We start from the raw sequence: 56,567 nt of genomic DNA on the forward strand, positions 1-56,567 counted from the left end.
CCGCACCCTGGGCCTGCTCCCGCAGTCGTCCATCGCGCCCGACGGCATCACCGTCGGCGACCTCGTCGGCCGCGGCCGGTACCCGCACCAGGGCATCCTGCGCCAGTGGTCCAGCGAGGACGAGCGGGTCGTACAGGAGTCGATGGCGCAGACCGGTGTCGCCGAGCTGGCCGACCGCTATGTCGACGAACTGTCCGGCGGGCAGCGGCAGCGCGTGTGGATCGCGATGGCGCTGGCCCAGCAGACACCCCTGCTGCTGCTCGACGAGCCGACCACCTACCTGGACATCCAGCACCAGATCGACGTCCTCGACCTCTGTGCCGAACTGCACGAGGAGCAGGGCCGCACGCTGGTCGCGGTGCTGCACGACCTCAACCATGCCGCCCGGTACGCCACCCACCTCATCGCGCTGCGGGAGGGCGCGGTCATCGCGCAGGGCGCGCCGGGCGACATCGTCACGGCCGAACTGGTCGAGGAGGTCTTCGGGCTGCGCTGCCAGGTCATCGACGACCCGGAGACGGGGACGCCGCTGGTGGTGCCGGCGGCGCGCAAGGCACGCGCGCGTACCGACCTCGACAAAGTGGCCGCTGCGGAAGCCTCCTGAGACGGCCTTCCGAGGTCGCTACAGAAGCTTCCTGAGGCGGAACAGGTCGAACACGTTGGCCTCCAGCTTCACCCGGCCCGAGCCCCAGGCCTTCGCGAAGTTCAGGCCGCCGTCGACCATGGCCACCAGGTCGTCGCCGGCCATGGTCAGCCTGATCTGAGCCTTCTCCGCCGGAAGGCCCTGCACGGTCTCGTCCACCACGATCCGGCCGCCGGTGAGCCGGCCCACGAACGTGACGTCGAGGTCGGTGATCCGGCAGCTGACCGAACGGTCCATGGCCGCGGCGGCGCGGACATTCCCATCGGCCTTCTGCATGTTGTCCGAGAGCTTCTCGAGTGCGACGCGGCACTCTTCGATCGTTGCCATCGTGATCGACGGTACCCCAGGCCTTCGGGGTAGCGTCTGGGCATGAGCGACTCATTGCCCGAGGCCGAGGTCGGGGCCGTACCCGAGGGTGTTCCGGAGGCCGTTCCGGAGGCGGAGCCCGCGTACGACCCCGCCGCCCCCGCGCCCCTGAACGTGGACCGCGCCCCGAGCGGCAACGCCGACGTCGACGCCCAGCTCTGGCGGCTGGCCGACACCGACCACCTCGCCACGGACGGGCATGTCGAGGTGTACGAGGATGTACACCGGGGGCTGCGCGACGCGCTCACCGCGCTCGACGCCCGCCCGGGACCTCCGGCGCCCCCATCGCCGTACGGCACTAGGAGCTGAACCGAACGTGGCAGGAGTGGCACGCCGACGTCTCGACGCCGAGCTGGTCCGACGGAAGCTCGCGCGGTCGCGGGAGCACGCGAGCCAGTTGATCGCCGCCGGCCGGGTCACCGTGGGCAAGACCGTCGCGACCAAGCCCGCCACCCAGGTGGAGACGGCGGCGGCCATCGTCGTCGTCCAGGACGACGGCGACCCCGACTACGTCTCCCGGGGCGGCCACAAGCTCGCGGGCGCGCTGGAGGTCTTCGTACCGCGGGGGCTCGTCGTCGAGGGACGGCGGGCGCTGGACGCCGGCGCGTCCACCGGGGGCTTCACCGATGTGCTGCTGCGCGCGGGCGCCACGCAGGTCGTGGCGGTCGACGTCGGGTACGGACAACTCGCGTGGTCTCTTCAGAGCGATGAACGCGTCACCGTCAAGGACCGTACGAACGTACGCGAGTTGACGCTTGAAGCGATCGATGGGGAGCCTGTGGATCTAGTCGTGGGGGATCTGTCCTTCATCCCGCTCGGGCTGGTGCTGCCCGCCCTGGCGCGGTGCACGAAGCCGGACGCGGACCTGGTGATGATGGTCAAGCCGCAGTTCGAGGTGGGGAAGGAACGGCTGGGGAGCGGCGGTGTCGTACGCAGCCCGGAACTGAGGGCCGAGGCCGTACGCGGTGTCGCCCGGCGGGCCGCGGAACTGGGGCTCGGGGTGGAGGGCGTCACCGCCAGCCCGCTGCCCGGGCCCTCCGGGAATGTCGAGTACTTTCTGTGGCTGCGGGCCGGCGCACCCGAACTGGACCCGGCCGATGTTGACCGTGCAGTGGCGGAGGGGCCGCGTTGACACAGAACCGAGCTCGTACTGTTTTCCTGCTCGCGCACACGGGGCGCCCTGCGGCGATCCGGAGTGCCGAACTGGTCGTGAAGGGGCTGCTCCAGTCCGGTATCGGAGTGCGCGTCCTGGAGTACGAGGCACGCGACCTGCCGCTCCCGGACGAGGTGGAGACGGTCACCGAGGCCACCCCGCAGTGCCTTGAGGGCTGCGAGCTGCTCATCGTCCTCGGCGGCGACGGCACGCTGCTGCGCGGCGCGGAGTTCGCGCGGGCGTCCGGGGTGCCGATGCTCGGCGTCAACCTCGGCAGCGTGGGGTTCCTCGCGGAGGCCGAGCGGGACGATCTCGACAAGGTCGTGGACCGGGTGGTCACCCGGGCGTACGAGGTCGAGGAGCGGATGACCGTCGATGTCGTCGTGCACAAGAACGGGAACATCGTGCACACGGACTGGGCGCTGAACGAGGCGGCGGTGCAGAAGGCCGGCGCCGAGAAGCTGCTTGAGGTCGTGCTGGAGATTGATGGGCGCCCGGTGACGGGGTTCGGGTGCGATGGGATTGTTTGTGCGACGCCCACCGGGTCTACGGCGTACGCCTTCTCTGCCGGTGGGCCTGTGGTGTGGCCCGAAGTCGAGGCGTTGTTGATGGTGCCGATCAGTGCGCACGCGCTGTTCGCGAAGCCGTTGGTGACCTCGCCGGATTCCGTGCTTGCCGTTGAGGTGTTGCCGCACATCCCCCCGGGGGTTTTGTGGTGTGACGGGCGGCGGACTGTTGAGTTGCCTGCCGGGGCCCGGGTTGAGGTTCGGCGGGGGGCTGTGCCTGTGCGGTTGGCTCGGCTGCACCATGCGTCGTTCACGGATCGGCTTGTTGCGAAGTTCGCTCTGCCTGTTTCGGGGTGGCGGGGGGCTCCTCATTAGCTGCGGCTGAGTGGGGGTTGAGCGCGCAGTTCCCCGCGCCCCTTCGGGGCGCTTCCCTCGCGTGGGTGACAGGGTGCCTCGCGCTTCTCCCGCCCTACCTCGTAAGGTCTTCACCGTGCTGGAAGAGATGCGGATACGGTCGCTCGGAGTCATCGACGACGCTGTTGTCGAGTTGTCGCCGGGGTTCACCGCTGTCACGGGTGAGACCGGTGCGGGCAAGACCATGGTCGTCACCAGTCTCGGGCTGTTGCTCGGGGGGCGGGCGGACCCGGCGCTGGTGCGGATCGGGGCGAAGAACGCGGTCGTGGAGGGGCGGATCTCCGTGCCTCCGGGCGCCGCTGCCATCCTGCGGGCCGAGGAGGCCGGTGCCGAGCTCGACGACGGGACGCTGCTCATCAGCCGTACCGTTTCCGCCGAAGGGCGGTCCCGGGCGCACCTGGGCGGGCGTTCCGTGCCGGTGGGGTTGTTGGCGGAGCTGGCCGACGACCTTGTCGCCGTGCACGGGCAGACCGACCAGCAGGGGCTGTTGAAGCAGTCCCGGCAGCGGCAGGCGCTCGACCGGTACGCCGGGGACGCCGTCACCGGGCCGCTGACCAAGTACGCGGAGGCGTACCGGCGGCTGCGTGCCGTCGTCGTCGAGCTGGACGAGATCACCACGCGCGCGCGTGAACGGGCCCAGGAAGCCGACATGTTGCGCTACGGCCTCGACGAGATCGCGGGCGTCGAGCCGCGTCCCGGTGAGGACGTCGAACTCGCCGCCGAGGCCGAACGGCTCGGTCACGCCGAGGCGTTGGCGTCCGCCGCTACGGCCGCGCACGCCGCGCTCGCCGGCAACCCCGAGGACCCCGAGGGCATCGACGCGGCAACCCTCGTCGCGGGTGCGCAGCGGGCCCTGGAGGCCGTACGCTCGCACGACTCCGAACTGGCCTCGCTCACCGACCGGATCGGTGAGATCGGCATCCTTCTGGGCGATGTGGCAGGGGAGTTGGCGGGCTACGCCGACGACCTGGACGCCGATCCGCTGCGGCTGGCCGCAGTTGAGGAGCGCCGGGCCGCCCTGAACGCGCTCACCCGGAAGTACGGCGCGGACGTCACCGCCGTGCTCGCGTACGCCGAGCAGGGTGCCTCGCGGCTGACCGAACTCGACGGCGACGACGAGCGCATCGACGAACTGACCGCCGAGCGGGACGCGCTGCGGGGTGAACTGGGCGGCCTTGCCCAGGCGTTGACCGACGCGCGGACGGAGGCCGCCGAGCGCTTCGCAGCGGCGGTGACTGCGGAACTGGCTTCCCTCGCGATGCCGCACGCGCGCGTGTCGTTCGAGATCCGCCAGACCGAGGACCCGGAGGGCGTCGAGGTCGGGGGCCGTGCGGTCGCCTACGGCCCCTCGGGCGTCGACGAGGTCGAACTGCTCCTCGCCCCGCACCCGGGCGCTCCGCCGCGGTCCATCGCAAAGGGCGCGTCCGGCGGTGAGTTGTCACGCGTGATGCTCGCCGTGGAGGTCGTGTTCGCGGGGACCGATCCCGTGCCGACCTACCTCTTCGACGAGGTCGACGCCGGCGTCGGCGGCAAGGCGGCGGTCGAGATCGGACGCCGGCTCGCCAAGCTCGCCAAGACCGCGCAGGTCGTCGTCGTCACCCACCTGCCTCAAGTCGCCGCCTTCGCCGACCGGCAGTTGCTCGTCGAGAAGACCAACGACGGCTCCGTCACCCGCTCCGGCGTGAAGGTCCTCGAAGGCGAGGACCGCGTACGGGAGTTGTCCCGGATGCTGGCCGGCCAGGAGGACTCGGAGACGGCGCGGGCGCATGCGGAGGAGCTGCTGGCGACGGCGCGGGCGGACGGGTAGCGGGGCGCGCTGCGAGGGGGTGCCGGTACGCGCTTCGGTGTGAGGGTTCTCCAAGGCGAGGACCGCGTACGGGAGTTGTTCCGGATGCTGGCCGGCCAGGAGGACTCGGAGACGGCGCGGGCGCATGCGGAGGAGCTGCTGGCGACGGCGCGGGCGGACGGGTAGCGCGGGCTCCGCGTACGGTGGCCGGATGACCGTACGCACGTCTCGCACCGCCTCCCTGGCTCTCGCCGCAGGCGTCACCCGCTCGACCCTGGTCGCCTTGCGTGCCAAGGGACTTGGCGGTGGCTGGGAGCGTAAGAACCATGCCGGCCGGACCGTCGACCTGTACGCGGCCCCGGCCACCGTCGCCGGAGCAGCCCTCGCCGCCGCGCGCGTGCGCCCGGCCGCCGGGTTCGCGGTTCTCGCGGCCGGTGTGTGTGGTGGTTACGACGATGTCGTCGGCGCGGGTGACCCACGGAGTGGTTTTCGGGCGCACCTTTCAGCCCTCCGGGACGGTGAAGTCACCAGCGGGGCAGTCAAGTTGTTCGGCATCTCGGCTGCTGGGCTCGTTGCCGGGGCGCTGCTCAAGGAGCGGCCCCTCGACAAGGTGCTCGCGGGGGTCGTGATCGCCGGGGCCGCTCATTTCGTCAACCTCGTGGATCTGCGCCCCGGTCGGGCCGCCGGCACCGTACTCGCCCTCGCCGCACCGGGGTTGCTGCGCCGGGGGCCCGGCGCGGAACTGGCCGCCGCCACGATCGGCGCCGCCGGTGCGGTGCTCCCGGACGACCTCGGCGAGCGGACGATGCTCGGTGACGCGGGGGCGCACGCCCTGGGCGCGGTGCTCGGCGCGGCTGTCGTTGCCGGCAACGGGCGGGCGGGGCTGGTGGCGCATGCCGCCGCTGTGGTGGCCGCGGCGGTCTACGGAGACCGGGTGAGCGCGCTGGCGCGGGCGCTGTGAGAGGGGGGAGGAGGCGGTGAGGTGAGCTGTCGGTGAGTGAGTGAGTCGGTGGGTGTCGGGCTTGGGCGGTTCGTGAGCGTGCCCTCTCGGGCGGGGTGGGCTTGGGAGTCTCGGGCGGGGCGGGCTTCGGTGCTTTGTCAGCGTGCCCCTCGGACACGGCCCGCTCCACCTCCCCCGACGTGGTCGAGCGGCTGCCGCCCCTCCGACCTGAGCGAGGCTCCCCGGACCGGCGCGAGCCCCCGTGCCTCCACAAGCCCCGGCCCGACCTCACCAACCCCACCCGGCCCCGCCTACCACAGAACCCCCCGCCCCCTCACTCGTACGGGTGATCCCCGCACCCCTGTTGCCCTTCCGCACAGCCCCCACACCTCCCGGCGTTGCCGGAACACCCGTACGTGCTGGCATCCTTGAGACGGAACGCGTAGGAAGCGTGCGGTACACCCCCTCCGCCCGATCCTTCTGTACTTTTCTTCGTGACCGCCCGTCGCCGAACCAGGAGCCCCGGCCACGTGACCCCCGTGAGCAGCCACTCACCGCACGGCCAGTCGCCGCTGCGCACCGTGCAGGTGCTCGGCGGAGGCAACGCCACCAGCAGCGCGCATGTGCGCTCCCTGGCCTCCGGGCTCGTCGCGCGGGGCGTGCGGGTGACGGTGTGCGCCCCCGTCGAGGCCGATCACACCTACGACTTCACGGGCGCCGGCGCCGAACACGTGCACGTGCCGCGCAGTAGCGACCCCGCGTCCGTCGCCGCGCTGCGGGCGGCCTGCGCGGACGCCGACCTGGTGCACGCGCACGGGCTGCACGCCTCCTTCCGCGCCGTCCTCGCCCTCAGCGGCCGCCGCACCCCGCTCGTCGTGACATGGCACAACCGCGCCCATGCCGAAGGGGCGCGGGCCCACCTGCTGCGGCTGCTGGAGCGCCGGGTCGTGAAGGCCGCCGTCGTCGTCCTCGGGACCACGTCCGATCTGGTCGACCGGGCCCGGCGGACCGGCGCCCGGGACGCCCGCCTCGCCGCCGTAGCGCTGCAGGGGCCGCGCCGGACCGCCGTGGACCACGAGGACCCCGACCGGCTGAGCCCCAAGCTCCGGGCCGAACTCGGCGCCACGGCCCGCCCGTTGCTCGTCGCCGTCGGCTCCCTCGACCGGCAGCGGGGCTACGACACGCTCCTGGACGCCTCACGTGGCTGGTGCCGTCTCGATCCGGCGCCGCTGCTCGTGATCGCGGGGGAGGGGCCGCTGCGGGGCGAGTTGCAGCGCCGCATCGAGGACGAGGAGCTGCCGGTGCGGCTCATCGGGCGGCGCGACGACGTGAGCGAACTGCTCGGCGCCGCCGATCTCGCACTCCTGCCCAGCAGTTGGGAGTCCCGCTCGGTGATCGCCCAGGAAGCCCTGCACGCCCGCGTGCCGCTCGTCGCGACCGCCGTCGGCGGCATCCCCGAACTCGTCGGCGACGCCGCCGAACTCGTGCCCTACGGCGACGCCAAGGCCCTCGCCGACGCCGTCACCGGACTGCTGCGCGACCCCGAACGCCGGGAGCTGCTGCGGGAGAAGGGCGCCCGGCAGGCGGCCACCTGGCCCACCGAGGACGAGACCGTCGCCCAAGTGCTGAGCGTCTACGACGAGTTGACCCAGCCCATGCCGCTGACCTGAGAACAGCCCCTATGGCACCAGCCTGCGGGCCCTCAGCGCCAGGCTCAACGCCAGTACCGTCTGCGGGTCTTCGAGGTCCGTGCCGAGCAACTCCCCGATGCGGGCGAGCCTGTTGTAGAGGGTCTGCCGGTTGAGGTGCAGCTCGCGGGCCGTCTCCGCCTTGCGGCCCGCGTGGGCCAAGTACGTTTCCAGGGTGGGCAGTAGGGGCGGCTTGGAGCGGTTGTCGTGGTCGCGGAGCGGGCCGATCGCGCGGTCCACGAAGGCCGCCAGGTCCGGGTGGTCGCGCAGGCGCCACAGCAGCAGCTCGATGTCGAGGCGCCGGGCGTCGTACCAGGGGCGGTCGGACAGGCCCTGTGCCGCCGTCGCCGTCTCGGCCGCGTGTCGCAGGCCCGCCGACGCGGCAGCCCAGCCACCGGCCACGCCGACGACCACGATCGGCGGCTGCGCGCCCGGGCGTTGCATCCCGGCCCGCTCGACTCCCGCGCGCAGCGCCGCCGCTACTCGATCCGCGACCGCCGACCGCTCCGACTCCGAGCGCAGGCCGAGGAGGAGCGGGACGCGGCCCTCGACCGGTCGTACGCCCAGCAGGACCGGGACGCCCACGGAGGCCAGTTCCTCGGCGACCGCGCGGGCCAGGACCGCCCAGCCGCCGCCGGGTGCGGCCAGCGCGTCGCCCAGCCGCATCACCACGGGCAGCAGCGGGCTCGTGCCGGGCTTGAAGCCCAGCACCCGGGCCTGTGCCGGGGCGTCCTCGGCGGCGATGCGGCCCTCGGCGAGGTCGGTGAGGAAGTCGCCGCGTCCGCGTGCCGCCAGCTCCTCCTCCTGGCGGGCCTGCATCAGGACCACGGCGAGGATGTCGGCGGCCCGTTCGGCGGCGATGCGGTGCACGGGGGCGAGGGGAGCGCGGACCGGGAGGAGGACGATCCGCGCCCGCACCGAACCCGTACCGGGACCGCCACCGGGCACCTCCACGATCACCGAACCGGCGGGTGGCGAGGCGTCCTTGTGCTGTCCGCGCAGCCCCTCCCACACCTGGAGCGGGTCGGCGCCCTCGGGGCCCGACCCCGCCGCGTAGAGGAGTTGGCCGTCCGGGGTCTCCAGGAAGACCGGGTTGCCGCTGAAGTCGGCCAGGATGCCCAGGACTTGGGGGATTCCACCGCCGCCGAGCAAGGCCTCCGTACAGCGGCGGTGGACCTCCTCGGCCTGCTGGAGCAGCGCGTAGTGGCCGTTGACGATCTCGGTGTGGATCTCCTCGGTGACCGCCACGAACGGCACCTCGCGGTGCAGCTGGACGAGCGGGAGGCCGGTCGCGCGGGCCGTCTCGACCAGGGTGGCGGGGAGACGGTCGAAGCGCGGGCCGAGTTCCACGACCAGGGCCGCGATGCCCCGCTCGGCGAGGGTGCGGACGAACGCGCGCTGCTCCGCCGGGCGCGTACCGAGGCCGTAGCCCGTGGTCAGGAGGAGTTCGCCGCCCTTGAGGAGGGAGGCGATGTTCGGGACCTCGCCCGCGTGCACCCAGCGCACGGTCCGCTGGAGCCGGTCGGCGCCCGCCAGGATCTCCGGCAGCCCGCTGCGCAGCCCGGGCAGCTCCAGCGCCCGCTGAACGGTGATGCCGGCGCCCTGGCTGTCGAATGTGCTGTCCGTGCGGCTGTCCATGCAGCGGACGGTACCTGCGGGAACGCCCCGGGCACATCTCGGGCCCGGGGCGTGTGCTCGGCGGCGTGCACTTCCGCTGCCGCGGCTGGAGGCCGCGGCGGTGTGTCAGCTCTGTGCGGTGTCGTCGTCCGCCTGCTCGGCGCCCTCGGCCGCGCGTGCCTTCTCGCGCATCTTGCGCACCAGCTCCGCCTTCTGGTCGGCCGCGCCCTGGCGGTCGAGGTTGCGGTGCGGACCGTGGTTCTGCCGTTCTTCGCGGGACTGCTTCTTGCGCTTGCCGCCGCCCATGCCCACGGGGTTGTTGATGTTCTTGCTCACGGTCACGGGTTCTCCCGGTAGTGATGTGGAGTGATCTACGGATTCATCGGAAGAACACGACAAGGACGTTACCCGCTTCCGTCGGCCCCGCGCACCAGCCTGTTCGCCCCCGCGGGCGTTGTGCCCGGCCACGCGCCCCGCTCGGACAGGTGGAGAACGAGGGCGGCGATGTTCCAGGCATCGTCCTCGCCGCGGTGGTGCCGGCTTTCGAGTCGCAGTCCGGCGATCTCCAGGGCCTGTGCCATGCCGGGGCGTTTGCGCAGGCCGTACGCCTCGGTGAAGGCCGCTTTGGCGTTGGTGTGGTGCCGGCCGAAGGGGTAGGGCGTCCGGGTGTGCCGGCACTGCCGGGTGAACTGGTTGCGGTCGTAGTCGCCCCAGCTGACCCAAGGGCGGGACCCGGCGTGGTGTTCGGCCGCCAGCAGTCGGCACGCCTCGGCGAAGCCGACCCCGCCGTCCACCTCGTGCTGCGTGAGGCCGGTCAGCTCCGTGCAGAACTCGCTGACCGTGGACCGGGTGGGACGCACCAGGATCCGATGCCGGGCGAGGCGCTCCGCGCCGGCCAGGTCGACGACGGTCAGCCCGATCTCGATGATCTCGCTGACCGCGCCCGGCGGTTGGCCGCGATCCCAGCAGGTGGCCTCGACATCCACGACGTTCAGGAGCCGCCCGGCCCCGGTGCTGTCCATGCTGTCCATGGCGGGAAGGGTAGGGACGAGTGGCGGCCGGAGCACCTGGATTTTCCTGCTGCGCGGCGGATACGGCGGTGCCGCTACCCCGGGCACCTCTCGGGCCCGGGGCGTGCGCTCGGCGGACGTCAGCCGCCGTAGGCCCCCGAAGCCGTCAGGCGTAGGGCCGTGTCGATCAGGGGGACGTGGCTGAAGGCCTGCGGGAAGTTGCCGACCTGGCGTTGCAGGCGCGGGTCCCACTCCTCGGCGAGGAGGCCCAGGTCGTTGCGGAGCGACAGGAGCTTCTCGAAGAGCTTGCGGGCCTCGTCCACGCGGCCGATCATCGCGAGGTCGTCCGCCATCCAGAACGAGCAGGCGAGGAACGCGCCCTCGTCGCCGGGGAGGCCGTCGACGCCCTCGTCCGTACCCGAGGTGGGGTAGCGGAGGATGAAGCCGTCCGGGGTGGACAGCTCGCGCTGGATCGCCTCGATGGTGCCGATCACGCGCTTGTCGTCCGGGGGCAGGAAGCCCATCTGCGGGATCAGGAGCAGCGAGGCGTCCAGCTCCTTCGAGCCGTACGACTGCGTGAAGGTGTTGCGCTCCTTGTCGTAGCCGCGCTCGCACACGTCCCGGTGGATGTCGTCGCGCAGTTCGCGCCACTTCTCCAGCGGGCCGTCCGCGTCGCCCGACTCGATCAGCTTGATCGTGCGGTCGACCGCGACCCAGGCCATCACCTTCGAGTGCACGAAGTGGCGGCGCGGGCCGCGCACCTCCCAGATGCCCTCGTCGGGCTCGTCCCAGTGCTTCTCCAGGTAGCGGATCAGCTTCAGCTGGAGCAGGGAGGCGTAGTCGTTGCGGGCCAGGCCCGTCATGTGGGCCAGGTGCAGGGCCTCGGTGACCTCGCCGTAGACGTCCAGCTGGAGCTGGTGCGCCGCGCCGTTGCCCACCCGGACCGGGCCCGAGTTCTCGTAGCCCGGCAGCCAGTCCAGCTCCGCCTCGCCGAGCTCGCGCTCGCCGGCGATGCCGTACATGATCTGGAGGTTCTCGGGGTCGCCGGCGACGGCCCGCAGGAGCCACTCGCGCCAGGCGCGGGCCTCCTCGCGGTAGCCGGTGCGCAGGAGTGAGGAGAGGGTGATGGCCGCGTCGCGGAGCCAGGTGTAGCGGTAGTCCCAGTTGCGGACGCCGCCGATCTCCTCCGGGAGGGAGGTGGTGGGCGCGGCGACGATGCCGCCCGTCGGGGCGTAGGTCAGCGCCTTCAGGGTGATCAGGGAGCGGACCACCGCCTCGCGGTACGGGCCGTGGTACGTGCACTGGTCGACCCAGTCGCGCCAGAAGTCCTCGGTGGCCTCCAGCGACTGCTCCGGCTCGGGGAGGGCCGGGGGCTGCTTGTGCGAGGGCTCCCACGAGATGGTGAACGCGATCCGGTCACCCGGCGCGACCGTGAAGTCCGCGTACGTCGTCAGCCGCTTGCCGTAGGTCTCCGCGGATGTGTCGAACCACACGGAGTCGGGGCCCGCGACGGCGACCGTACGGCCCTCGTGCTTGTGGACCCAGGGGACGACCCGGCCGTAGGAGAAACGCATCCGGAGGGCCGAGCGCATCGGGACGCGGCCGGAGATGCCCTCCACGATGCGGATCAGCTGGGGGGCGCCGTCGCGAGGGGGCATGAAATCGGTCACGCGGACCGTGCCTCGCGGGGTGTCCCACTCGGACTCCAGGATCAGCGAGTCGCCGCGGTAGCCGCGCCGGGCAGCCATGGGCGGCGGCGTGTCGGAGGCGTGGGCCGGGCCCAGCCGCCAGAAGCCGTGTTCCTCGGTGCCCAGTAGACCGGCGAAGATGGCATGGGAGTCGAATCGGGGCAGGCAGAGCCAGTCCACCGTGCCGTCCCGGCAGACCAGGGCAGCGGTCTGCATGTCTCCGATGAGTGCGTAATCTTCGATGCGCCCGGCCACGTGCAACTCCAGTCGAACGGCCACGTCGCCCCATGGAAAAGGGGCGGTCGCTGTGTGCGGTCAAGGGATCGTTTGTAGTGCGTCGTTGAGCCATGAAGCAAATGGAGGTCGTTGCTCAACGGACTGACGAGCTCTCGTTGTTCCGGGTGATACGGGCGGGGGTGGTGCCGTGTTCCGGACCGGCTCGGCAGCGAGTGTCCGAGCAGGATACGACGCACGTAGATGATCTGTGTGCCGCTCTCGCCAACGGACCTGGGCCGAACGGGTGAGCACCCGGTGAGAAGCAGGTAACCAGGGCGCGTCTGTGTCGACGTGGACCGCGTGTGTGTCGAGGTGAGCGCGGAGCGTGGCCGGAAGCCATCTCCTCCGGGCGCTGATACCCTGGTAGCCCGTGGACCGGTGGGCAAGAAACCCCCGAACCGCAGCGACGGCGCCTCCAGAAAAACCCGGGTTCACCGGGCGGGCAGCCGCACCGCACCCCAGACCGCGACCACGGGAGCCCCCTCTTGGCCATGCCGCCCGCTGCTTTCCGAAACAGCAACACCACGACGACCAAGCACATCTTCGTCACCGGGGGTGTCGCCTCCTCACTCGGCAAGGGCCTCACCGCCTCCAGCCTCGGCATGCTCCTCAAGGCGCGGGGCCTGCGCGTCGTGATGCAGAAGCTCGACCCGTACCTGAACGTCGACCCCGGCACGATGAACCCCTTCCAGCACGGTGAGGTGTTCGTCACCAACGACGGCGCCGAGACCGACCTCGACATCGGACACTACGAGCGCTTCCTGGACCGCGACTTGGACGGCAGTGCCAATGTCACTACAGGCCAGGTCTACTCGACGGTGATCGCCAAGGAGCGACGCGGCGAGTACCTGGGCGACACCGTGCAGGTCATCCCGCACATCACCAACGAGATCAAGCACCGCATCCGGCGCATGGCGACCGACGAGGTCGACGTCGTCATCACCGAGGTCGGCGGCACGGTCGGCGACATCGAGTCGCTGCCCTTCCTGGAGACGGTCCGCCAGGTCCGCCACGAGGTCGGCCGGGACAACGTGTTCGTGGTGCACATCTCCCTCCTGCCCTACATCGGTCCCTCGGGCGAGTTGAAGACCAAGCCGACCCAGCACTCGGTCGCGGCCCTGCGCAACATCGGCATCCAGCCCGACGCCATCGTGCTGCGCTCCGACCGCGAGGTACCCACCGCGATCAAGCGCAAGATCTCGCTGATGTGCGACGTCGACGAGGCCGCCGTGGTGGCCTGCCCCGACGCCCGCTCGATCTACGACATCCCCAAGACCGTCCACACCGAGGGTCTGGACGCCTATGTCGTCCGCAAGCTGGACCTCCCGTTCCGCGATGTGGACTGGACGACCTGGGACGACCTGCTCGACCGCGTCCACAACCCGCTGCACGAGATCAACCTCGCGCTGGTCGGCAAGTACATCGACCTGCCCGACGCCTACCTCTCGGTCACCGAGGCGCTGCGCGCCGGCGGGTTCGCCAACAAGGCCCGCGTGAAGATCAAGTGGGTCACCTCGGACGACTGCAAGACCCCGGCGGGCGCCGCCAAGCAGCTCGGTGACGTGGACGCGATCTGCATCCCCGGCGGCTTCGGCGACCGCGGCGTGTCCGGCAAGGTCGGCGCCATCCAGTACGCCCGCGAGCACAAGATCCCGCTGCTCGGCCTCTGCCTGGGCCTCCAGTGCATCGTGATCGAGGCCGCGCGCAACCTCGCCGGCATCGCGGACGCCAACTCCACCGAGTTCGACCCGGCCACCGGCCACCCGGTCATCTCCACCATGGCCGAGCAGCTCGACATCGTCGCCGGCGAGGGCGACATGGGCGGCACCATGCGCCTGGGCATGTACCCGGCCAAGCTCGCCGAGGGCTCCATCGTGCGCGAGGTCTACGACGGCAAGGAGTACGTCGAGGAGCGCCACCGCCACCGCTACGAGGTGAACAACGCCTACCGCGCCGAGCTGGAGAAGAAGGCCGGGCTGCAGTTCTCCGGCACGTCCCCGGACGGCAAGCTCGTCGAGTACGTCGAGTACCCGCGCGAGGCGCACCCCTACCTCGTCGCGACCCAGGCCCACCCCGAGCTGCGCTCCCGCCCGACCCGGCCGCACCCGCTCTTCGCGGGCCTGGTCAAGGCGGCCGTGGCACGCAAGACGGGCAAGTAGTACGAGGGTTGTACGGTGACCGGGGTGCGCGCCTTCACAAGGTGCGCGCCCCGGTCTCTTTATGCGGTTTTCTTCATGCAGTGCAGGCACAGGCGCGGGAGGACAGGGCATGACCATCAAGGACACCCCGGAGGAGTGGGAGATCCGGGCGACCGTGACCCCCTTCGTGGGCAACAAGACCTCCGTGCGCACCGACGACGTGGTCATGCCCGACGGCACGGTCGTGCACCGCGACTACCAGGTCCACCCCGGCTCCGTGGCCGTCCTCGCCCTCGACGAGGAGGACCGGGTGCTGGTCATCAGGCAGTACCGCCACCCCGTACGGCAGAAGCTGTGGGAGATCCCGGCCGGACTGCTCGACATCCCCGGTGAGAACCCGCTGCATGCCGCCCAGCGCGAGCTGTACGAGGAGGCGCACGTCAAGGCCGAGGACTGGCGGGTGCTGACCGACGTCTACACCACGCCCGGCGGCTGCGACGAGGCCATCCGCATCTTCCTGGCCAAGGACCTGTCCGAGGCCGAAGGGCAGCGCTTCGAGGTCGAGGACGAGGAGGCCGACATGGAGCACGCGCGGGTGCCCCTCGACGACCTGGTCCGCGGGGTCCTCGCCGGCGAGCTGCACAACAACTGCCTCGCCGTCGGCGTCCTCGCGCTGGTCGCCGCCCGGCACGGCGACGGCGTCGACGCGCTGCGCCCCGCCGACGCGCCGTGGCCCGCGCGTCCCTTCGAGTCCTGAACCCACACCTCATCCACACCTCACCCCCACCGCACCCACGCCTCATCCTTTCCGCCTCCTTCGGCGTCTTCCGGTGTGACGATCGGCTGATCCGATCGGGGGACGTGCCCGCCGCGCTCCGCACGGTTCGTCGCAGAGCGTGAACTAGGCTCTGGAATCACCCGATCCGGAGTCCCGGCGGGCTATGCGCGTGCAGTGGGACGGGAGTGTGGCCCGTGACGGATCAGGCGGTGGACACCGGCGGCGTGAGGCTGTCCGAGGACACTTCTCCCGAGGGCCAATTCCTGGGCCGCGCAAGAGAGTTGAAGGAGCTCCGCGCCGACATCGAGCGCGCGGGCCTGGACACCATCGCGGGCCGCAAGGCTCCCCGCGCGCGCGTCCTCCTCATCGCGGGCAAGCCCGGCTCCGGCCGCAGCGCGCTCGCCGAGGAACTCGTCCGACAGGTCGCTGACCGTTACGACGCCGGTGTGTTCCGCGCGCGGCTGAGCGAGCCCGACGGCACCCCCGTCCCCACCGAGCGCACCGCCCGCGAACTCCTCACCGCCCTGGAGCTGCCGACCCCGGCCGGCGCCTCCGAGGACGACCTCTCGGACATTCTGCGCGCGGCCCTCACCGGCCAGCGGGCGCTGCTCCTGCTCGACGACGCGGCCGACGCCGAGCAGGTCGACGCGCTGCTGCCGGACTCCCCGGACTGCCTGGTCGTCGCCGTCTCCGGCGGCCCGCTCACCGGCATCGCGGACGTCCGCCCCTGCACCCTGGGCGGCCTCGACACCAAGTCCGCGCTGGAACTGCTCACCCGCTACACCGGCGCGGTCCGCATCACCGTCGACCCGGTCGCCGCCGAGGGCCTCGTCGAGGTGTGCCGGTCCCAGCCCGCCGCGCTGACCCTGGCCGGCGGCTGGCTCGCCGCCCGGCCGCAGGCGGCCGTCGCCGACCTCGCCAAGCACCTGCACGCCGAGAGCGACGAGGGCGCGCCTCTGAGCCGCGTCTTCCGGCTCGTCTACGGCTCGCTGCCCAGCCCCGCCGCCCGGATACTGCGACTGCTCTCCCTCGCCCCGGCCGGCCTGGTCGACCCGCAGACCGCCTCCGCGCTCGCCGGCTGCTCCGTCAACGGCGCCCGCGCCACCCTGGACGACTTCGTCACCGCCGGCCTGCTGCGGGCCCTGGACTCCCCGCTGCCGCAGTACGAGGTCCCCGGCTGCCTCCAGCCCCTCCTGCACGCCCTCGCCGAGACCCAGGACCGCCCGGCCGAACTCCAACTGGCCCGCGCCCGCATGCTGGAGCGCACCGTACGGCTGCTCCAGTCCTGCCGGGCCATCACCGAGACCGACAGCCCCCAGGCCCGGGAGAAACTCCTCGGCATGCCCAGCGCGCTGCGCTTCCCGAACCCCCGGGCCGCCGCCGACTGGCTGCGCGTCCGCCAGCCCGCCCTGCTGGCCTCCGCCCGCCTCGCGGTCGCCGACGGCGAACTCGACACGCTGGCCCGCCGGTTGATGTCCCAGCTCGTGCGGGCGATGGTCGCCCACTTCGGCACCCAGGCCGCCGCCCCCGAGCTCTACGGCATCCACCGCCTCGTCCTCGACGTGGCCGAGCGGCGGAACCTGCCCCGCGAGAAGGCCGCCGCGCTGCTCAACCTCGCCGACCTCGACGCGCAGACCGGCCGGACGACCGAGGCACTGGCCCGCTACCGGGCCGCGCTGGACGCCGGACGCGAAGCGAATGACCCGTATGCGACCGGCCGCGCGATGGAATCCGTAGGCGGCGCGCACCAGGAGCTCGGGGACCACGACCGGGCCGCCGACTGGTTCGGCCGCGCGCTGGCCCAGCGGCAGGCCCGGGACGAGCGCGTGGACGCGGCCCGGCTCTACGGCCGGATCGGCGCCGCGCACACGTATGCGGGCCGGTACGGCGAGGCGCTCAGGAACTGGCGGGCGGCCGTCGCCGGGCACCGCAAGAACGGTGATGTGGCCGCCCAGGCACGGGCGTTGAGCGAACTGGCGCGGGTCCAGGAGTACGCGGGTCGCCCCGAGGAGTCGCTGCTCACCTGCCACGAGGCCGTCGAGTGGGCGCGCCGCGCGGAGGACGTACGGCTCCAGGCGGCACTGCAATTGCGGCTCGCCGACACCCTCGACCGGCTCGGCGACCCGGCGTCCGCCGCCCTGCACCGCGGGACGGCCGAGCGGATGCTGGGCGAGGAGCTTGAGGGGCTCCTGGAGGGTGATTCCGCCCCCGAACCTCTGGAACAAGACGCTAACGCCTGCGAAATCCGTAGTACATCCGCAGAAGATTGATGCATTGAAAGGCTAGACACCGAGAACGCCTTCATTAAACTGGCTCTGCCGCACCTTCTCCTGCGGTCTCCCGGTGCGCTCACGCATGTCCGGGTATGAGATGTATTGCCCCACACCCTCTGAGCCAAGGACCGTGATCGACGTGAAGGTCGGCATCCCCCGCGAGGTCAAGAACAACGAGTTCCGGGTGGCCATCACCCCCGCCGGTGTGCACGAGCTGGTGCGCCACGGCCACCAGGTCTTCATCGAGCAGAACGCCGGCGTCGGCTCCTCGATCACGGACGACGAGTACGTCTCGGCCGGTGCGCGGATCCTGGCCACCGCCGACGAGGTCTGGGCCACCACCGACCTGCTGCTCAAGGTCAAGGAGCCCATCGCCGAGGAGTACCACCGCCTCCGCAAGGACCAGACGCTCTTCACCTACCTGCACCTGGCCGCCTCCAAGGAGTGCACCGACGCGCTCGTCGAGTCCGGCACCACGGCGATCGCCTACGAGACCGTCGAGCTGCCCGGCCGCGCCCTGCCACTGCTCGCCCCGATGTCCGAGGTCGCGGGCCGGCTGGCCCCGCAGGTCGGCGCGTACCACCTGATGCGCTCCGTCGGCGGCCGCGGTGTGCTCCCCGGCGGTGTCCCCGGCACGCAGCCCGCGCGGGCCGTCGTCATCGGCGGCGGTGTCTCCGGCTGGAACGCCACGCAGATCGCCGTCGGCATGGGCTTCCACGTCACGCTGCTCGACCGCGACATCAACAAGCTCCGCGAGGCCGACAAGGTCTTCGGCACCAAGGTCCGGGCGATCATGTCCAACTCCTTCGAGCTGGAGAAGGCCGTCCTGGACGCCGACCTCGTCATCGGCGCGGTGCTCATCCCGGGTGCGAAGGCGCCGAAGCTGGTCACCAACGAACTCGTGTCGCGCATGAAGCCCGGAAGTGTTCTTGTCGACATCGCGATCGACCAGGGCGGCTGCTTCGAGGACTCGCGTCCGACCACGCACGCCGAGCCGACCTTCCCGGTCCACAACTCGGTCTTCTACTGCGTCGCCAACATGCCCGGCGCGGTGCCGAACACGTCGACCTACGCGCTCACCAACGCCACGCTTCCGTACATCGTGGAGCTCGCGAACCGCGGCTGGGCCGACGCGCTGCGACGTGATCCTGCTCTCGCCAAGGGCCTCAACACCCATGACGGCAAGGTGATTTACCGCGAGGTCGCCGAAGCGCACGGACTGGAGCACGTCGAGCTGGAATCACTGCTCGGCTGACTCTGTCGACTAAGTCACCGTTCAGCAAAAGGCGATACGTCAACACAGGTCGTCAACACCGCGCGCCCGGCCGGACCTTGCTCGACAGGTCCGGCCGGAAGTGTGTGTATGGTCACTTTGCGGCACTCGGCCAACTCGCCCCGAACGTAACCCTTGAGCCGATTCGTGCACCGGTGAAGCCTGCCGTGCGACTGCCGTACGCCCTTGACAGAGGGATGTTTCATTGCCGACACATCGGGCCGGGTCCGGCGGATTGTGTTGCTGCGAACACCCGACACGCCATAGAGTCGCCGAACGTCGGCATGGTGCCACGCTGACCTATCGAGAAATTCCCTGGTCACCAAGGAGGTAAGACGACTTGTGAATGAGTCGACATTTTCTCCCGGGGGTGGTCAACCAGGAATGCCTGCAAAGGGCCAGGAGCCCGCGGGGTTCGAGGCTGTCGGCTCCGTCGCGGTGCGTACCTTCGCAGCCCACCAGGGTCACCACAAGCCAGGGGTGACCCAGCCAGCACACCAGAGCATGGATGGCCATCACGTGAACGCCATGGCCGGCGACGGAAGGGGCGCGCCCCACAACCAGTTCGCCGACTTCGACGAACTGCCCGACGGGCACTTCTACGACCCCGACGCCGAGTACGAGCCCGATCCCGAGTACGCGGCCACACTCGCGCCCGACGCCGCCCGCCAGCGCCGTGAGCGCGTGGGCCCGACCGGACGTCCGTTGCCCTACTTCCCGATCCCGGGTCCGCTGACCAGTCACGGCCCCGCGACGATCGTCGCGATGTGCAACCAGAAGGGCGGCGTCGGCAAGACGACGTCGACCATCAACCTGGGTGCCGCGCTCGCGGAGTACGGCCGACGCGTACTGCTCGTCGACTTCGACCCGCAGGGCGCGCTGTCGGTCGGACTCGGCGTCAATCCCATGGAGTTGGACCTCACCGTCTACAACCTGCTCATGGAGCGGGGCATGTCGGCCGACGAGGTGCTGCTCAAGACGGCTGTCCCGAACATGGACCTGCTGCCCAGCAACATCGACTTGTCCGCCGCCGAAGTGCAGTTGGTGAGCGAGGTCGCGCGCGAGTCCACCCTGCAGCGGGCGTTGAAGCCGCTGATGGCCGACTACGACTACATCGTGATCGACTGTCAGCCCTCCCTCGGCCTGCTCACCGTGAACGCCCTGACGGCGGCTCACAAGGTGATCGTGCCGCTGGAGTGCGAGTTCTTCGCGCTGCGCGGAGTCGCGCTGCTGACGGAGACCATCGAGAAGGTCCAGGAGCGCCTCAACCCCGAGTTGGAGCTCGACGGGATCCTCGCCACGATGTACGACTCCCGCACCGTGCACAGCCGTGAGGTGCTCGCGCGCGTGGTCGAGGCGTTCGACGAGCACGTCTACCACACGGTCATCGGGCGCACGGTGCGCTTCCCGGAGACCACGGTCGCCGGCGAGCCGATCACCACGTACGCCTCCAACTCCGTCGGTGCCGCCGCCTATCGCCAGCTCGCCAGGGAGGTGCTCGCCCGGTGTCACGCCGAGTGAGTCTGCCGGGGGCCGACGAACTGTTCCGTACGACAGGGGGGATGGCGCTTCAGTCGTCCACCCCCAGGAGCCGGGCCAACGGCGAGGCCCGGGTACCGGCTCCGGCGGGGGAGAGCGACGGTGCCGCCGCCGGAGAGGACGCGCCGCAGTCCGTACCCGCCCAGGGCGGTGACGGCGAGGGCGCCGAGCACGTGGCCGCGGACTCGGACGGCGGCGAGTCCCGCAGCCGGTCCGCGGACGGCTCAGGACGACGTCAGGAGGCGCAGGAAGGTTCTGCCCAGCCTCGGAAGCAGCGTCAGCGGGCGCAGGCCAACCGCCGGCCCAGCGGGCGGGAGCGGCACGACGAGAAGATCACCGTGTACGTCTCCGCCGAGGAACTCATCGACCTGGAGCACGCACGCCTGATGCTCCGGGGCGAGCACGGCCTCGCGGTCGACCGCGGGCGGATCGTGCGCGAGGCGGTCGCCGTCGTCCTGGCCGATCTGGAGTCCCGCGGGGACGCGAGCATTCTCGTCCGCCGGCTTCGCGGGCGGTAGCGGTAGCCTGCGGGGGCCATGACCTCGAACGACGCTCCCGCATCCGGCGCACCTGCCGGCCGTCGGCGTGCGCTGGGCAAGGGACCGGGTACGGCTCCCGAGGCCGAGGCCGGGATCGTCGTGGCGGTGCCCGAGGCCGTCGTGGAAGAGCCTGCGGCGGTTGTTGAGGGAGCCTCGGCCGGAGAACCCGATGACGGGGTCTTCAAGGTGCGGCTCGCCAACTTCGAGGGGCCCTTCGATCTGCTCCTCCAGCTGATCTCGAAGCACAAGCTCGATGTGACCGAGGTGGCGCTGTCCAAGGTCACCGACGAGTTCATGGTGTATATCAGGGCGATGGGTCCCGACTGGGACCTGGACCAGACGACCGAGTTCCTCGTCGTCGCGGCGACCCTGCTCGATCTGAAGGCGGCCCGGCTGCTGCCCGCCGCCGAGGTCGAGGACGAGGCGGATCTCGCGCTGCTGGAGGCGCGGGATCTGTTGTTCGCGCGGCTGTTGCAGTACCGCGCGTACAAGCAGATCGCCGACATCTTCAACCGGCGTCTCGACGAGGAGGCCCGGCGCTACCCCCGTACCGTCGGACTCGAACCGCACCACGCCGAACTGCTGCCCGAGGTCGTCATCCGGATCGGGCCCGAGGGCTTCGCCAGGCTCGCCGTGAAGGCGATGCAGCCCCGGCCCAGGCCGCAGGTGTACGTCGACCACATCCACGCGCCGCTCGTCAGTGTGCAGGAGCAGGCCGGGATCATGGTCGCGCGGCTGCGGGAGCTCGGCCAGGCCAGCTTCAGCGTGCTCGTGGACGACACCGACGACACCCTGACCGTCGTAGCGCGCTTCCTGGCCCTGCTGGAGCTGTACCGGGAGAAGGCCGTCGCGCTGGACCAGGAGATCGCGCTCGGGGATCTGATCGTGCGCTGGACCGGTGGGGAGGGGGAGGGCGAGCCGGTGGTGACGGACGAGTTCGACCGGCCGCCCGAGCCGCCCAAGGAGATCAAGGAGGAGTCGGCGTGAGCGAGGAGACCACGGGCGTACCGGCTAGCCCGTCCGCCGTCGCGGATCTCGACCTCAAGCCGGCCCTGGAGGCCGTCCTGATGGTCGTGGACGAGCCCGCGACCGAGGAACACCTCGCGAAAATACTCCAGCGGCCCAAACGGCGGATCGCGGACGCTTTGCGCGAGCTGGCCGACGAGTACACCGTCCAGGGGCGCGGTTTCGAGCTGCGCCTGATCGCCGGCGGGTGGCGGTTCTACTCGCGGCCGGAGTACGCGCCGGCCGTCGAGGGGTTCGTCCTGGACGGGCAGCAGGCCCGGCTCACGCAGGCGGCGCTGGAGACCCTGGCGGTCGTCGCGTACCGCCAGCCGGTCAGCCGCAGCAGGGTCTCGATGGTCCGCGGAGTCAACTGCGACGGTGTGATGCGCACCCTGTTGCAGCGGGGTCTGGTCGAGGAGGCGGGCACGGAACCCGAAACAGGTGCGATCCTGTACACGACGACGAACTACTTTCTGGAGCGGATGGGCCTGCGCGGCCTGGACGAGCTCCCGGAGCTCGCGCCCTTCCTCCCTGAGGCTGAGGCGATCGAGGCGGAGACGCTGGAAGGGGTCCCGTCGTTCGATCCGGATGCACCGGATGCAGATGCAGACGAAACGACGACGACGGAACTTTGATGCGAAGCAGTGGCAGTGGCAGCAGTGGTGGCGGCAGCGGTAGGAGCGGCGGGCGCGGCAACCCCCGCGGTTCCGGCGGGGGCGGCGGTCCTCGCGGGGCCGGCGGAGGCGGCGGCAACCCCCGTGGTTCCGGCGCGGGCAACTCCCGGGGTGCCGGCGGGGGCGGCTCCCAGCCGAGGGGCGCGGGTGGCGCGGGAGGGCGTGACGACAAGCCGAAGCGCGCCGGAAAGCCGCGTCCCGAGGAGCGGCGCTACGACGTAGGCCCCACGGGATCCCACGAAGGTCCCAAGTCGGGGCGGGGTGCCGCCGCGCGCGGTGGTGCCAAGGGCGGCCCCAAGCAGGGCCAGGGCACCGGCCGCGGGCGCTGGGCGCCGGCGACCTCGCGTGAGTACGACGCGCGGGCCGAGGAGCGCAACCGGGAGCGGTACGCGGGCAAGAAGGACATCAAGCCGCCCAAGACCTTCCCGGGCGCCGAGCAGGAGGGCGAGCGGCTGCAGAAGGTCCTCGCACGTGCGGGCTACGGCTCCCGGCGCTCCTGCGAGGAGCTGATCGAGCAGTCCCGGGTCGAGGTCAACGGCGAGATCGTGGTCGAGCAGGGGCTGCGCGTCGACCCCGAGCACGACGAGATCAAGGTCGACGGGCTGACGGTGGCGACGCAGTCGTACCAGTTCTTCTCGCTGAACAAGCCCGCAGGTGTCGTCGCGACGATGGAGGACCCCGAGGGCCGGCAGTGCCTCGGCGACTACGTCACCAACCGTGAGACGCGTCTTTTCCACGTCGGACGGCTCGACACCGAGACCGAGGGTGTGATCCTCCTCACCAACCACGGCGAGCTGGCGCACCGGCTGACCCACCCCAAGTACGGCGTGAAGAAGACCTACCTCGCGCACATCGTGGGCCCGATCCCGCGTGATCTGGGCAAGCAGCTCAAGGACGGCATCCAGCTGGAGGACGGGTACGCGCGCGCGGACCACTTCCGTGTCGTCGAGCAGACCGGCAAGAACTACCTGGTCGAGGTGACCCTCCACGAGGGCCGCAAGCACATCGTGCGGCGCATGCTCGCGGAGGCCGGCTTCCCGGTCGACAAGCTGGTGCGCGTGTCGTTCGGCCCGATCACCCTGGGCGACCAGAAGTCGGGCTGGCTGCGGCGGCTGTCGAACACCGAGGTCGGCATGCTGATGCAGGAAGTCGATCTGTAGACCGTTCAGTTGGTCGCACGCGTGCGTGGCCGGTTCCGGGTTCTCCGGGGCCGGCCGCTTCGTTTTCGTCGTCCCGTTTTTCGGGTGCGGGGGGTTGTGCGGGGCCACGGCCACTCTTTATAGTCGGACTGACTATTAACGGGGTGGATCACCATGACCGCAACACCGGCCTACGACAAGTACGCCTTCGAACCTTTCGCCGTCACCGCCGACCTCGCCGTCCTCACGATCCGCGCGGGCGCCCTGCACGTGCTGCTCGTCGAGCGCGGCCAGGAGCCGTACGCCGGGCACTGGGCGCTGCCCGGCGGCTTCGTGGCGCCCGACGAGTCCGCGGAGACGGCCGCCCGGCGTGAACTCGCCGAGGAGACCGGCCTGTCGGACGTCTCCGGGCTGCACCTGGAGCAGCTGCGCACCTACAGCGAGCCCGACCGCGACCCCCGGATGCGGGTCGTCACCGTCGCCTTCGCCGCGCTGCTGCCCGACCCGCCCGAGCCGCGCGCGGGCAGCGACGCGGCGCAGGCGCGCTGGCTGCCGTACGACTCGCTCGGGCCGCTCGCCTTCGACCACGACCGGATTCTGGCCGACGCGCACGAACGGGTGGGCGCCAAGCTGGAGTACAGCTCCCTCGCCACCGCTTTCTGTCCGCCCGAGTTCACGCTCGGGGAGCTGCAACAGGTCTACGAGACCGTGTGGGGCGCGGAGTTGGACCGCCCCAACTTCCGCCGCAAGGTGCTCGCCACGCCGGGTTTCGTCGAACCGGTGCTGGGCGGCGCCAAGTTGACCGGCGGTCGCGGCAAACCGGCCGCGCTGTACCGCGCGGGCGGCGCCGTCGCCCTGTACCCGCCGCTGCTCCGGCCGGCCTCGGCCCCGGAAGGGAGCCCCGCATGACCACGAACGGTGTCCGCAAGCATGCCGCCACGGGAGCCCTGGTAGGGCTCGCCCTCGGGGACGCGCTCGGTTTCCCGACCGAGTTCAACGACGTGCCCTCCATCCTCGCCAAGTGCGGTCCCTGGCGGGAGATGGAGCTGACGAAGCCCGCGATCGTCACCGACGACACACAGATGACGCTGGCGTTGGGGCGGGGGTTGCGAACTGCCATGGAACGGGGGGTACTTGAGCCCGGCGGGATGGTCGAGTCGGTCCGTCCCGAATTCGTCGCGTGGAACCGCTCCCCGGACAACAACCGTGCTCCGGGCCACACGTGCATCACGGCCTGCGATCTCCTGGAGCGGACGGACCGGCTCTGGCAGGACGCCAGCCAGATCGGTTCGAAGGGCTGCGGCGCCAACATGCGGGTCGCGCCGGTCGGGCTCGTCCCCGGTCTGGACGACGAACAGCGTTCCGGCGCCGCCCAGTTGCAGTCCGCGCTGACCCACGGTCACCCGACCGCCCTCGCCGCGTCCGACCTCACCGCGCACGCCGTACGGCTGCTCGCGCAGGGCGCCGAGCCGACCGGGCTGGTTGGGCTGCTGCGGTCGTACGCCGTCGAGAACCGCACCCGCTACCACCACCGCTGGCTCGGTGACCTGTGGACGCGGAGCCAGGATCCCTCGCCCGAGCACTTCATCGCGCGCGGCTGGGACGAGTGCCTGGAGGTGCTCGGCCGGCTTGAGGAGGCGGTACGGACCGTATCCCCGGAGACCGACCCGTGCCTGGCCACCGGCGCGGGCTGGATCGCCGAAGAGGCCCTGGCCACCGGCCTGTTGTGCTTCCTGCTGTTCGTGGAGGAGCCGGTGACCGCGTTGCGCCGCGCGGCCTGCACGTCCGGTGACTCGGACTCGATCGCCTGTCTCACGGGGGCGTTCGCGGGGGCGCATCTGGGGGTGGATGCCTGGCCGGGGGAGTGGGCGGGGCGGATCGAGTATCGGGGGGAGCTGTTGGGGCTGGGGGCGCTTTGGGATGCTTGACGCTTCGCGGACCGCATGACATTGATGGACGGTGTCATGCGGTGGGCGTATCGTGGCAGGCATGGGTAAGACGAAGCGCAGGCGCGTGCCGGTCCGGGAGCTGTCCCGGCACACCGCGGCTCTGTTGGATGCCGTGGCGGCGGGTGAGTCGATCGAGGTCACCCGGGACGGGGTGCCGGTCGCCATACTGTCTCCGCTGGAGCCTGCCGAACGGGACATCCGCGCCGCGATCGCCATCGGCCTGCTCGACGCCACGGTCATGGACGAGAGCCACGGCGTCGAGGCGGTCGACGCGCTGGAGCGACTGCGTGCGGTCAGACGGGACGCGGAGGGACGCGGCCCCACCTCGGAGCTGCTCGCTCAGCGCGAGGAGGAGACGCGGTGACGCTGCTCTACCTCGACGCGTCGGCGATCGCCAAGCTGCTGCGGGCCGAGGCGGAGACGACGGCGCTGGAGCAGTGGATCGGACGGCACGGCGGAATGCGTCGTGTCGTCACCTGCGACCTGGCGCAGACCGAGGTACGGCGGCTGCTGCATCGCCTGGGCGCGGACGAGGTCGAGCGCTCGGCGGCCGAGTCCCTGCTGAACGCCGTCGCCCGCGTTCGCCTCACGCCCGAACTGATGGTGGAGGCCGGGGACTTGGCACCGAACACCTCGCTGCGCAGCCTCGATGCGATCCACACCGTGGCGGCCCTCAAGCTCGGTCACGGGGTCAGCTGGTTCGTGACGTACGACAAGCGCCAAGGCGAGGCCGCCGCTGACGCGGGGCTGTCGGTGGCGTCACCCCGCTAGGGCGTCGGTGGACGCGCGGCGGACCCGGATCAGGAAGTCCTGCACGCGGGGGTGGTCCGGTTCCGCCGGGAGGGGGGTGCGGGTGGCCGCCTCGTCCGTCTCCGTTGCCAGGCGGGTCATCCAGGACTCGACCTCCGGCCAGGGGACTTCGCCGTGTTTCACCGCGAGGAGCGGGGCACGTTGGTCGCCGACGTCGATCTTCAGGGTGCCCGTGCGGAGCAGGTCGCGGGCGCTCGTGAGGAGGCGGAGCAGGTGCATCGCGTGCTTCCAGCGGGGCGCCCCGTGGACGCGGATGTCGGCCTCCAGCTTCTTGCGCTGGCCCAACGCGTAGCGCGTGAACGTCTCGTGGACCTGGCGGGAGAGGAACGCGCCGCGCAGGGCGAGGAGTTCACGGCCGGTGTCGTCGACGTGCTCGACGAGGGGGGAGTGGAGGCACTCCAGGATGTTGGGGTTCGCGCGCAGCGCCAGTTCGCAGAAGCGCTCCAACTCCCAGCTGAACTGCTCCTCCGCCGGGCCCTCGACGTGCGTCGGCGGCTTGTCGAAACGCCAGAAGAGGGGAGTGGGGGCCACGAACACGCCCCGGCGATCCGTGTCGCTGCCGTCCGTCGCCAGGCCGAAGGCGCGTGAACCCATCACGCAGGCGTAGATCGTGTGGTCGCGGACCAGGGACTCGGGGTGCATTCCGGGAGCGTACGCGGCACCTCACGCCAGGCGGATCGAATTTCCCTCCACCGTGATCTGCTCCGCGGGCAGCGGCTTCGGTGCCGGGCCGCCCGCGACCGAGCCGTCCGCGATCTTGAACTTGCTGCCGTGGCACGGGCAGTCGATGGTGCCGTTCGCGACCGCGCTCACCGTGCAGCCCTGGTGGGTGCAGATCGCCGAGAAAGCCTTGAACTCGTCCTTCTTCGGCTGGGTCACCACGATCTTCTGGGCCTTGAGGATCTTGCCGCCGCCGACGGGGATGTCGGACGTCTTCGCCAACTCCTGGCCGCCGGACGCCTGTACGGACGACGAGCCCGAGGAGTCGTTGCTGTCGCCGTACTTGCTGCACCCCGCGGTGAGCGCGGCGGCCGCACCCGTCGCGAGGACCGTGCGGCGCGTCGAGCTGTCGGTCATGTAGTCACTCCGAAGGTGCGGAAGAACCAGAGGGCGGATGTCAGCCAGATCAGCGTGAGGGCGGTGAAGACCAGTCCGCCGACGAGCGGCAGCAGCCAGCCGGGCAAGCGCTCCGAGCGGAGCAGCAGCATCTTGGCACTGAAGGCACCGAAGAACGCGCACCCCAGGACGGAGTGCCACATCACGCGTGTCGAGTACGTCTGGTAGCCGAACGCGTAGAGGCAGTGCACCGCGACCGGCACCGCCACCAGGAACGCGATCCGCCCCGACCAGCGGTGCAGCGTCGCCGACCAGCTCGGGCCCGGCAGCCTGCCGTAGACCATGAAGGCCGAGACGACCTGGACGAGGGCGAAGAAGAACGCGGTGGTCGCCAGCCAGGACTTCACCGCGCTCGTGCTGCTGAAGCCGGCGAGGTTGAAGGCGGTGCCCGCCGGGTCGTGGACCTTGCCGTAGACGCCGAGTGCGACCGCCACGGCCGCGGCCACGAGGGCCGGGACCAGGTAGCGGGCGGGGCTGTCGTGGTGGCGTGCGGGTGGTCGCGGTGGGTAGGACTGGGTGGCGGCGTTCGGGTCGGCGGTCATGATCGGCTCCCTGAGGCGGATGGTGGGTCAGGGGGTGACGGGTTGGGCCGTGAGCTGCTGGCCGTCGACCGTGACCGCGCCGGTCTCCGGGTCGATGCGAGGTGCGGCGGTGGCCTTGCCGTCGCGGGTGACGATGCCGGTCTGGCGGCCGTTCGGCAGCACGATCCAGCCGCCGTCGATCTTGGCGCCGCGCACCTTGGCGGTCGCGCGCCACAGCCCGGACGGCTTGACCGCCTTGTCGGCGGTGAACGTGTACGGCCGGCCCTCGTCCTTGACGGTGCCGTGGATCTTCTTGCCCTGCTGGATCTTGCCGTCGAGTACGGCGCCGTTCGGGGCGGTGAGCTTCATGGTGCCGTCGTCGTCGACGGGGCCCCTCAGCCAGGCCTCCTTGTAGCGGCCGTCGCAGAAGTAGGCGACCGCCTTGCCGTCACGGACGGACACGGCGACCGAGGCGGTGTCGTCGTCGGTGCGGCCGGCGTAGTTGGCGTTCGCGACGGGTGTCTTCGACGGCGTGGGGCTGGGTGTCGGTGTGGCAGACGGGCGCGTTGACGCCTTCGGAGACGCGGAGGGTGATGCCTCGCGTTGTGCGGACGACGCGGTCTTCGTCCCCGACGTCGTGTTGAGCGTCAGCATGAACAGGCCCAGCAACAGGCCCGCCAGAAGTGTGAGCAGTGGTCCAGGACGCTTCAATGTGGCCCTCCCCCGAGGCGTGCTTCCAGCCCATGAGAGCGGACTCGGGGCCGTGGGTAAAGAGGCATACCGGGATGATCTCACCCCAAGTAGCGGAACGGGATGATTCAGGTGACATTGGCAGGGTTCGAGGCCGGGCCCCGACCAGCGGCCGGCCGCTCTCGAAAGGTGCGAGCCATGGCGGGCAACGATCTCGGCAGCCTTCTCGGTGGTCTTCTGGGCGGAGCGGGGGGAGGGGGCCGGAGCGGTTCCGGCAGCGGCGACATCCTGGGCGCGCTGCTCTCGGCCCTCGGCGGGAGCCAGGGCAGCGGCGGCGGAGGCAACGGAAGCAATCCGCTGGGCGGGCTCCTGGAGATGCTCACCAAGTCGGGGCTGGCCGAACAGAAGGACTCCTGGGTCGGCACCGGACAGAACCAGTCCGTCACCGGCGCCCAGATCCAGCAGGCGCTGCCCGACGAGACCCTGCAGAAGGTCGCCGAGCAGGCCGGCGTCACCCCGGAACAGGCCGCGAGCGACCTCGCGCGGACGCTGCCCCAGGCCGTCGACAAGCTCACCCCGGAAGGCCAGGTGCCGCAGGCCGCCTCACTAGAGGAACTGGTCCGGCAACAGTCCCTGTGACCGTCTCGGTGGGCGGGCGCCGGGCACCCGTACGGAATGGGCTGACTAGGCTGGTCGTACAAAGAGCCGGGTTGTACATCAGCGAGGAGCAGAGCCGTGGCGGTACGAGCGGTCCGGGGCGCCGTCCAACTGGACAGGGACGAAGCCGGCCACATGGACGAGCAGGTCGGAGCGCTGCTCACCGCCGTCCTGGAGCGGAACGGCCTCACCGCCGACGATCTGATCAGCGTCTGGTTCACGGCCACGCCCGACCTGCACAGCGACTTCCCGGCGGCCGCCGCCCGCAAGCTCGGCAGCGGCTTCGCCGACGTACCGCTGATCTGCGCGCAGGAACTCGACATCGAGGGCGCGATGCCCCGTGTGGTCCGCGTCCTCGCCCACATCGAGTCCGACCGGCCCCGCGCCGACATCGCGCATGTGTACCTCGGTGCGGCGGCCGCCCTGCGCAAGGACATCGCGCAGTGAGGACCGCGCTCGTCATCGGCACCGGGCTCATCGGTACGTCCGCCGCGCTCGCCCTCGCCTCGCGCGGAGTCGCCGTCCACCTCGCCGACCACGACCCCGAGCAGGCCCGTACGGCCGCCGCGCTCGGCGCCGGTACCGACGAGGCGCCGGACGGGCCCGTCGACCTCGCGATCGTCGCCGCGCCGCCCGCGCTGGTGGCCGGGGTGCTGGCCGACGCGATGCGGCGGGGGGCGGCCCGGGGATACCTCGACGTGGCCAGCGTCAAGGGCGGTCCCCGGCGGGAGTTGGAGGCGCTCGGTCTCGACCCGTCGGTGATGTCCAGGTACATCGGCTCGCATCCCATGTCCGGGCGCGAGAAGTCGGGGCCGCTGGCCGCGACCGGTGATCTTTTCGAGGGGCGTCCGTGGGTGCTGACGCCTACGCGCGACACCGACACCGAGGTGCTGAACCTCGCCCTGGAGCTGGTCTCGCACTGTCGTGCGGTGCCGGTGGTCATGGATGCCGATGCGCACGACCGGGCTGTGGCTCTTGTGTCGCACATGCCTCATCTGGTGTCCAGCATGGTCGCCGCGCGGTTGGAGAACGCCGAGGAGGCCGCCGTACGGCTGTGCGGGCAGGGGATTCGGGATGTGACCCGGATCGCCGCGTCCGATCCCCGGATGTGGATCGACATCCTCTCCGCGAACCCGGGGCCCGTCGCCGATCTGCTCACCGATGTCGCCGGGGATCTGGAGGAGACGGTGCGGGCGCTGCGTTCGCTGCAGTCCTCCGACGACGGCAAGCGGCGGGAGGGTGCGGGCGGGATCGAGGATGTGCTGCGGCGGGGGAACGCGGGACAGGTCCGGGTGCCCGGCAAGCACGGGTCCGCTCCGCGGGTCTACGAGGTTGTGGCTGTGCTGATCGACGACCAGCCGGGGCAGTTGGCCCGGATCTTCGCGGATGCGGGGATGGCGGGGGTCAATATCGAGGATGTGCGGATCGAGCATGCGACCGGGCAGCAGGCGGGGCTCGTGCAGTTGTGGGTGGAGCCGAAGGCCGCGCCGGTTTTGACGGCGGCTCTGCGGGAGCGGGGCTGGGCGATCCGGCAGTAGGCGCGAGGTGTGTGGGGCGAGCGTCCCTGGGGGCTCCGCCCCCAGACCCCCATCGGTCCTGAAGGGGCCTCGTCCTCGAACGCCGGACGGGCTGAATTACGCGGGCCTGTGTTGGACAGCCGCCCCGCGTCGGAAGGGTGCCGGACGGCCCGGACGGTGCGCGCCGGTGTCCAAGAAGAGCGGGGGCCGGACGAGTGACGCGCACCCAGTAACCTTGTGCAGGGCGCACTCGCACCCCCACCCCGCTCACCACCCCGCACCAGGAAGGTGTCCTCCCGTGGAAAACGGCGCCGCCCGGACCGCCCAGGCAGTGATTGTCGCCATCGACGGCCCCTCCGGCACGGGCAAGTCGAGCACGTCGAAGGCCGTCGCCTCGCAGCTCGGGCTGAGCTACCTGGACACCGGGGCCCAGTACCGGGCGATCACCTGGTGGATGGTGAGCAACGGGATCGACATCACCGACCCCACCGCGATCGCCGACGCGGCGGGCAAGGCGGAGATCGTCTCGGGCACCGACCCGGCGAACCCGACGATCAGCGTCGACGGCGTGGACGTGGCAGGACCGATCCGCACCCAGGAGGTCACCTCCAAGGTCAGCGCGGTCAGCGCGGTGCCCGAGGTGCGGGCCCGGATCACCGAGCTGCAGCGGTCGCTGGCCGCCGAGGCCGAGCGGGGGATCGTGGTGGAGGGACGGGACATCGGTACGACCGTGCTGCCCGACGCCGACCTGAAGATCTTCCTCACCGCTTCCCCGGAGGCGCGTGCCGCCCGGCGCAGCGGTGAGCTGAAGGGCGCCGACGTGCGGGCCACCCGCGAGGCGCTGCTGAAGCGGGACGCGGCCGACTCCTCGCGCAAGACCTCGCCGCTCGCGAAGGCGGACGACGCGGTCGAGGTGGACACCTCCGACCTCACGCTCCAGCAGGTCATCGAGTGCGTCGTCACCCTCGTCGGGGAGAAGCGGGCCGCCAAGTGACCGCTCCAACGAAACGGGGCGCCGAGGTCGGGCGGCGCATCGGCGTCGGCCTGATGTACGGGCTGTGGAAGCCGCGCGTCCTGGGCGCCTGGAAGGTCCCCGCGACCGGCCCGGTGATCCTCGCCGTCAACCACTCGCACAACATCGACGGCCCGATGGTCATCGGTGTGGCACCCCGCGCTTCGCACTTCCTCGTCAAGAAGGAAGCGTTCGTCGGGCCGCTCGGGCCCTTCATGCGTGCCGTCGGGCAGGTGGAGGTGGACCGTTCGACCGCCGACCGTACGGCCGTCACCCGGGCGCTCGGCGTTCTGAAGGACGGTGGAGTCCTCGGGATCTTCCCCGAGGGCAGCCGTGGCGAGGGCGACTTCGCCGCGCTGCGCGCCGGGCTCGCCTACTTCGCGGTCCGCGGCGGCGCCCCGATCGTGCCGGTGGCCGTGCTGGGCAGCTCGGAGAAGAGCGGACGACTGATAAAGGCGCTGCCCCCGCTGCGCTCCCGCGTCGACGTCGTCTTCGGCGACCCGTTCGACGCGGGCGACGGCTCCGGCCGCCGTACGCGCAAGGCGCTGGACGAGGCGACCGAGCGGATCCAGAAGCACCTGGCCGCCCACCTGGACAACGCCAGGCGCCTCACCGGGCGCTGAGAGACACTTGAGTAGTGGATCACCCGAAATCCGGGGGTTCCACCGATCACCACGATGAACGAGGTACCGATCTTCATGAACGACCAGATCCAGCCCGACGGCTCCGGCGAGGAGCACGAGCACGGGGCGCTCGGCGACGCCGAGTACGCGGAGTTCATGGAGCTCGCCGCCGTAGAGGGCTTCGACATCGAGGACGTCGAGGGGGCCATCGGCGAAGCCGGTCATGGTCCGCTGCCCGTCCTCGCCGTCGTCGGCCGGCCGAACGTAGGCAAGTCGACTCTCGTCAACCGCATCATCGGACGGCGCGAAGCCGTCGTGGAGGACAAGCCGGGTGTCACGCGTGACCGTGTGACGTACGAGGCCGAGTGGGCCGGGCGCCGGTTCAAGGTCGTCGACACCGGCGGCTGGGAGCAGGACGTCCTCGGCATCGACGCCTCCGTGGCCGCCCAGGCCGAGTACGCGATCGAGGCCGCCGACGCGGTCGTCTTCGTCGTCGACGCCAAGGTCGGCGCCACCGACACCGACGAGGCGGTCGTACGACTGCTGCGCAAGGCCGGCAAGCCGGTCGTGCTGGCCGCGAACAAGGTGGACGGCCTGAGCGGCGAGTCCGACGCGGCCTACCTGTGGGCCCTGGGCCTCGGCGAGCCGCACCCGGTCTCCGCGCTGCACGGCCGCGGCACCGGCGACATGCTGGACGCCGTCCTTGAGGCCCTCCCGGAGGCGCCCGAGCAGACCTTCGGCACCGCGGTCGGCGGCCCCCGCCGGATCGCCCTGATCGGGCGGCCGAACGTCGGCAAGTCCTCGCTGCTGAACAAGGTGGCGGGCGAGGAGCGCGTCGTCGTCAACGAGGTCGCGGGTACGACGCGTGACCCGGTCGACGAACTGATCGAACTCGGCGGTATCACCTGGAAGTTCGTCGACACGGCGGGCATCCGCAAGCGCGTCCACCTCCAGCAGGGCGCCGACTACTACGCCTCGCTGCGTACCGCCGCCGCCGTAGAGAAGGCGGAGGTCGCGGTCATCCTGATCGACGCCTCCGAGTCCATCTCGGTGCAGGACCAGCGCATCGTCACCATGGCCGTCGAGGCGGGCCGCGCGATCGTCCTCGCCTTCAACAAGTGGGACACCCTCGACGAGGAGCGCCGCTACTACCTGGAGCGCGAGATCGAGACCGAGCTCGCCCAGGTCGCGTGGGCGCCCCGGGTGAACGTCTCGGCGCGCACCGGCCGCCACATGGAGAAGCTGGTCCCGGGCATCGAGACCGCGCTGGCCGGCTGGGAGACGCGTGTCCCGACGGGCCGACTGAACGCGTTCCTCGGTGAGTTGGTCGCCGCCCACCCGCACCCGATCCGCGGCGGCAAGCAGCCCCGCATCCTCTTCGGCACCCAGGCCGGCACCAAGCCCCCGCGCTTCGTGCTCTTCGCCTCCGGCTTCATCGAGGCGGGCTACCGCCGCTTCATCGAGCGCCGCCTGCGCGAGGAGTTCAGCTTCGAGGGCACCCCGATCCACATCTCGGTCCGGGTCCGCGAGAAGCGCGGCAAGAAGAAGTAGCCGTAGCCGTACGGTTGTTCCACGACCGTTCCGCGACTGTTCTACGACGAAGAGGGCGGCCCCTGAATCAACAGGGGCCGCCCTCTTCGTGTGCGTGCCGCGTCAGATGCCCCGGCGCGGGCCGGGTGGCAGGGCCGCCGGGATGTGGTGCATCCCGGTGTGGCCGTGCTGTTGCTGCTGCCCGAGGTGACCGAGCTGCCCGACGCGCTGCCACTGGGACTGCTGCCGGGCGCTGTAGGCCCCCGCGCTGTACGCGCTGTACGAACCCCCGCCGATCGAACCCCCGCCGAACGAGCCTCCGCTGAACGAGCCCGTGCTGTGCGGGCTGTGCCCGAAAGCGGTGAAGCCCAGCTCCTCCTCGCCGCTGCGGTCACCCGGCAGCGAGCGGAAGGTCTTGACCCACTCCGAGTAGAGCCGGTCGTAGATCGGCGTGGCCGATGGACCGCCGGGGGTGTCCCGGTCCGACCGCGAGGACGGGATCGACTGGTAGGGCCGGCTGCGGGGAACGTCGTATGCGTGCACGTATGTCCAAACGACGCGTGACCTGAAGGGATGCGGTTCAGGTGCCCGCGAGCGGGAGCGCGGAGCCGACCAGCTTGCCGTTCGCCGCGGCCTTGTCGAGCGCGCTGCGCAGCAGGTCCTCGCGGGGCTGGCGGCCGATCGAGCCGACGGGTGCCGCGAACATCAGCACCTGCTGGTGCTTGTTGGCGGCGGCCCGCCAGCTGTCGGTGACCTGGAGCGCATGGTGCGCCTGCCACCAGGCCACCGGGGAACCGCCGTTGCTGCTCGGCTGGAGCACCGCGTGCAGCTGGCCCGCGGCGAGCAGCACCGACCAGCCGTGCAGCACGGGCGGCACGGTGGTGATCTCGCTGAGCGGCATGAAGCCCTGCTCGATCAGCAGCGGCAGGAAGTCGTCCCCGACGTCGGTCGAACCCGGCCGCACGATGGGCGCGGTCGGCTCGACGACCAGAGCGGGGTGCAACTCCCCTGAGATCAGGACGAGTCCGCTGGTCACCCCGAGCACGGCCTGCTCGGGGACGGCCTTGTCCGGTGCGCCGGCCGGGGCGTGCGTGTTGCCGCTGATGGAGCGGACGGCGCCCTGGAGCTGCTCCTCGGTGACCTGGACGATCTGCGAGGGCAGGCAGGTGGCGTGGGCGAAGGCGAGGACGGCGGTCTCGTCGCCGATGAACAGGACGGTGCTGGTGCGCTCCTGATCGGAGTCGCCCTGGGTGCGGCACGACGTGCAGTCGTAACTGCCCGGGGCGTTGTCTCCGGCGAGCAGCCGGTCGGCTTCTTCGTCGCCGATCTCGGCGCGTACGTCGTCGCTGACGTCGAGCATGCGCGGCACGGGTGGCTCCCTCGGAATGCGGTGCCCGGTGGGTCCCGGGCTCATGAAGAAGACAACGGAGGATCTGTGGCGGGAGTCACGCCCCGGAGCGAACCGAATCGAACCAACCGAAGCGGACGGTCACGGTTGGTACGGAATCGGACACTCCGTGTCAACTCCGTGAAAGGTCAAGGGAGTTGGTCGCGTGAACCGAGTCACAGCGCGTGTCGGCAACTGGTCGAAAAATCGTGAAATCAGCGAATGTAGTGGGTGGCCGAAAAGTGCCGATACCCGCGGTAACAGTCAACTGGCCTGCGGCGAAGGGCAGTTGGTCGACACCGGCTCGCTCTCCTCCGTACATTCCTCCGCCGTGTGCAACGAGCACCGCTCGGGATACGTCCGTCGGCCGAACAAGCCAGCAAGCAGCACGACTTCCGACGGACGGGGAGGAGCGCGAGGACCGCGTCGACACGTGGGAGCCGCGAACCGTCTTGGGGGACCCCGGGTTGTTGGAGAGGGAACTACATGTCCGACTGTGCCGATACCACTCGCGAGAACGCACCGAAGACCCACAAGGGTCAAGCGCGTACGACAGTGGTCCTCGCCGGAGCGGCTCTGCTCGCCCCGCTCGGACTGCTGGCCGCAAGCGGCAACGCCGCGGCGGCCGACAGCGGAGTGTGGGACCGCATCGCCCAGTGCGAGAGCGGCGGCAACTGGCACATCAACACCGGCAACGGCTACTACGGAGGACTCCAGTTCTCCGCCGGCACCTGGCGCGCCTACGGCGGTTCGGCCTACGCGGCCACCGCCGACCAGGCCTCCAAGTCCGCGCAGATCGCCGTCGCCGGCAAGGTCCAGCGGGCCCAGGGCTGGGGCGCCTGGCCGGTCTGCTCGGCACGGGCCGGAGCGAGCGGCAGCGCACCCGGGGCCTCCTCCGGCACGGTGAGCGAGAAGTCGACGAAGTCGTCGAAGAAGTCGACCACCGAGTCGACGCAGAAGAAGTCGACCAAGAAGGCGACCCCGTCGAAGCCCGCGAAGACGCCGGCTCGTGGGACGAACAACGCCTCGCGCGGCACGTCCCGCGGCGACTACACCGTCCGCGAGGGCGACACGCTGAGCGCCATCGCCGCCCAGCACGGGACCAGTTGGCGGAAGATCTACGCCGCCAACAAGTCCGTCATCGGCACCGACCCCGACCTGATCGTCCCCGGGCAGCAGCTCGACCTCTGAGCCGAACCGCTCCCAAGCCGCCCCCGCCCCGTCCTCCGACCGGGCGGGGGCGCGCCCGTCACGCCAGTTCGGCCGCCTCGCCGCTGAACACGACCGTCCCGCGCCGCAGTTCGTACACGATCGCCGCCCGGCCGCGCAGCACCGGCGGCAACCGCTGCTCGGCCACGACCACGCACGCGTCCAACCCGCCCAGCAGTTCGTACGTGTGCGCCGCGACCCCGGGCGACATCCCCTGCGCCGGCTCGTCGACGAGCACCACCCGCGCGCGTGCCAGCAGAGCCCGGGAGAGCGCCAGCATCCGCTGCTCGCCCCCGGAGAGGGTGCCGGCCCGGCGGGGCAGCAGAGGGACCAGCTGCGGATACGCGTCGAGGGCAACGGCGTAGTCCCGCGCGGCGAGTTCGAGGTTCTCGTGCACGGTGAGCGACCCGAACACGGCCCGCCGTTCCGGCACCAGGCACAGTCCCCGGCGTGCTCGTTCGTAGGCGGGCACACGGGTCACGTCGGCGCCGTCCCACACCACCGCGCCGCCCGACAGCGCGACCGTACCGGCGAGGGCGCGCAGCGCGGTCGTACGGCCGGAGCCGTTGCGGCCCAGCAGGACGGTGAGTCCGTGGGCGGGGGCGGCGAGGGTGATGCCGTGCAGGGCTTCGAGGGGGCCGTAGCGCACGCGTGCGTGGCGCAGGGCGATGGTCATGCGGGGGTCTCCCGGGTGGCCTCGTGGGTGTCGAGTGCGTCGAGGACGCGATCGGGCGGGCCGGAGGCGACGATCCGGCCCGCGGCCATCACATGGACCACGTCGGCGAGGTCCGCGACCAGATCGAGGTCGTGCTCCACCACGAGCAGGGCGGTGCCCTCGGCCGCCAGCGCCCTCAACACCAGGGTCAGCGCGGTCACTTCGGCGGTGTCGAGCCCGGCGGCGGGCTCGTCGAGCAGCAGCACGCGCGGACTCCCGGCGAACGCCCGCGCCAGCTCGACCCGGCGCAGCGTCCCGGTGGGCAGCCCGGCGGCGGGCAGCGACCGGACGTCCCCGTCGAGCCCGAACAGCCGCAACGCCCGCTCCACGGCGCCGGGTTCGGCGACCCGCCCCTGTTCGGCCCCGACGCGGACGTTCTCGGTGACGGTCAACGAGGGGAACACGGCGAGCTGTTGAAAGGTCCGGGCGATCCCGAGCCGGGTGCGTGCGTGCGCGGTCAACCTGGTGACATCCCGCCCGCCGAGCCGGACCTGCCCCCGCGCGGGCCGCACGGTCCCGGCCAGACAGTGGAACAGGGTGCTTTTTCCAGCCCCGTTGGGCCCGACGACAGCGGTGACCTGCCCGGCCCGCACGACGAGATCGACTCCGTCGAGCGCGGCGAAACCGCCGTAGCGGACGTGCAGGGTGTGGGCGGTGAGGAGCGGTGGGGTGGGCACGTCATCCCGGTGTGACGGTTCTGTGGCGTCGCCCCGCTGTCCGGGTCCGGCGGGGTGCCCTCGCCGGTCCCGTGCCCCGGAGGTCCGTCCGGCACCGGGCCTCGCACGGTACGTAACACCCTTGTGCGCGGCCGTCGTTGAGCCCAGCTGTACCGGCAGCGCTGGCGCACCCACCACTCGCAGCCTCCGCCGTACCCCCACCCCCAACTCCGTGAGCCGCACCTTCCGTTGAGGCCGCAAGCGTCCCGCCGCCCGCCGCAACGCCTCGTACGGCCCCCCGGGAAACCGCCCCACGCACACCGCCAGCACCCCGATCAGCGCCGCCGCCACCCCGCCGCGCGCCCCCGCGTCCAGCCCGACCAGCAGGGCCGCGGCGGCCAGCGCGCCCAGGGTGCTGTCGGCGCCCAGGACGACCACCGCGGCGAACCACAACAACCCCCGGACGGGGTCGTAGGCCGAGGGGTCGAAGGCGCGCAGGCCCATGCCGAGCATGCCGCCGCCCAGGGCGGCCAGCGCGGCGCCCGCGACGAACGCCAGGAGTTTCAGGGACGGGACCCGCACGCCCGCCGCGGACGCGCCCTGTTCGTGGTCGCGCAGGGCGGCGAGGGCGCGGCTCGTGCGGCCCCGGCGCAGGGCGTGGGTGGCGAGCAACGCGGCTGCCAGGAGGGCGAGTTCGAGGACGTAGTAGGCGCGGTCGCCGTCGAAGCCGGACGGGCGGGCGAGCGACAGGCCCGACGTGGCGTACGGCTGGGCGAAGACGAAGCGGCTGACCCCGACGCCCACCGCGAAGGTCGTGAGGGCGAGGGCCAGGCCGTGGCGGCTGATCGCGGGCCAGCCGGTCACCAGGCCCAGGGGAGCTACCAGGAGCACCGCCAGTGCCAGCGCGGCCAGTTCGGGGAGGCGGGGCAGGCCCGGGAAGCGGCCCGCCGCCAGCAGCGCCGTGAACAGGGCGCCCAGCCCCGCGTACGCCGCCTGCCCCAGCGAGAGCTGCCCGCCGCGCCCGGTGACCACCACCAGGGACAGCAACACCACGCCCAGCGCCGGGACTTGGACCGAGGTGTGCAGGTCCGAGCCCGCGAAGCCGAGGGGGAGGAGGAACAGCACCGCGGCCACGATCCAGGCACCCGGAGGCGTCGCGACGCGGGCCGTCGCCGTCCGCGGGAGGGCGTCTTTCGCACCGAGACCCGGCAGCACCAGCGCCGCCACCAACAGGGCGAGCACGAACAGGTTCGCGCCCACCGCCTGCACCAACTGCCCACGCCAGCCCGCTAGATGAAGCCGCGTCAGTTGGCTCTGCCCGACCCCGATCCCCAGCGCCACCACCACCGCGACCGGCAGACTCCGCATCCGCGCCGCCACCGCGACCGCCACCACCTCCATGACGAGCAGCGGCAGGCCGTACGGGTCCAGGCGCACGTACGGCGCGAGGAGTACGCCCGTCAGGCCCGCCGTGAAGGACCCGAACGCCCAGCCCGCCGCGGCCACCCGGTCCGCGTCCACGCCACCCAGGACCGCGAGTCGGCGGTCGTCCACCACGGCCCGCAGCTCCCGCCCGAACCGCGTCCACCGGATGACCGCCCCGACTCCGGTGGCCAGCACGAGCACCACCGCCAACTGCCCCCAGGGATCGGCCGACACCAGCTCCGGCGCGTCGTCCCGCGCCCCCTGCCCCCACACCAGCGTGGCCCCGCCGACCAGCAGCACGAACACCCCGATGGACGCGACCAGCGTCTGCGCCGGATCGCCGCCCAGGACCGCCAACGGCCGGAAGACGAAGCGTTCCAGGGCCACCCCGATGCCCGGGGCCAGGAAGAGCAAGGTCATCACCGCGCCGAGCCACAGCGGCCAGCCCCACCCGACCACGCACTGCCGCAGCGCGTACGCGCACACCATCGCGATCGCGCCGTGCGCGAAGTTGAGGACGCCGGTCGCCCGGTACGTCACGATCAGGCCGATCCCGGTGAGCGCGGCGGCGCTGCCGACCGAGAGCCCGGCGAGGGTGAGGTCGTAGGTGAAGGTGGACATCAAGGCCATCAGTCGTCGGCTTCGGCGGGTTCGCAGATCGGGCAGGGGCTCAACTCGCCGTTCGCCACCAACTTCGCGTCCACCGGCACCGCTTCGGGCTTCCCGGCGACTAACGGGCAGTCCGCGCGGTGCCACAGCGTGCCGCCCGGCACCATCAACAGGTCCCCGCTGACCGCCACGGGCGTTGCCGCGGCCCGCGCGGACTCCTCGGCGTCGGCGGGTCCGGCAGTCACGAGAAGGCCGTACAGCTCCTCCACGCGCGCCGCGGCGAGGGCGCTGCGGCCGTGGGTGAGCAGGACCGCCGCGGCGACGATCAGCGCGGCGCCGGGGATCGTGCAGGAGGCCAGGTAAGGGAGTTGGCGTTCCGCGTAGCGCTCGCCCGAGACGCCGTACCAGCCGGTCACGCACAGGACCGCGCCGGCGGCCAGCGCGGCCCAGCCGGCCCACAGGGCGGGGTGCACGGTCCGCAGTCGGGCTGTCCGCATTTACGGCCCCCACACGTCGGGTGTCTGTCCATGCCGGCCAATGGCTTGCACTATGCCTTCTGACACCTGACCTGAAAACACCGGGCGAGCACGGCCCGGAACGACACCCGGCGGTGAGCCAGATGGTTCTCGGGAGCGACCTCAGGCGAACGAACACACGGCGGGGGCGGGGTACTTCGGCGGCAGCCGCCCTGGTCCTCGTGCTCGGCCCGGCCCTCGCGGCCTGTAGCGACGACAGCGGGGGCGGCAGCAGCGCACCACCGCCCACCCCGTCCGTCGAGCAGACGACCAGCGCACCGGCGACCGCGCCCGCGGACCCGGCCGCCGCGACGACACAGATCAAGGCCAACTGGAAGACGTTCTTCGACCCGGCCAGCTCCGGCGCGGACAAACAGGCCGTCCTGGAGAACGGCGACAAGATGGGCCCGGTCCTGAAGGCATTCAGCGGCGACAAGCGCGGCGGACAGGTTCAAGCGGACGTCCAGAAGGTCGAGTTCACCTCGGCGGCCAAGGCGACCGTGACGTACAGCCTGACCCTGAACGGCGCCACCGCCCTGCCGAACGCCTCCGGGACGGCCGTCGAGCAGGGCGGCACCTGGAAGGTGTCCGTCAACACCCTGTGCGCGCTGGTGGCGTTGAGCGGCGATGCCTCGCAGTCGCCCGGGGCGGGCTGCTGAGGCCGCTGTCGCGGTGCTGCTGCTCCTCGCGGGCACGGCCTGCGGCAGCCGCCTCCCGGAGAGCGACTTCGAGCACGGCAACTCCCGTACGCCCGCGCCCAGTAGCGGCACGCCGATCCGGGTCGGCATCATCACCAGCGCGACCAGCCCGGTCGGCGGCGACACCTTCACCGGCCCCCGCGACGGTGCCAAGGCGTACTTCGACCGTCTCAACGCGCGCGGGGGCATCGACGGGCACCCGGTCCAGGTGCGCCTGTGCGACGACGGCGGCAGCGGTGTCGGCAACAACGCGTGCGTGCACCAGCTGATCGACGGGGCCGACGGGGATGCCGTCGTCGCCCTCGTCGCCACCACCGCCCTCGACTACGCGGGCGCCTCCCGCGTCTCCCACGCGCGCGTGCCCGACATCGGCGGCCAGCCCATCGGCGCCGCCTACGACACCTGGCCGCACCTGTACGGCATCTACGGCAGCCTCGCGCCCCGCGCCGGGACACCGGGCTGGGGCGGGCAGCTGTACGGCGGCACGGAGGTCTACCGGTACTTCAAGCGCGAGCGGGGCGCCCGTACCGCCGCCGTCGTGTCGTACAACCAGGCCGCGTCCGCCGCCTACGCCCGGCTCGTCGAGCAGGGGCTCAAGGCCGAGGGATACAAGGTCGTCACCGAGCAGGTCGACTTCGCGCTGCCCAACTTCCGTGCCGCTGCGGCGGACCTGAAGCAGCAGGGCGCCGACCTCGTGTTCGACGCCATCGACACGCACGGGAACGCCCAGTTGTGCGCGGCGATGGACGAGGTCGGCGCGAAGGTCATCGCCAAGGTGACGAACGTACAGAACTGGACGTCCACCGTCCCCGAGGACTACAAGGACTCCCCGCGCTGCCGCAACGCGCTGTGGGCGACCGGGTCCAGCCGCGACTTCGACGACACGTCCCAGGCGGCCGTACGGGAGTTCCGGGACGCGACGAAGGGGCTGAAGACGCACTCCCAGTGGCAGTTGGAGGGGTGGGCGGCGGCGATGTGGTTCACGGACGCGGCGCGGGCGTGCACGAAAACGGGCGTCACGCGTGCGTGCATCGACGGCTTCATGAACCGGAGCGGGAACTACACCGCCGACGGGCTGCTGGTTCCCGTCCCCTTCGAGCGGCTCGCCGAACCGCCGAAGACGCGCAGGACATGCCTGTCCGTGGCCCGCTGGCAGGACGGCAAAGGATGGGTCCCGCAAGGCGACATGAACCGCACGTGTTTCGAGGTGCCGCAACTGCCGTACCGCCCTTGACGCGGGCCGCCGTCGACCCAGGGCCGCCGTCGACCCAGGGCCGCCCTCGATACAGGGCCGCCCTCGATACAGACCGTCCCTGATAGAGACTTCGACCATGTTGGAGACCTCGGCACGACTCCTGCGGCTGCTGTCGCTGCTCCAGGCCCACCGCGAGTGGTCCGGCGCCGACCTGGCCGACCGGCTCGGGGTCACCCCGCGCACCGTGCGCCGGGACGTGGACCGGTTGCGGGAGCTGGGATATCCCGTCAACGCCAGTCCCGGTACGGGTGGTGGCTACCAGCTGGGCGCGGGCGCCGAGTTGCCGCCGCTGCTGCTGGACGACGACGAGGCGGTCGCCGTGGCGGTCGGGCTGCGCACCGCCGCCGGGCAGGGCATCGAGGGCATCGGCGAGACCTCCGTACGCGCCCTCACCAAGCTCGAACAGGTGCTGCCGAGCCGGTTGCGCCGCCGGGTGGGCGCCCTGAACGCGTTCACCGTGCCGATGCTGCACAACACGCTGCCGTCCGCCGTCGACCCGGCCGTCCTGACCGAACTGGCCGCCCTGTGCCGGGACGCCGAGCGGCTGCGCTTCGACTACGAGAACCACGACGGCGTCCCGACCCGCCGCAGCGTCGAACCGCACCGCCTGGTGTGCACCGAGCGCCGCTGGTACCTGGTCGCCTGGGACCTGGACCGCGAGGACTGGCGCACCTTCCGCGTCGACCGCGTCACCCCCAGGCCGCCGCACGGGCCGCGCTTCACCCCGCGCCCGCCACCGGCCGAGGACCTCGCCGCGCACGTCTCGAAAGGGGTCTCCACGCGCGCGTACGCCTCGCACGCCGTCGTACGGCTGCTCGTGCCCCTCCAGGAGGCCGCCGAGCGGATCTCACCGTCCGCGGGGACGCTGGAGGCCGACGGAGCGACCACCTGCCTGCTGCGGACCGGGGCCCCGAACCTCGACCTGATGGTGGTCCACGTGATGATGACGGGCTTCGACTTCGAGGTCCTGGAGCCCGTCGAGCTGACCGAGACGATCAGGACGGCCCGGGACCGGCTGTCCCGCGCGCTGGACCGGCACGGCCCGGGAGCCCACGGCGATTCTGTGCCGGAACGGTGAAACTCTTATGCGGCGTCAGCTCCCGCCGTAGCGCACGGAATCGGAATGGAAAGGGGCGCCCGGCCGGTTCTCGCGGTGCTTTCCGCCGGGCTATTCGGAGAGCCGGACCGACATGCGGGAATTACGTTCGAATGCCTGCGGAAGGCGTACGGAACCGCTCATACGTGTGAGGGAGGCTGAACAAAACACACGTCCTGATCCTGTGACAGAAGTGTGACCGGAGAGGGACGGAGAGAGGGGAAGAGGGGCTAGCGTGGCGGGCATGGCATCCATTCCGACTCCACCGGCAGAGCCCCAGGACAGCCCGAACAGCTATGTGGGCCTCGACGCGACGGAGGCCGAGCGGCTCGCGCGGGAGCGCGGGTGGTCGAGCGTGCGGTCGCTGCCGCCGGGGGCCGTCATCACCATGGAGTTCCGGGTGGGGCGGCTCAACTTCGAGGTCAAGGACGGCACGGTGGCGCGCGCCTGGAAGGGCTGAGCACGCACATCGGGAACACACATCGAGAACACCACGTCGGGCGCGAACATCGGGCGCGGACGTGATGAAGGCCCCGGTTCCGCTGGAGGAACAGGGGCCTTCTTGATGCGCGGGGATGGTTGTGCGTACCGGCCCCGCGGTCTGGGTGGGTCGTCAGCCGCCCGGCAGCGGGCGGGCGGCGGCCGGGGTGGTGCCGCGTGCGACGCGGTCCGGGTGCGGCGGGCGGCGGCTGCCGATCGGGGTGACCGGGGTGCGCTCCGAGCGGGTCGTGTGCGGGCCCGGGGCGAGATGGACGGGCGGGCGCGCCGAACGGCTCGCGGTGACCGTCTCGCGGGCCGCCGGGACCTCGTCGCCCGACGAGGCGGAGGTACGTGGCTTGAGCAGCACCGGCGCGGTGACCGGCGAAGCGGGAGCGGGTGCGGGCGCCGTGCCGCGGCGGCGGGCGCGCCAGCGGTCGCGCAGGTCGAAGATCCGGGTCTCGGCCAGGGCGATCAGCGGCTCGCACCAGGGGAGGGCGAGCAGGACCAGCAGACCGGCGGCCCAGCCGAGCAGCACGTCGCTCAGCCAGTGCGTGCCGAGGTACACCGTGGCGAGGCCGACGCCGAGCGAGGTCACCGCGGACGCGGCGGACAACCAGCGGCGGGCGGCCGGCGTGGAGGCCAGATACGCCAGGATCCCCCAGGTCACGACCGCGTTGGCGGTGTGGCCGCTGGGAAATATATCGCCGCCGAGACCCATCTCGTTCGAGCCGATGACGGTGGCGTAGTGCGGGCCGAGGCGGCCCATGCCGAGCTTGGCCGCGCCGACCGTGATGTTCAGCAGCAGCAGCAAGGTGCCCAGGGTCAGCAGCGGGCGCAGCGTGTGCTGCCGCCAGGAGCGCCAGCCCAGCCAGGCCGCGACCATCACCGCGGTCGGGCCGCGCTGGCCCAGGACCACGTAGTAGTCGACGAACCAGTGGATGCCGGCCCACTGCTGGTACGGCCGGAAGAACATGACCTGCCAGTCGAACCGGACCAGCCAGGACGTGGTCACCACGAGCCACACGATCGCCAGATAGAAGGCCAGGGTCGCCGCGAAGAGCACGACCCTGTGCCGGCTCATCTTCGGCACGTCGATGTTGGCCGGCCGTTCGGGTTCACGGTCCAGCCTCGCGAACACCCGGTCCAGACGGGTGAGGTTTCGTTCGGTACGCACTCAATCGACGTTACAGCGAGTGAGTGTGGATCCCCGTCGAATCAGCGGCTTTGTGATGACGATGTGATGTGGGAAAGCTCTCAGGCGCTGGTTTATTTCCGAGGATTCCGCAATCCCGGACGGCTCCGTCCTTCAATTCCTTTGATCATGCCGGGTCGAGTTTTAAGGCCCTTATTAATGAGTTCACCAAATGCTGGGGTGGAATTGGCCAGGCGCTCATGGAGCGTGACGAGTGGATCATGGGGGACCGGAACCGTTCAGCCAGAACGCCCCGTACACGGCTGACGCCACCGCGACACCACCCACCACCCACGCTGACCTGGACGTACGCAGCCGGGCCAGGGCGAGCGCGAGGGGGAGCAGCAGGGGGAAGGCGGGCATCAGCAGCCGTGGTTTCGAGCCGAAGTAGCTCGACGCGCACAGCGCGAGCGCGGTGACGACCCCCGTGTACACCAGGAGGGGCAGCGGCTGGCCCTGCCGGACGCCGACGACGTACAGCCAGAGCACCAGCCCGACCCCGACGATCAGCCCCACCCCGGCCAGGGCCGACGGGAACGACGTGAACTTGTCGCCGACGAAACGGGCGAAGGCGGCACCCCCGTCGAAACCGTTGCGCCAGCCCGCCTGCACGTCGAGATAGCCCAGCGGGCCCTTGCCGGTGCGGTGGCCGACCCACAGGACGTACCCGGCGGCGCCCAGGGGCGCGAGCACCATCCCGAGGGCGCACCGCCAGGCCCGCGCGCCGGGCGCGGGCGCCGGGCTGCGGTCCCGCACGAACGAGGCCTCCGCGCGCGGGGCGAATCCGGTGAACCGCGAGGCGAGCCCGGTGAACGAGATGATGCCCGCGACCCACACCGCCGCGACCACCGCGAGCCCCACGGGCCGCGTCAGCCCGGCCAGCAGAGCGAGCGCGCCCGCCGTCACCCAGCGGCCGGTCAGGACGGCGTACAGCGACCAGGCGGCGAGCGCGGTGAAGAGCGACTCGCTGTAGGCCATCGACTGCACGATCCCCACCGGGAGCACGGCCCACAGCAGCACGGCACAAACGCCCACGCGGCGGCCGTAGACGCACTCCACGACCGCGAAGATCCCCCAGGCCGCCGCGAGCGAGGCGAGCAGGCTCACCACGAGGCCGCCGTCCGCGTACGACAGCGGGGACACCGCGTGCATGGCCCTTTCCAGCCAGGGCAGCAGCGGGAAGAAGGCGAGGTTCGAGTGGACGTCGCCGTTCGGGAGGCGGACCTCGTAGCCGTAACCGAGGTCGGCGACCCGCGTGTACCAGAGGGCGTCCCACCGGGCCGTCAGCAAGGTGTGGGCGCTCTTGCCGCGCGCCGCGCTCCACACCGCGAGCACCACCAGGCCCAGGGCGCGGACGGCGGCGTACCCGAGGAGGGCCGGGGCCGCCCGGCGCAGAGGTGCTGCAAGATCCGTCACGGACCTGATTATCGAGGGCGGGCGGAACCGGCAGGTCCGCCGGGGGCGTGGTCCAGCAAAGGGCGAGTGGTGTACGCCACACGTGTTCTCCGGAGAGTGTGAGAGGTCCGCCACGTGGCATTGGCGTGAACTCGCGTACGCTGACGGCTCACTCGCCTTCGTTGCGCGGGTCGGAGACACCGCTCCTCTCCGGCCGCAGTCACGGGGAGTCCCCACCCCGTGAGCCCCGCCGAACGCGAGGGAACATCTGGGAGGTAGTACATGTCCGGGACGACCATGGCTGCCGCAGCGCTGCGCCGTCGGTCGGCCGGGGCCGGTGCCAACCGCTGGGTCGTCCTCGTCGTCCTCTGCGTGAGCCTGCTCCTCGTCGCGCTCGACGCCACCGTGCTGCATGTCGCGGTGCCGGCCGTCACCGAGGACCTCAAACCCGGCGCGATAGAGCTGCTCTGGATCGTCGACGTCTATCCGCTGGTCTGCGCCTCGCTCCTCATCCTCTTCGGCACGCTCGGCGACCGCGTCGGCCGCAGGCGCATCCTGCTCCTCGGCTACGGCCTCTTCGGCATCGCCTCCGGGCTGGCCGCCCTCGCCCATGACGCCCAGGTCCTGATCCTCGCGCGGGCGCTGCTCGGCGTCGGCGGCGCGATGATCATGCCGGCCACGCTCTCGATCCTCCGCCAGGTCTTCCCCGACCGGCGCGAGCGGGCGGTGGCGATCGGCGTGTGGAGCGCGGTGGCGGCGGTCGGCGCGGCGGTGGGCCCGCTGCTCGGCGGTTTCCTGCTCGAACACTTCTGGTGGGGCTCGGTCTTCCTCGTCAACATCCCCCTGATGCTGATCAGCCTGCCGATCGGCCGGCTCCTCCTCCCCGAGTCCCGCGGCGATCGCAACGGCCCGTGGGACGTCGTCGGCGCGCTCATGGCCGCGGGCGGTCTCTTCGGCGCCGTCTTCGGCGTGAAGCGGCTCGGTGGCGGGGAGCCCGTCGAGAGCGGGTGGACCGTGGCCCCGCTGCTCGCGGGCGCGGTGCTGCTGGTTCTCTTCGTACGACGGCAACGGCGCCGTACGCATCCGCTGGTGGACCTGAAGATGTTCCGCAGGCCGGCGTTCAGCACGTCCGTCGGCTGCATCGTGCTGGCGATGCTGGCACTGGTCGGCCTGGAGCTGATCGCGGCGCAGTACCTGCAACTGGTGTTGGGGCTGTCGCCCCTCCAGACGGGTCTACGGCTGCTGCCGCTGACGTTCGCGGCGATGGCGGCGGGGTTGTTCGGGGCGCGGATGCTCCGGCGTTTCGGGCCGCGCCGGATGGTGTGCTTCGGCTTCTGCCTGACCGCATTCTCGGTGCTGACGCTGACCGCGATGGGCGAGCGGGACAACACCGGACTGCTGCTCTTCGGGTTCCTGCTGCTGGGGTTCGGTCTTGAGATGACGCTCTTCGGGGCGTACGAGTCGATGCTGAGCGAGGCGCCGCCGGCCCAGGCGGGAGGTGCGGCGGCGATAGGCGAGACCTCGTACCAACTCGGCGCGGGTATCGGCATCGCGCTCCTCGGCAGCGTGATGAACGCGGCGTACGCGCCCGGGCTGTCGTCCGTTCCCGGTGTACCGGCGTCCGCGTCGGCCTCGGCGGGGCATTCGCTGGGCGAGGCGTACGACGTCGCCGGGCGTCTCGGCGGGGAACGTGGAGCGGCCCTGCGCGACGCGGCTCGGCACGCTTTCGTGCACGGGCTGCACGTCACCTTGCTCGTCAGCGCGGGGTTGTTGTTGCTGGGCGCGGTGATGGCGTTGAGGTTGCCCCGGATCATGCAGTGCGAGGTGCCTGCGGCTGCGGTGGGGGTGCCTGCCCCCAGGGAAGTGGCAGAGTCCCGCATCTCAGCCTGACCAACGCTCTCCCACCCGCCCACCCGTTTACGGGCAATCGAGGGGTGGACGTGTCCTGTGGGGGTGCCTCGCCGTTGGCGGCTGCGGGATGCGCTGGACGTGTGACACCGCTCGTCGTAACGTCGAGCCCGTTGTCGTAACTAGCGGTGATAGTTTTAGTGCCGGAGGCTGTGTCATGGCTGCGTCCCCGAAGTTGCCCCCCTTCGACCCCGCCGACCCCCTCGGCATCGACGACCTGCTCGACCCCGAGGACCTCGCGATCCGGGACACCGTCCGGGCGTGGGCCGCGGACCGGGTGCTGCCGTACGTCGCCGAGTGGTACGAGAAGGGGGAGTTGCCCGGGATCCGGGAACTCGCCCGCGAACTCGGTGGCATCGGGGCGCTCGGGATGTCGCTCGACGGGTACGGGTGTGCCGGGGCCTCCGCCGTCCAATACGGGCTCGCCTGCCTGGAGTTGGAGGCGGCCGACTCCGGGATCCGGTCGCTCGTGTCCGTGCAGGGGTCCCTCGCGATGTACGCCATTCACCGCTTCGGGAGCGAGGAGCAGAAGCAGGCCTGGCTGCCGCGCATGGCCTCCGGTGACGTCATCGGCTGCTTCGGGCTCACCGAGCCCGACCACGGTTCCGACCCCGGCGCCATGCGCACCTACGCCAAGCGCGACGGCGGCGACTGGGTCCTCAACGGGCGGAAGATGTGGATCACGAACGGGTCCGTGGCCGGCGTCGCCGTCGTATGGGCGCAGACCGACGACGGGATCCGCGGGTTCGTCGTGCCGACCGACGCGGCCGGCTTCTCCGCGCCCGAGATCAAGCACAAATGGTCACTCCGCGCATCCGTCACCAGCGAACTCGTCCTGGACGACGTGCGGTTGCCCGCCGATGCCGTGCTGCCGGAGGTCGTAGGGCTGAAGGGGCCGCTGAGCTGTCTGTCGCACGCCCGTTACGGAATTGTGTGGGGTGCGATGGGCGCGGCGCGCGCTTCGTTCGAGTCCGCGGTCGCGTACGCGAAGACCCGGGAGCAGTTCGGGCGGCCCATCGGCGGCTTCCAGCTCACCCAGGCCAAGCTCGCCGACATGGCGGTCGAACTGCACAAGGGGATTCTGCTCGCCCATCACCTGGGGCGGCGCATGGACGCCGGGCGCCTGCGTCCCGAGCAGGTCAGCTTCGGCAAGCTGAACAACGTACGAGAGGCCATCGAGATCTGTCGTACGGCACGGACGATCCTCGGTGCCAACGGGATCTCACTGGAGTACCCCGTGATGCGGCACGCGACGAACCTGGAGTCGGTGCTCACGTACGAGGGCACCGTCGAGATGCACCAGCTCGTGCTGGGCAAGGCGCTCACCGGACTCGACGCCTTCCGCTAGGAAGACCCGAAGCCCTGTTCAACCCTGCGGGAGGCAGGGCCGGTAAGCGGCCCTGCCTCAGCTCTGGTTGAAGAAGCCGTCCTCACGGCGCACGGCGGGGTCGCCGCTGACGATCTCCGTGTTGGCGGGGGTCAGCAGGAAGACACGGTTCGCGACCCGCTCGATCGTGCCGCGCAGGCCGAAGGTGAGGCCCGCCGCGAAGTCGACCACGCGCTTGGCGTCGGTCGCCTCCATCGCCGTGAGGTTCACGATCACCGGGACGCCTTCCCGGAACAGCTCGCCGATGGCGCGGGCGTCGCGGAAGCTGTCCGGGGTGACCGTGCCGATCCGCCGGCCCTTCACCTCGGCGACGTCCTCGGCCACCTTCACCCGCGGATCCGTGACCCAGGCATCCCCGGGCTGCTCGGTCCCTTCGGAGTAGTCGTCGTCGTAGTAGCGCTCGTCATCGTTGTCGTCAACGAGTCCAAGCCAAGCACTCGCCTTGCGTACCGATCCCATGGACGCCTCCTCTCACAGCGGTCTTACTTGCTTTCCGCATCCCTATGGTCATCCATGATGCGGATCGCGCGCCAAGTGGATAGACGCCGCGCGGGGGGTTTGTGACGCTACTGGTGCACAGCCAATACGTCGAGGGCCCCCGTGTATCAAGGGTGTTGCTGGACAGGGCTGCTGACTGAGAGTGAAATATGATTCTTCTCGGCGTCCGGGTGACGGCTGGTGCGTACGGGTGAACGGGGTGGTCGTTGCGATGCGGTTGCTCAACGCCCGGTCAGATGCCATATCGATCTTCAGATGCCCAGTCAGATGTCGTTCACGCCACGGGGGGTTGTCGTGTTCGGAATGGTCCGGCCTTGCAGTCACAGACTCGGTGAAAGCCTCAAGACCCAATGGATGGCGCATTTGTGCGGGCTGTGTCTCGCGCTGCGCGGGGATCACGGGCAGTTCGCGCGGGTTGTCACGAACTACGACGGTTTGCTCCTCTCGGTCCTGACGGAGGCTCAGGTCGAGCGGGCGGGCGGCGGATGGCGTCGTACGGCCGGGCCCTGCCCGTTGCGCGGGATGCGGACCGCGTCCGTCGCGCAGGGCGAGGGGGCGCGGCTCGCGGCGGCCGTCTCGCTGGTGCTCGCCTCCGCCAAGGTGCGTGACCATGTCGCCGACGGGGACGGGCTGCTGGCCCGCAGGCCGGTGGCGCTGGCCGCGCGGCGGGTCGCCGGGAGCTGGGGGCGGGCCGGGGCGCGCTCCGGTTCCGCGGTCGGGTTCGACGCCGCCGTGCTCGTCGACGCGGTGGACCGGCAGGTGGGCATCGAGTCCCTGGCCGGGCCCGGGACGCCGATCCTGACCGTCACGGAACCGACCGAGACCGCCACCGCGGCCGCCTTCGCGCACACCGCGATCCTGGCCGGACGGCCCGGCAACGCCGTACCGCTGGCCGAGGCCGGACGCCTCTTCGGGCGGCTCGCGCATCTCCTGGACGCCGTGGAGGACCAGGGGACCGACGCCGCGGCGGGTGCCTGGAACCCGCTCACCGCGACCGGCACGCCGCTCGCCGAGGCCCGCCGGCTCGCCGACGACGCGCTGCACGGGATACGGCTCGCGCTGCGGGAGACGGAGTTCGTGGACGCCGAGCTGGCGCATCTGCTGCTCGCGCACGAACTGGGGCGCTCGGTGGACCGGGCCTTCGGCACCCAGTCGTGCGGGCACGGACCGGAAGGTGCTTTCGGGCCGCCGCAGGCTCCCTATCTGCCGGGCGATCCGCGGCACGACGGCAATCCCTACGGCGGTGAGCCCCCGCGGCCCGACAGACGCGGTTTCTGGGCCGGGTGTGCCGTCGCCCTCGGGCTGTGCTGCACCTGCAAGGTGTGCTGCGCCGACGAGTTCGAGGGGCCGTGGTCGGGGCGGCGGCGCGAAGGGTGCTGTTCGAGCTGCGACTGCTCGTGCTGTGACGCGTGCGAATGCTGCGAATGTTGTGAATGTCTGTCGTGCTGCGACTGCTGACCGCGTCGGGTGCCATTGCCTGCCGACCGTGACAGGCCGTCACCATCGTTGTATACGCGCGGCGCAGGGATCATGACCGACCTGCGCAGTCCGGCGGACGGTGTTTCGGAGCGGTAAAACAAAAACATGATCCGGTGACCGGTGTGCCATGAGTGTCGTTGGTCGGGGAGCAGAACCATTTCTGCCCAGGTTCGACTCCCGATCAACTCGCCACCCACTTAAGGCACTTCAGTGGACGTCACAACAAAAGCGACCACCAGCATCCGCACCAGGCTGCTGAGGATTCTGATCCTCGCCCTCGCGGTCCTGCTCGCACTGCTCGGTATCGCGGCCGCCGACCAGATCTCCGCCTATCGCAACGCCTCCGCGACCGCCGACAACGCCCGCCTGGAAATCACCCTCCAGGGACTCGTGCACGAGCTGCAGAAGGAGCGCGGACTCACCACCGGATACGTCGGCGGCGTCCAGCAGTTCAACGCCAAGCTGCCCGCGCAGCGCAAGGCGACCGACGCCGCGCGCGAGCAGTTGGACGTGGCCCTGAAGGGGCGTGAGGACTCCGCCGCCGGTTCCGTGCGCGAGTCCCTCGGCCGGCTCGACGGCCTCGTCGGCATCCGCAAGGACGCCGACGACGGCACCGGCGTGGTGAAGGACACCTTCGACTACTTCACCACCACGATCACCGTCCTCGACCGGCTCGACCTCGGCCTCGGGGACGTCCACGACGGCGATCTCCGCGACGCCTACCAGGCGCTCCAAGTTCTCGGCAACGCCAAGGAGTTCACCGGCGAGGAGCGGGCCATCGTGCTCGGCTCGGTACGCGCCGGAAAGTTCCGCGGCGACGACTACAGCCGGTTCATGGAGATCCGCGCCGGACGCCTCGCCGCCCTCGACGCCTTCCCCCGTTCGGCCACCGCCGTGCAGGAACGGCGGCTGAACACCGCCCTGACCACGCCCGACGCCGAGCGCGCGCTGGCCTACGAGAGCAAGGCGGTGCACGGCACCGGGAAGCTGAAGTCGAGCGCGATCCCGCCCATGGCCTGGTGGGACTCGATGACCTCCACCATCAACGGGATGCGGAGCGTGCAGATCGGCCTCGGCACCGATGTCGAGAACCGCGCCGCCCAGCTGGAGAGTTCGGCCCAGCGCGACCTGCTGCTGTTCCTGCTGCTCGCCCTCGCCACCGTGACCGCGCTCGCCGCGCTGGCCCTCGACTGCGTACGGTCCGTCTCCGCACCGCTCGTCGAACTCGCCCAGCAGGCACGGGAGGTGGCCGGCAGCCGGCTGCCGCAGGCCGTGGCCGCCGTACAGGACGGGTCGTCCGGGGAGGCTCCGCGGCCGCCCGCTCCGCTGTCCGTGGGTGACAGGGCCGGGGCCGAAGTGCGGGAGGTGGCCGACGCGTTCGACCGGGTGCAGCGGTCCGCCTTCGAACTCGCCACCGAGCAGGCCGTGTTGCGACGCAACGCCACCGACTCGCTGGTGAGCCTGGGGCGTCGCAACCAGAACCTGGTGCGCCGTCAGATCAGCTTCATCAACAAGCTGGAGCACGAGGACGCCGACCCCGCGACCCTCGCCAACCTCTTCGAACTCGACCACCTGGCCACCCGTATGCGCCGCAACGCCGAAAGCCTCCTCGTGCTCGCCGGGGAGTCCAGCCCCCGCCCCTGGTCCACCCCGCTGGCCGTCAACGACGTGCTGCGCGCCGCGCTGTCCGAGGTCGAGGAGTACCGGCGGGTCACCCTGCGCCGGATCGAGCCCGCGTTCGTCACCGGCTCCGTCGTGGTCGAGATCGCCCACCTGCTCGCCGAGTTGGTGGAGAACGCGCTGAGCTTCTCGCCGCCGGACTCCGACGTGGAGATCGAGGGGCGGCGCACCAGCGCCGGGTATCTGGTCGCGATCGTCGACCACGGCTTCGGCATGGACAACCAGGCCCTCGCCGAGGCCAACGTACGGCTGTCCGGCACCGCCAGCTTCATGGCCGAACCCACCCGGTTCCTGGGCCACTTCGTGGTCGGCGCCCTCGCCCGCAAGTGCGGCATCGAGGTACGGCTCGGCGAGGCACCGGCGGCCGGTGTGGTCGCCCGGGTGCTGATCCCCGCGGGGCTGTTGACGGAGGCCCCGCAAGGCAAGGCCGCGGACAAGCCGGTGCTGCCGGCGCCGCGCAACGAGGAGGACGCCGTGGAGCCGGTGACCGTCACGGCCGGGTCGAAGCCCGTCGAGAGCAAGGCCTCCGGCGCCAAGGGCGGCACCTCCGCCTCCCGTACCCGCAACGGACTCGTCAAGCGGCCCCAGCGCAGCGCGATCTCGGAGGCCGTCACCGAGACGGACCGGCCCAGCCGCCCGGCGCCCACCGGACCGACCACCGACCGCAGCCCCGAGGAGGTCTCCGGAATGCTCTCCACCCTGCGCAGCGCCCACATGCGCGGCGGCATCAGCGTGGAGAAGGAGAAGGAGCGGGCCAAGAAGTCCGCCGCACACAGCGAGGGTGACGCCAAGTGACCACTGTCGACACCCCGCACGACTCGCGGACCTTCAACTGGCTGCTCGCCAACTTCGTCAAGAGCACCGACGGCGTACGCGACGCGGTCGCCGTCTCCTCCGACGGGCTGCTGATCGCCGTCTCCGACGGGCTCGGGCGGACCGAGGCCGACCATCTCGCCGCGATCGTCTCGGGGTTGAGCAGCCTGGCCCGCAGCGCGTCCAAGCGGTACAGCTTCGACGGGGTCAAACTCATCATGATCGAGATGGGGCGCGGCTTCCTGCTCGTCTCGGCGATCCGGGACGGCAGCTGTCTCGGCGTCCTCGCCGACAGCAGCGGTGAACTGGGCCTGGTCGGCTACGAGATGGCGGTGCTCGCGGAGCGGGCGGGTGATCTGCTCACCCCGACGCTCATCGCCGATCTGCGGCAGGCGTTGCCACGGTGAACGGTGAACAGCCCAGGGACGTAGAACCTGACGAGGACGCGACGTTCGTCCGGCCGTTCATCATCACCGGCGGCCGGTCCGAGCCTCTCCAGGCCGATCTGCGGCTGGAGACGCTGGTCGTCGCCGTCGGCGTGCCGGATCCGTCGCTCGCCTTCGAGCGGCGCCACATCGTCGCGGTGTGCGAACAGCCGACGACCGTCGCCGAGGTGGCGCACCGCGTCGGCGTACCCCTCGGAGTGGCCAAGGTGCTCATCTCCGACCTCGTCGTCGCCGGGCAACTCGCCTGCCGGCAACCCGCGGAGCTGCCGCTCCCGATGCTCGAAAGGATCAGGGACCATGTCCGGGCGCTCTGACAAGATCGTGCCGCTGGCCGTGAAGATCGTGGTCAGCGGCGGCCTCGGGGTCGGCAAGACCACGTTCATCGGGGCCATTTCGGAGATCGAACCCCTCGACACGGAGGCGGCGATCACCCAAGTCTCCGTCGGCGTCGACTCGTTGGTGGGGGTCGAGGCGAAGACCACCACGACCGTCGCCCTCGACTTCGGGCGGATCACGCTCGACCCGACGATCGCGCTGTATCTGTTCGGCACGCCCGGGCAGGACCGGTTCTCCTTCCTCTGGGACGACCTGGTGGAGGGCGCGCTCGGCACGGTGGTCCTCGTGGACACCCGGCGGATCGAGGACTGCTTCCCGGCGGTCGACTACTTCGAGTCGCAGGGCGCGCCGTTCGTCCTCGCCGTGAACCGCTTCGACGGCGCGGACCGGTTCGACGTGGAGGAGGTCCGGGAGGCGCTCGGGCTCGGCGCCGACGTGCCCGTGCTGGAATGCGACGCACGGAACCGGGACTCCGTACGGGATGTGCTCGGAGCCCTGATGGACCGGGTGATCGGCGTGCGCGCGACACCACGACGGCGTACGACGGCGGCGCTGGCGCGGTAACGGAAACGCTGGACGACGGCGGGGGGCCGGTCCGGGAACCGGCCCCCACGGCCCTGGTGAACTGCGCGAGGGGAGGGGTGCGCGTGTGAAGGCGAGAACAGGGGGAGGCAGAACGCGAGAGGCGCCCGATCAGGCGGGAGATCCGGGGATCGGAGCGTGCAGTGGGTCAGCTCAACAGGAAGAGGACCACACGCGACCGAAGTCGATGTGGGAGCGCCTGACCAGCCACTGCTGTGGATGCATGGGGTAAGTGGAACAGGCATCCGGTTGGGCGTCAACCGACCTGAGACGTAGCGCCCACAGTATGGACAACCTTGACAGCAGGGGGAAACGGCGCCGTACCCTCGGTGGACGGCCCTGCTGAGGGGCTCGGCCGTAGCGCGCCGCGAGGCGCCCCGTGTGAAGGCACCACCCGCGTTCGACCTACGCGTCACGGAGCCTTGCATGCCTTCCGCCACCCTCGTCAGAATCCCCGCCGCACCGGGCCTCCCGGAGCGCACCCGATGAGCACCCCCAGGCGGACTCTTGTGATCGTCGGGGCCGGGCCGCGGGGGACCGGTCTCATCGAGCGCATCGCGGCCAACGCCGCTGAGCTGTACGACGGTTCGGGCCTCGACATCCACCTCGTCGACCCCCATGCGCCGGGCGCCGGACGCATCTGGCGGGCGGCCCAGTCCCCGCTGCTGTGGATGAACTCGCACGCCGAGGACGTCACCATGTTCACCGACGAGACGGTGGTCATGGAGGGTCCGATACGTCCCGGCCCCACCCTGCACGAATGGGCCGCCATCGAGGGCAGCACCTTTGCCGACCGCCAGCTCCAGGGCTCCTACCTGCGCTGGGTGCACGAGCGGTCCGTGGCCGCGCTGCCGCCGGGCGTCACCGTCCACCACCACCCGCGACGGGCTCTGAGGATCAGCGGCCCGCGCGACGGACACCAGCAGGTCTGGCTGG

General features: G+C 71.2%; 57 protein-coding genes (2 of these 57 only partly in view). 40 read left to right on the forward strand and 17 right to left on the reverse strand.

The features are described from left to right. Positions 1-604, forward strand: the 3' portion of a protein-coding gene (locus OG714_RS39565; protein WP_406128348.1) for an ABC transporter ATP-binding protein. Its footprint begins 296 nt before the window's first position; the window shows 604 of its 900 coding nt (coding positions 297-900); the start codon falls outside the window, past its left edge; it ends in the stop codon at positions 602-604. A gap of 18 nt (positions 605-622) precedes the next feature. On the opposite strand, the gene OG714_RS39570 is transcribed toward OG714_RS39565, so the two are convergent. Next, entirely contained in the window at positions 623-970 is a 348-nt protein-coding gene (locus OG714_RS39570) for an SCP2 sterol-binding domain-containing protein (RefSeq protein ID WP_327405100.1), read from the reverse strand. A 42-nt stretch (positions 971-1,012) separates the two neighbouring features. Between OG714_RS39570 and OG714_RS39575 the strand changes: the two genes are divergently transcribed. From OG714_RS39575 to OG714_RS39605, 7 genes are all read left to right on the forward strand, one after another. Then, positions 1,013-1,318 (forward strand): hypothetical protein, encoded by a 306-nt coding sequence (locus tag OG714_RS39575; protein ID WP_406128351.1) that lies wholly within the window; start codon positions 1,013-1,015, stop codon positions 1,316-1,318. A 7-nt stretch (positions 1,319-1,325) separates the two neighbouring features. Continuing rightward, the gene (locus tag OG714_RS39580; protein WP_328684212.1) at positions 1,326-2,141 is read left to right on the forward strand and encodes a TlyA family RNA methyltransferase; all 816 of its coding nucleotides are present in this window, start codon (positions 1,326-1,328) and stop codon (positions 2,139-2,141) included. After that, the gene (locus tag OG714_RS39585; protein ID WP_026179466.1) at positions 2,138-3,043 is read left to right on the forward strand and encodes an NAD kinase; all 906 of its coding nucleotides are present in this window, start codon (positions 2,138-2,140) and stop codon (positions 3,041-3,043) included. Before OG714_RS39580 ends, OG714_RS39585 begins: the two co-directional genes overlap by 4 nt. A 127-nt stretch (positions 3,044-3,170) precedes the next feature. Further along, positions 3,171-4,889 carry a DNA repair protein RecN gene (gene recN, locus OG714_RS39590; RefSeq protein ID WP_406132107.1) on the forward strand — a complete coding sequence of 573 codons (1,719 nt, stop codon included), beginning with the start codon at positions 3,171-3,173 and terminating at the stop codon, positions 4,887-4,889. 39 nt (positions 4,890-4,928) lie between these two features. Beyond that, the gene (locus tag OG714_RS39595; RefSeq protein ID WP_406128352.1) at positions 4,929-5,054 is read left to right on the forward strand and encodes a hypothetical protein; all 126 of its coding nucleotides are present in this window, start codon (positions 4,929-4,931) and stop codon (positions 5,052-5,054) included. A gap of 25 nt (positions 5,055-5,079) precedes the next feature. Continuing rightward, complete coding sequence (locus tag OG714_RS39600; protein WP_406128353.1) at positions 5,080-5,829, forward strand: hypothetical protein; 750 nt, start codon at positions 5,080-5,082, stop codon at positions 5,827-5,829. A 509-nt stretch (positions 5,830-6,338) separates the two neighbouring features. Beyond that, positions 6,339-7,478: a glycosyltransferase family 4 protein gene (locus OG714_RS39605; RefSeq protein ID WP_406128354.1), complete on the forward strand. Its 1,140-nt coding sequence runs from the start codon at positions 6,339-6,341 to the stop codon at positions 7,476-7,478. 9 nt (positions 7,479-7,487) lie between these two features. Here the strand turns inward: OG714_RS39605 and OG714_RS39610 are convergent, their stop codons facing one another. From OG714_RS39610 to OG714_RS39625, 4 genes are all read right to left on the reverse strand, one after another. Beyond that, the gene (locus OG714_RS39610) at positions 7,488-9,134 is read right to left on the reverse strand and encodes a PucR family transcriptional regulator (protein ID WP_406128355.1); all 1,647 of its coding nucleotides are present in this window, start codon (positions 9,132-9,134) and stop codon (positions 7,488-7,490) included. Positions 9,135-9,239: 105 nt separating this feature from the next. Beyond that, complete coding sequence (locus tag OG714_RS39615) at positions 9,240-9,455, reverse strand: DUF6243 family protein (protein WP_406128357.1); 216 nt, start codon at positions 9,453-9,455, stop codon at positions 9,240-9,242. A 62-nt stretch (positions 9,456-9,517) separates the two neighbouring features. Further along, positions 9,518-10,135 carry an exonuclease domain-containing protein gene (locus OG714_RS39620; RefSeq protein WP_406132109.1) on the reverse strand — a complete coding sequence of 206 codons (618 nt, stop codon included), beginning with the start codon at positions 10,133-10,135 and terminating at the stop codon, positions 9,518-9,520. Positions 10,136-10,263: 128 nt separating this feature from the next. Beyond that, positions 10,264-12,066, reverse strand: coding sequence for a glycoside hydrolase family 15 protein (locus tag OG714_RS39625; protein WP_403590609.1), 1,803 nt, complete (start codon positions 12,064-12,066; stop codon positions 10,264-10,266). A 512-nt stretch (positions 12,067-12,578) separates the two neighbouring features. On the opposite strand from OG714_RS39625, the gene OG714_RS39630 reads away from it, so the two are divergent. From OG714_RS39630 to OG714_RS39690, 13 genes are all read left to right on the forward strand, one after another. After that, positions 12,579-14,246 (forward strand): CTP synthase, encoded by a 1,668-nt coding sequence (locus OG714_RS39630; RefSeq protein ID WP_406128358.1) that lies wholly within the window; start codon positions 12,579-12,581, stop codon positions 14,244-14,246. A gap of 109 nt (positions 14,247-14,355) precedes the next feature. Further along, positions 14,356-14,982, forward strand: a complete 627-nt coding sequence (locus tag OG714_RS39635) for an NUDIX domain-containing protein (protein ID WP_406128360.1) — start codon at positions 14,356-14,358, stop codon at positions 14,980-14,982. A gap of 215 nt (positions 14,983-15,197) precedes the next feature. Next, complete coding sequence (locus OG714_RS39640) at positions 15,198-17,273, forward strand: tetratricopeptide repeat protein (protein ID WP_406128362.1); 2,076 nt, start codon at positions 15,198-15,200, stop codon at positions 17,271-17,273. Positions 17,274-17,415: 142 nt separating this feature from the next. After that, on the forward strand, positions 17,416-18,531 hold the full coding sequence (gene ald / locus OG714_RS39645; RefSeq protein WP_393043136.1) for an alanine dehydrogenase: 1,116 nt from the start codon (positions 17,416-17,418) through the stop codon (positions 18,529-18,531). A gap of 402 nt (positions 18,532-18,933) precedes the next feature. After that, positions 18,934-20,070, forward strand: a complete 1,137-nt coding sequence (locus OG714_RS39650; protein ID WP_406128364.1) for a ParA family protein — start codon at positions 18,934-18,936, stop codon at positions 20,068-20,070. After that, a complete protein-coding gene (locus OG714_RS39655) occupies positions 20,055-20,606 on the forward strand; it encodes a hypothetical protein (RefSeq protein WP_406128366.1) in 552 nt (183 codons plus the stop codon). Before OG714_RS39650 ends, OG714_RS39655 begins: the two co-directional genes overlap by 16 nt. An 18-nt stretch (positions 20,607-20,624) precedes the next feature. Beyond that, a complete protein-coding gene (locus OG714_RS39660) occupies positions 20,625-21,614 on the forward strand; it encodes a segregation and condensation protein A (protein ID WP_406128368.1) in 990 nt (329 codons plus the stop codon). After that, positions 21,611-22,267: an SMC-Scp complex subunit ScpB gene (gene scpB / locus OG714_RS39665; RefSeq protein ID WP_406128370.1), complete on the forward strand. Its 657-nt coding sequence runs from the start codon at positions 21,611-21,613 to the stop codon at positions 22,265-22,267. The genes OG714_RS39660 and scpB overlap by 4 nt, the downstream gene beginning before the upstream one ends. After that, positions 22,267-23,466, forward strand: a complete 1,200-nt coding sequence (locus tag OG714_RS39670) for a pseudouridine synthase (RefSeq protein WP_406128371.1) — start codon at positions 22,267-22,269, stop codon at positions 23,464-23,466. The genes scpB and OG714_RS39670 overlap by 1 nt, the downstream gene beginning before the upstream one ends. Before the next feature lie 153 nt (positions 23,467-23,619). Then, complete coding sequence (locus tag OG714_RS39675) at positions 23,620-24,354, forward strand: NUDIX hydrolase (protein ID WP_406128372.1); 735 nt, start codon at positions 23,620-23,622, stop codon at positions 24,352-24,354. Then, positions 24,351-25,373, forward strand: a complete 1,023-nt coding sequence (locus tag OG714_RS39680) for an ADP-ribosylglycohydrolase family protein (protein WP_406128373.1) — start codon at positions 24,351-24,353, stop codon at positions 25,371-25,373. Before OG714_RS39675 ends, OG714_RS39680 begins: the two co-directional genes overlap by 4 nt. Positions 25,374-25,434: 61 nt before the next feature. Continuing rightward, positions 25,435-25,758 (forward strand): type II toxin-antitoxin system Phd/YefM family antitoxin, encoded by a 324-nt coding sequence (locus OG714_RS39685; RefSeq protein WP_406128374.1) that lies wholly within the window; start codon positions 25,435-25,437, stop codon positions 25,756-25,758. Continuing rightward, a complete protein-coding gene (locus OG714_RS39690; protein ID WP_406128376.1) occupies positions 25,755-26,165 on the forward strand; it encodes a type II toxin-antitoxin system VapC family toxin in 411 nt (136 codons plus the stop codon). The genes OG714_RS39685 and OG714_RS39690 overlap by 4 nt, the downstream gene beginning before the upstream one ends. On the opposite strand, the gene OG714_RS39695 is transcribed toward OG714_RS39690, so the two are convergent. Genes OG714_RS39695 through OG714_RS39710 form a run of 4 tightly spaced genes read right to left on the reverse strand, consistent with a single transcriptional unit; the run spans position 26,154 to position 28,552 of the window. Next, positions 26,154-26,846, reverse strand: a complete 693-nt coding sequence (locus OG714_RS39695) for a DNA polymerase beta superfamily protein (RefSeq protein ID WP_406128378.1) — start codon at positions 26,844-26,846, stop codon at positions 26,154-26,156. The genes OG714_RS39690 and OG714_RS39695 overlap by 12 nt on opposite strands. A 21-nt stretch (positions 26,847-26,867) precedes the next feature. Next, the gene (locus tag OG714_RS39700) at positions 26,868-27,281 is read right to left on the reverse strand and encodes a Rieske (2Fe-2S) protein (RefSeq protein ID WP_406128380.1); all 414 of its coding nucleotides are present in this window, start codon (positions 27,279-27,281) and stop codon (positions 26,868-26,870) included. Further along, positions 27,278-27,862, reverse strand: coding sequence for a DUF6529 family protein (locus tag OG714_RS39705; RefSeq protein WP_406128381.1), 585 nt, complete (start codon positions 27,860-27,862; stop codon positions 27,278-27,280). The genes OG714_RS39700 and OG714_RS39705 overlap by 4 nt, the downstream gene beginning before the upstream one ends. Before the next feature lie 27 nt (positions 27,863-27,889). Further along, entirely contained in the window at positions 27,890-28,552 is a 663-nt protein-coding gene (locus OG714_RS39710; protein ID WP_406128382.1) for a hypothetical protein, read from the reverse strand. A gap of 177 nt (positions 28,553-28,729) precedes the next feature. Between OG714_RS39710 and OG714_RS39715 the strand changes: the two genes are divergently transcribed. From OG714_RS39715 to der, 6 genes are all read left to right on the forward strand, one after another. Next, positions 28,730-29,170: a YidB family protein gene (locus tag OG714_RS39715; RefSeq protein WP_406128384.1), complete on the forward strand. Its 441-nt coding sequence runs from the start codon at positions 28,730-28,732 to the stop codon at positions 29,168-29,170. Positions 29,171-29,266: 96 nt separating this feature from the next. After that, positions 29,267-29,635, forward strand: coding sequence for a chorismate mutase (aroH, locus tag OG714_RS39720; RefSeq protein ID WP_406128386.1), 369 nt, complete (start codon positions 29,267-29,269; stop codon positions 29,633-29,635). Further along, entirely contained in the window at positions 29,632-30,726 is a 1,095-nt protein-coding gene (locus OG714_RS39725) for a prephenate dehydrogenase (protein WP_406128388.1), read from the forward strand. Before aroH ends, OG714_RS39725 begins: the two co-directional genes overlap by 4 nt. Positions 30,727-31,003: 277 nt before the next feature. Then, positions 31,004-31,699, forward strand: coding sequence for a (d)CMP kinase (gene cmk, locus OG714_RS39730; protein WP_406128390.1), 696 nt, complete (start codon positions 31,004-31,006; stop codon positions 31,697-31,699). A 53-nt stretch (positions 31,700-31,752) separates the two neighbouring features. Next, positions 31,753-32,340: a lysophospholipid acyltransferase family protein gene (locus OG714_RS39735; RefSeq protein ID WP_406132110.1), complete on the forward strand. Its 588-nt coding sequence runs from the start codon at positions 31,753-31,755 to the stop codon at positions 32,338-32,340. Between the two features lie 75 nt (positions 32,341-32,415). Continuing rightward, a complete protein-coding gene (gene der / locus OG714_RS39740) occupies positions 32,416-33,891 on the forward strand; it encodes a ribosome biogenesis GTPase Der (RefSeq protein WP_406132112.1) in 1,476 nt (491 codons plus the stop codon). A 102-nt stretch (positions 33,892-33,993) separates the two neighbouring features. Here der and OG714_RS39745 read toward each other — a convergent pair whose 3' ends face one another. Together OG714_RS39745 and OG714_RS39750 are read right to left on the reverse strand one after the other, a co-directional pair. Beyond that, a complete protein-coding gene (locus OG714_RS39745; RefSeq protein WP_406128391.1) occupies positions 33,994-34,413 on the reverse strand; it encodes a hypothetical protein in 420 nt (139 codons plus the stop codon). 37 nt (positions 34,414-34,450) lie between these two features. Continuing rightward, complete coding sequence (locus OG714_RS39750; RefSeq protein ID WP_406128393.1) at positions 34,451-35,239, reverse strand: hypothetical protein; 789 nt, start codon at positions 35,237-35,239, stop codon at positions 34,451-34,453. A gap of 504 nt (positions 35,240-35,743) precedes the next feature. Here OG714_RS39750 and OG714_RS39755 point away from each other — a divergent pair. Further along, a complete protein-coding gene (locus OG714_RS39755; RefSeq protein WP_406128395.1) occupies positions 35,744-36,448 on the forward strand; it encodes a transglycosylase family protein in 705 nt (234 codons plus the stop codon). A 58-nt stretch (positions 36,449-36,506) separates the two neighbouring features. On the opposite strand, the gene OG714_RS39760 is transcribed toward OG714_RS39755, so the two are convergent. Genes OG714_RS39760 through OG714_RS39770 form a run of 3 tightly spaced genes read right to left on the reverse strand, consistent with a single transcriptional unit; the run spans position 36,507 to position 40,368 of the window. Beyond that, the gene (locus tag OG714_RS39760; RefSeq protein WP_406128397.1) at positions 36,507-37,142 is read right to left on the reverse strand and encodes an ATP-binding cassette domain-containing protein; all 636 of its coding nucleotides are present in this window, start codon (positions 37,140-37,142) and stop codon (positions 36,507-36,509) included. Continuing rightward, complete coding sequence (locus tag OG714_RS39765; protein WP_406128398.1) at positions 37,139-39,883, reverse strand: ABC transporter permease subunit; 2,745 nt, start codon at positions 39,881-39,883, stop codon at positions 37,139-37,141. The genes OG714_RS39760 and OG714_RS39765 overlap by 4 nt, the downstream gene beginning before the upstream one ends. Positions 39,884-39,891: 8 nt before the next feature. Further along, the gene (locus OG714_RS39770; RefSeq protein ID WP_406128400.1) at positions 39,892-40,368 is read right to left on the reverse strand and encodes a hypothetical protein; all 477 of its coding nucleotides are present in this window, start codon (positions 40,366-40,368) and stop codon (positions 39,892-39,894) included. A 122-nt stretch (positions 40,369-40,490) separates the two neighbouring features. On the opposite strand from OG714_RS39770, the gene OG714_RS39775 reads away from it, so the two are divergent. The 4 genes from OG714_RS39775 (at position 40,491) to OG714_RS39790 (ending at position 43,895) form a co-directional block, all read left to right on the forward strand. Beyond that, the gene (locus tag OG714_RS39775) at positions 40,491-41,045 is read left to right on the forward strand and encodes a hypothetical protein (RefSeq protein WP_406132113.1); all 555 of its coding nucleotides are present in this window, start codon (positions 40,491-40,493) and stop codon (positions 41,043-41,045) included. Beyond that, positions 41,014-42,318: an ABC transporter substrate-binding protein gene (locus OG714_RS39780; RefSeq protein WP_406128402.1), complete on the forward strand. Its 1,305-nt coding sequence runs from the start codon at positions 41,014-41,016 to the stop codon at positions 42,316-42,318. The genes OG714_RS39775 and OG714_RS39780 overlap by 32 nt, the downstream gene beginning before the upstream one ends. Before the next feature lie 97 nt (positions 42,319-42,415). Continuing rightward, positions 42,416-43,417 carry a helix-turn-helix transcriptional regulator gene (locus OG714_RS39785; RefSeq protein WP_406128404.1) on the forward strand — a complete coding sequence of 334 codons (1,002 nt, stop codon included), beginning with the start codon at positions 42,416-42,418 and terminating at the stop codon, positions 43,415-43,417. Positions 43,418-43,679: 262 nt separating this feature from the next. Then, the gene (locus OG714_RS39790) at positions 43,680-43,895 is read left to right on the forward strand and encodes an I78 family peptidase inhibitor (protein WP_406128406.1); all 216 of its coding nucleotides are present in this window, start codon (positions 43,680-43,682) and stop codon (positions 43,893-43,895) included. 153 nt (positions 43,896-44,048) lie between these two features. Here OG714_RS39790 and OG714_RS39795 read toward each other — a convergent pair whose 3' ends face one another. Both OG714_RS39795 and OG714_RS39800 read right to left on the reverse strand, forming a co-directional pair. Continuing rightward, positions 44,049-45,089 (reverse strand): phosphatase PAP2 family protein, encoded by a 1,041-nt coding sequence (locus OG714_RS39795; RefSeq protein ID WP_406128408.1) that lies wholly within the window; start codon positions 45,087-45,089, stop codon positions 44,049-44,051. Between the two features lie 237 nt (positions 45,090-45,326). Beyond that, a complete protein-coding gene (locus tag OG714_RS39800; RefSeq protein ID WP_406128410.1) occupies positions 45,327-46,523 on the reverse strand; it encodes a hypothetical protein in 1,197 nt (398 codons plus the stop codon). Between the two features lie 261 nt (positions 46,524-46,784). Between OG714_RS39800 and OG714_RS39805 the strand changes: the two genes are divergently transcribed. Then, a complete protein-coding gene (locus OG714_RS39805) occupies positions 46,785-48,392 on the forward strand; it encodes an MFS transporter (protein ID WP_406128412.1) in 1,608 nt (535 codons plus the stop codon). Positions 48,393-48,567: 175 nt separating this feature from the next. Beyond that, complete coding sequence (locus OG714_RS39810) at positions 48,568-49,758, forward strand: acyl-CoA dehydrogenase family protein (RefSeq protein ID WP_406128414.1); 1,191 nt, start codon at positions 48,568-48,570, stop codon at positions 49,756-49,758. Positions 49,759-49,815: 57 nt separating this feature from the next. Here the strand turns inward: OG714_RS39810 and OG714_RS39815 are convergent, their stop codons facing one another. Continuing rightward, positions 49,816-50,256: a cell division protein SepF gene (locus OG714_RS39815; protein WP_019059292.1), complete on the reverse strand. Its 441-nt coding sequence runs from the start codon at positions 50,254-50,256 to the stop codon at positions 49,816-49,818. A gap of 333 nt (positions 50,257-50,589) precedes the next feature. On the opposite strand from OG714_RS39815, the gene OG714_RS39820 reads away from it, so the two are divergent. The 6 genes from OG714_RS39820 to OG714_RS39845 form a co-directional block, all read left to right on the forward strand. Next, positions 50,590-51,753: a DUF5685 family protein gene (locus OG714_RS39820; RefSeq protein WP_406128416.1), complete on the forward strand. Its 1,164-nt coding sequence runs from the start codon at positions 50,590-50,592 to the stop codon at positions 51,751-51,753. A 231-nt stretch (positions 51,754-51,984) separates the two neighbouring features. Next, positions 51,985-54,249, forward strand: a complete 2,265-nt coding sequence (locus tag OG714_RS39825) for a nitrate- and nitrite sensing domain-containing protein (protein WP_406128418.1) — start codon at positions 51,985-51,987, stop codon at positions 54,247-54,249. Next, positions 54,246-54,674: a roadblock/LC7 domain-containing protein gene (locus OG714_RS39830; RefSeq protein WP_019059290.1), complete on the forward strand. Its 429-nt coding sequence runs from the start codon at positions 54,246-54,248 to the stop codon at positions 54,672-54,674. Before OG714_RS39825 ends, OG714_RS39830 begins: the two co-directional genes overlap by 4 nt. Continuing rightward, a complete protein-coding gene (locus tag OG714_RS39835; RefSeq protein WP_033286270.1) occupies positions 54,671-55,027 on the forward strand; it encodes a DUF742 domain-containing protein in 357 nt (118 codons plus the stop codon). Before OG714_RS39830 ends, OG714_RS39835 begins: the two co-directional genes overlap by 4 nt. Then, the gene (locus tag OG714_RS39840; protein ID WP_406128420.1) at positions 55,011-55,613 is read left to right on the forward strand and encodes a GTP-binding protein; all 603 of its coding nucleotides are present in this window, start codon (positions 55,011-55,013) and stop codon (positions 55,611-55,613) included. Before OG714_RS39835 ends, OG714_RS39840 begins: the two co-directional genes overlap by 17 nt. A 503-nt stretch (positions 55,614-56,116) precedes the next feature. After that, a protein-coding gene (locus OG714_RS39845) for an FAD/NAD(P)-binding protein (RefSeq protein ID WP_406128422.1) crosses the window boundary here: on the forward strand, positions 56,117-56,567 show its 5' end (the start). Its footprint extends 1,316 nt past the window's final position; only the first 451 of its 1,767 coding nucleotides appear in the window; its start codon is at positions 56,117-56,119; its stop codon lies off the right edge, out of view.

The organism is Streptomyces sp. NBC_00989 (assembly GCF_045162655.1).
Lineage (GTDB): Bacteria > Actinomycetota > Actinomycetes > Streptomycetales > Streptomycetaceae > Streptomyces.

Bases quoted from the DNA above. Each gene is read 5' to 3' on its own strand.
- OG714_RS39675 (WP_406128372.1), top strand. From the start codon at position 23,620: ATGACCGCAACACCGGCCTACGACAAGTACGCCTTCGAACCTTTCGCC.
- OG714_RS39695 (WP_406128378.1), bottom strand. From the start codon at position 26,846: ATGCACCCCGAGTCCCTGGTCCGCGACCACACGATCTACGCCTGCGTG.
- OG714_RS39780 (WP_406128402.1), top strand. From the start codon at position 41,014: ATGCCTCGCAGTCGCCCGGGGCGGGCTGCTGAGGCCGCTGTCGCGGTG.
- OG714_RS39815 (WP_019059292.1), bottom strand. From the start codon at position 50,256: ATGGGATCGGTACGCAAGGCGAGTGCTTGGCTTGGACTCGTTGACGAC.
- OG714_RS39570 (WP_327405100.1), bottom strand. From the start codon at position 970: ATGGCAACGATCGAAGAGTGCCGCGTCGCACTCGAGAAGCTCTCGGAC.
- OG714_RS39810 (WP_406128414.1), top strand. From the start codon at position 48,568: ATGGCTGCGTCCCCGAAGTTGCCCCCCTTCGACCCCGCCGACCCCCTC.
- OG714_RS39840 (WP_406128420.1), top strand. From the start codon at position 55,011: ATGTCCGGGCGCTCTGACAAGATCGTGCCGCTGGCCGTGAAGATCGTG.
- OG714_RS39670 (WP_406128371.1), top strand. From the start codon at position 22,267: ATGCGAAGCAGTGGCAGTGGCAGCAGTGGTGGCGGCAGCGGTAGGAGC.
- OG714_RS39785 (WP_406128404.1), top strand. From the start codon at position 42,416: ATGTTGGAGACCTCGGCACGACTCCTGCGGCTGCTGTCGCTGCTCCAG.
- OG714_RS39775 (WP_406132113.1), top strand. From the start codon at position 40,491: ATGGTTCTCGGGAGCGACCTCAGGCGAACGAACACACGGCGGGGGCGG.
- OG714_RS39650 (WP_406128364.1), top strand. From the start codon at position 18,934: ATGCCTGCAAAGGGCCAGGAGCCCGCGGGGTTCGAGGCTGTCGGCTCC.
- OG714_RS39685 (WP_406128374.1), top strand. From the start codon at position 25,435: ATGGGTAAGACGAAGCGCAGGCGCGTGCCGGTCCGGGAGCTGTCCCGG.
- OG714_RS39630 (WP_406128358.1), top strand. From the start codon at position 12,579: ATGCCGCCCGCTGCTTTCCGAAACAGCAACACCACGACGACCAAGCAC.
- OG714_RS39790 (WP_406128406.1), top strand. From the start codon at position 43,680: ATGGCATCCATTCCGACTCCACCGGCAGAGCCCCAGGACAGCCCGAAC.
- OG714_RS39770 (WP_406128400.1), bottom strand. From the start codon at position 40,368: ATGCGGACAGCCCGACTGCGGACCGTGCACCCCGCCCTGTGGGCCGGC.
- recN (WP_406132107.1), top strand. From the start codon at position 3,171: ATGCGGATACGGTCGCTCGGAGTCATCGACGACGCTGTTGTCGAGTTG.
- OG714_RS39805 (WP_406128412.1), top strand. From the start codon at position 46,785: ATGTCCGGGACGACCATGGCTGCCGCAGCGCTGCGCCGTCGGTCGGCC.
- OG714_RS39755 (WP_406128395.1), top strand. From the start codon at position 35,744: ATGTCCGACTGTGCCGATACCACTCGCGAGAACGCACCGAAGACCCAC.
- OG714_RS39765 (WP_406128398.1), bottom strand. From the start codon at position 39,883: ATGTCCACCTTCACCTACGACCTCACCCTCGCCGGGCTCTCGGTCGGC.
- OG714_RS39735 (WP_406132110.1), top strand. From the start codon at position 31,753: ATGTACGGGCTGTGGAAGCCGCGCGTCCTGGGCGCCTGGAAGGTCCCC.
- OG714_RS39610 (WP_406128355.1), bottom strand. From the start codon at position 9,134: ATGGACAGCCGCACGGACAGCACATTCGACAGCCAGGGCGCCGGCATC.
- OG714_RS39635 (WP_406128360.1), top strand. From the start codon at position 14,356: ATGACCATCAAGGACACCCCGGAGGAGTGGGAGATCCGGGCGACCGTG.
- OG714_RS39705 (WP_406128381.1), bottom strand. From the start codon at position 27,862: ATGACCGCCGACCCGAACGCCGCCACCCAGTCCTACCCACCGCGACCA.
- OG714_RS39715 (WP_406128384.1), top strand. From the start codon at position 28,730: ATGGCGGGCAACGATCTCGGCAGCCTTCTCGGTGGTCTTCTGGGCGGA.
- OG714_RS39575 (WP_406128351.1), top strand. From the start codon at position 1,013: ATGAGCGACTCATTGCCCGAGGCCGAGGTCGGGGCCGTACCCGAGGGT.
- OG714_RS39680 (WP_406128373.1), top strand. From the start codon at position 24,351: ATGACCACGAACGGTGTCCGCAAGCATGCCGCCACGGGAGCCCTGGTA.
- OG714_RS39760 (WP_406128397.1), bottom strand. From the start codon at position 37,142: ATGACCATCGCCCTGCGCCACGCACGCGTGCGCTACGGCCCCCTCGAA.
- OG714_RS39600 (WP_406128353.1), top strand. From the start codon at position 5,080: ATGACCGTACGCACGTCTCGCACCGCCTCCCTGGCTCTCGCCGCAGGC.
- OG714_RS39660 (WP_406128368.1), top strand. From the start codon at position 20,625: ATGACCTCGAACGACGCTCCCGCATCCGGCGCACCTGCCGGCCGTCGG.
- OG714_RS39620 (WP_406132109.1), bottom strand. From the start codon at position 10,135: ATGGACAGCACCGGGGCCGGGCGGCTCCTGAACGTCGTGGATGTCGAG.
- OG714_RS39700 (WP_406128380.1), bottom strand. From the start codon at position 27,281: ATGACCGACAGCTCGACGCGCCGCACGGTCCTCGCGACGGGTGCGGCC.
- der (WP_406132112.1), top strand. From the start codon at position 32,416: ATGAACGACCAGATCCAGCCCGACGGCTCCGGCGAGGAGCACGAGCAC.